48 protein-coding genes are annotated in these 44,998 nt (G+C 64.4%); 27 read left to right on the top strand and 21 right to left on the bottom strand.

Annotated elements, in window-relative coordinates; translation table 11 throughout:
- The first annotated feature begins 86 nt into the window (after positions 1–86).
- The 3 genes from IVB47_RS16775 to IVB47_RS16765 all read left to right on the top strand — a co-directional run bounded on the left by IVB47_RS16775 (position 87) and on the right by IVB47_RS16765 (position 2,445).
- Complete coding sequence (locus IVB47_RS16775; protein WP_027567369.1) at positions 87–404, top strand: helix-turn-helix domain-containing protein; 318 nt, start codon at positions 87–89, stop codon at positions 402–404.
- Between the two features lie 171 nt (positions 405–575).
- Positions 576–1,394 (top strand): aldo/keto reductase, encoded by an 819-nt coding sequence (locus IVB47_RS16770; RefSeq protein WP_247462711.1) that lies wholly within the window; start codon positions 576–578, stop codon positions 1,392–1,394.
- A gap of 49 nt (positions 1,395–1,443) precedes the next feature.
- Entirely contained in the window at positions 1,444–2,445 is a 1,002-nt protein-coding gene (locus IVB47_RS16765) for a hypothetical protein (RefSeq protein WP_247462709.1), read from the top strand.
- A 495-nt stretch (positions 2,446–2,940) separates the two neighbouring features.
- Here IVB47_RS16765 and IVB47_RS16760 read toward each other — a convergent pair whose 3' ends face one another.
- From IVB47_RS16760 to IVB47_RS16750, 3 genes are all read right to left on the bottom strand, one after another.
- Complete coding sequence (locus IVB47_RS16760) at positions 2,941–3,993, bottom strand: HlyD family efflux transporter periplasmic adaptor subunit (RefSeq protein WP_027567366.1); 1,053 nt, start codon at positions 3,991–3,993, stop codon at positions 2,941–2,943.
- Positions 3,990–5,255 (bottom strand): glycosyltransferase, encoded by a 1,266-nt coding sequence (locus IVB47_RS16755; protein ID WP_247286890.1) that lies wholly within the window; start codon positions 5,253–5,255, stop codon positions 3,990–3,992. Before IVB47_RS16755 ends, IVB47_RS16760 begins: the two co-directional genes overlap by 4 nt.
- A 1,039-nt stretch (positions 5,256–6,294) precedes the next feature.
- The gene (locus IVB47_RS16750) at positions 6,295–7,008 is read right to left on the bottom strand and encodes a DUF599 domain-containing protein (RefSeq protein WP_247462707.1); all 714 of its coding nucleotides are present in this window, start codon (positions 7,006–7,008) and stop codon (positions 6,295–6,297) included.
- A gap of 124 nt (positions 7,009–7,132) precedes the next feature.
- Here IVB47_RS16750 and IVB47_RS16745 point away from each other — a divergent pair, with 124 nt between their 5' ends.
- The 5 genes from IVB47_RS16745 to IVB47_RS16725 all read left to right on the top strand — a co-directional run bounded on the left by IVB47_RS16745 (position 7,133) and on the right by IVB47_RS16725 (position 10,249).
- Complete coding sequence (locus IVB47_RS16745; protein WP_247397020.1) at positions 7,133–7,795, top strand: glutathione S-transferase family protein; 663 nt, start codon at positions 7,133–7,135, stop codon at positions 7,793–7,795.
- An 87-nt stretch (positions 7,796–7,882) separates the two neighbouring features.
- Positions 7,883–8,251, top strand: coding sequence for a YidB family protein (locus IVB47_RS16740; RefSeq protein WP_247462705.1), 369 nt, complete (start codon positions 7,883–7,885; stop codon positions 8,249–8,251).
- Positions 8,252–8,429: 178 nt separating this feature from the next.
- Complete coding sequence (locus IVB47_RS16735; protein ID WP_007611353.1) at positions 8,430–8,633, top strand: hypothetical protein; 204 nt, start codon at positions 8,430–8,432, stop codon at positions 8,631–8,633.
- A gap of 158 nt (positions 8,634–8,791) precedes the next feature.
- Positions 8,792–9,766, top strand: a complete 975-nt coding sequence (locus IVB47_RS16730; protein WP_247462703.1) for a hypothetical protein — start codon at positions 8,792–8,794, stop codon at positions 9,764–9,766.
- 42 nt (positions 9,767–9,808) lie between these two features.
- Positions 9,809–10,249 carry a DUF1489 domain-containing protein gene (locus IVB47_RS16725; RefSeq protein ID WP_247286885.1) on the top strand — a complete coding sequence of 147 codons (441 nt, stop codon included), beginning with the start codon at positions 9,809–9,811 and terminating at the stop codon, positions 10,247–10,249.
- An 18-nt stretch (positions 10,250–10,267) separates the two neighbouring features.
- Here IVB47_RS16725 and IVB47_RS16720 read toward each other — a convergent pair whose 3' ends face one another.
- Both IVB47_RS16720 and panC read right to left on the bottom strand, forming a co-directional pair.
- Positions 10,268–11,020 (bottom strand): hypothetical protein, encoded by a 753-nt coding sequence (locus tag IVB47_RS16720; protein ID WP_247361698.1) that lies wholly within the window; start codon positions 11,018–11,020, stop codon positions 10,268–10,270.
- Between the two features lie 75 nt (positions 11,021–11,095).
- Positions 11,096–11,947: a pantoate--beta-alanine ligase gene (gene panC, locus IVB47_RS16715; RefSeq protein WP_247462700.1), complete on the bottom strand. Its 852-nt coding sequence runs from the start codon at positions 11,945–11,947 to the stop codon at positions 11,096–11,098.
- Between the two features lie 282 nt (positions 11,948–12,229).
- On the opposite strand from panC, the gene IVB47_RS16710 reads away from it, so the two are divergent.
- The 4 genes from IVB47_RS16710 (at position 12,230) to IVB47_RS16695 (ending at position 16,024) form a co-directional block, all read left to right on the top strand.
- A complete protein-coding gene (locus IVB47_RS16710; RefSeq protein ID WP_027567358.1) occupies positions 12,230–13,153 on the top strand; it encodes a division plane positioning ATPase MipZ in 924 nt (307 codons plus the stop codon).
- Between the two features lie 345 nt (positions 13,154–13,498).
- On the top strand, positions 13,499–14,359 hold the full coding sequence (locus tag IVB47_RS16705; protein ID WP_247462698.1) for an alpha/beta fold hydrolase: 861 nt from the start codon (positions 13,499–13,501) through the stop codon (positions 14,357–14,359).
- 121 nt (positions 14,360–14,480) lie between these two features.
- Complete coding sequence (locus IVB47_RS16700; protein WP_247462695.1) at positions 14,481–15,230, top strand: VWA domain-containing protein; 750 nt, start codon at positions 14,481–14,483, stop codon at positions 15,228–15,230.
- A gap of 68 nt (positions 15,231–15,298) precedes the next feature.
- Complete coding sequence (locus IVB47_RS16695; RefSeq protein ID WP_247462693.1) at positions 15,299–16,024, top strand: DnaJ domain-containing protein; 726 nt, start codon at positions 15,299–15,301, stop codon at positions 16,022–16,024.
- 225 nt (positions 16,025–16,249) lie between these two features.
- On the opposite strand, the gene IVB47_RS16690 is transcribed toward IVB47_RS16695, so the two are convergent.
- The gene (locus IVB47_RS16690; protein WP_247462691.1) at positions 16,250–18,094 is read right to left on the bottom strand and encodes a D-alanyl-D-alanine carboxypeptidase; all 1,845 of its coding nucleotides are present in this window, start codon (positions 18,092–18,094) and stop codon (positions 16,250–16,252) included.
- 387 nt (positions 18,095–18,481) lie between these two features.
- Here IVB47_RS16690 and IVB47_RS16685 point away from each other — a divergent pair, with 387 nt between their 5' ends.
- A complete protein-coding gene (locus IVB47_RS16685; RefSeq protein ID WP_007603238.1) occupies positions 18,482–18,820 on the top strand; it encodes a phasin family protein in 339 nt (112 codons plus the stop codon).
- Positions 18,821–18,894: 74 nt separating this feature from the next.
- Here the strand turns inward: IVB47_RS16685 and IVB47_RS16680 are convergent, their stop codons facing one another.
- Positions 18,895–20,193, bottom strand: a complete 1,299-nt coding sequence (locus IVB47_RS16680) for a pilus assembly protein (RefSeq protein WP_247462689.1) — start codon at positions 20,191–20,193, stop codon at positions 18,895–18,897.
- A 487-nt stretch (positions 20,194–20,680) separates the two neighbouring features.
- Here IVB47_RS16680 and clpS point away from each other — a divergent pair, with 487 nt between their 5' ends.
- The 3 genes from clpS to IVB47_RS16665 all read left to right on the top strand — a co-directional run bounded on the left by clpS (position 20,681) and on the right by IVB47_RS16665 (position 24,339).
- Positions 20,681–21,013 carry an ATP-dependent Clp protease adapter ClpS gene (clpS, locus tag IVB47_RS16675; RefSeq protein WP_018455182.1) on the top strand — a complete coding sequence of 111 codons (333 nt, stop codon included), beginning with the start codon at positions 20,681–20,683 and terminating at the stop codon, positions 21,011–21,013.
- Positions 21,014–21,306: 293 nt separating this feature from the next.
- Positions 21,307–23,712, top strand: coding sequence for an ATP-dependent Clp protease ATP-binding subunit ClpA (gene clpA, locus IVB47_RS16670; RefSeq protein WP_247462688.1), 2,406 nt, complete (start codon positions 21,307–21,309; stop codon positions 23,710–23,712).
- Positions 23,713–23,793: 81 nt separating this feature from the next.
- A complete protein-coding gene (locus IVB47_RS16665) occupies positions 23,794–24,339 on the top strand; it encodes a cupin domain-containing protein (protein ID WP_247462687.1) in 546 nt (181 codons plus the stop codon).
- Positions 24,340–24,385: 46 nt separating this feature from the next.
- On the opposite strand, the gene IVB47_RS16660 is transcribed toward IVB47_RS16665, so the two are convergent.
- From IVB47_RS16660 to IVB47_RS16640, 5 genes are all read right to left on the bottom strand, one after another.
- A complete protein-coding gene (locus IVB47_RS16660; RefSeq protein WP_247462685.1) occupies positions 24,386–25,807 on the bottom strand; it encodes an MFS transporter in 1,422 nt (473 codons plus the stop codon).
- A 148-nt stretch (positions 25,808–25,955) separates the two neighbouring features.
- Complete coding sequence (locus tag IVB47_RS16655) at positions 25,956–26,117, bottom strand: hypothetical protein (RefSeq protein ID WP_197031132.1); 162 nt, start codon at positions 26,115–26,117, stop codon at positions 25,956–25,958.
- Between the two features lie 88 nt (positions 26,118–26,205).
- Complete coding sequence (locus IVB47_RS16650) at positions 26,206–27,231, bottom strand: aldo/keto reductase (protein WP_247462682.1); 1,026 nt, start codon at positions 27,229–27,231, stop codon at positions 26,206–26,208.
- Positions 27,232–27,347: 116 nt separating this feature from the next.
- Complete coding sequence (locus IVB47_RS16645) at positions 27,348–27,584, bottom strand: hypothetical protein (protein ID WP_247286866.1); 237 nt, start codon at positions 27,582–27,584, stop codon at positions 27,348–27,350.
- A gap of 98 nt (positions 27,585–27,682) precedes the next feature.
- Positions 27,683–28,639: a helix-turn-helix domain-containing protein gene (locus IVB47_RS16640; RefSeq protein ID WP_247361683.1), complete on the bottom strand. Its 957-nt coding sequence runs from the start codon at positions 28,637–28,639 to the stop codon at positions 27,683–27,685.
- 197 nt (positions 28,640–28,836) lie between these two features.
- Here IVB47_RS16640 and IVB47_RS16635 point away from each other — a divergent pair, with 197 nt between their 5' ends.
- Both IVB47_RS16635 and IVB47_RS16630 read left to right on the top strand, forming a co-directional pair.
- The gene (locus IVB47_RS16635; protein WP_247462679.1) at positions 28,837–29,853 is read left to right on the top strand and encodes a carbon-nitrogen hydrolase family protein; all 1,017 of its coding nucleotides are present in this window, start codon (positions 28,837–28,839) and stop codon (positions 29,851–29,853) included.
- A gap of 27 nt (positions 29,854–29,880) precedes the next feature.
- A complete protein-coding gene (locus IVB47_RS16630) occupies positions 29,881–30,921 on the top strand; it encodes a phenylacetaldoxime dehydratase family protein (protein WP_247462677.1) in 1,041 nt (346 codons plus the stop codon).
- A 4-nt stretch (positions 30,922–30,925) separates the two neighbouring features.
- On the opposite strand, the gene IVB47_RS16625 is transcribed toward IVB47_RS16630, so the two are convergent.
- On the bottom strand, positions 30,926–31,564 hold the full coding sequence (locus IVB47_RS16625; protein ID WP_027567348.1) for an HAD family hydrolase: 639 nt from the start codon (positions 31,562–31,564) through the stop codon (positions 30,926–30,928).
- A 605-nt stretch (positions 31,565–32,169) separates the two neighbouring features.
- Here IVB47_RS16625 and IVB47_RS16620 point away from each other — a divergent pair.
- Positions 32,170–32,370 carry a hypothetical protein gene (locus IVB47_RS16620; protein WP_027567346.1) on the top strand — a complete coding sequence of 67 codons (201 nt, stop codon included), beginning with the start codon at positions 32,170–32,172 and terminating at the stop codon, positions 32,368–32,370.
- Positions 32,371–32,425: 55 nt separating this feature from the next.
- Here the strand turns inward: IVB47_RS16620 and IVB47_RS16615 are convergent, their stop codons facing one another.
- Complete coding sequence (locus tag IVB47_RS16615) at positions 32,426–33,466, bottom strand: TRAP transporter substrate-binding protein (RefSeq protein WP_247462675.1); 1,041 nt, start codon at positions 33,464–33,466, stop codon at positions 32,426–32,428.
- Between the two features lie 114 nt (positions 33,467–33,580).
- Here IVB47_RS16615 and IVB47_RS16610 point away from each other — a divergent pair, with 114 nt between their 5' ends.
- The 4 genes from IVB47_RS16610 to tsaA all read left to right on the top strand — a co-directional run bounded on the left by IVB47_RS16610 (position 33,581) and on the right by tsaA (position 36,241).
- A complete protein-coding gene (locus IVB47_RS16610) occupies positions 33,581–34,525 on the top strand; it encodes a transglycosylase SLT domain-containing protein (protein WP_247463193.1) in 945 nt (314 codons plus the stop codon).
- A gap of 105 nt (positions 34,526–34,630) precedes the next feature.
- On the top strand, positions 34,631–35,371 hold the full coding sequence (locus IVB47_RS16605) for an AzlC family ABC transporter permease (RefSeq protein ID WP_247462674.1): 741 nt from the start codon (positions 34,631–34,633) through the stop codon (positions 35,369–35,371).
- Positions 35,368–35,718: an AzlD domain-containing protein gene (locus IVB47_RS16600; protein WP_247462672.1), complete on the top strand. Its 351-nt coding sequence runs from the start codon at positions 35,368–35,370 to the stop codon at positions 35,716–35,718. The genes IVB47_RS16605 and IVB47_RS16600 overlap by 4 nt, the downstream gene beginning before the upstream one ends.
- 31 nt (positions 35,719–35,749) lie before the next feature.
- Positions 35,750–36,241 (top strand): tRNA (N6-threonylcarbamoyladenosine(37)-N6)-methyltransferase TrmO, encoded by a 492-nt coding sequence (gene tsaA / locus IVB47_RS16595; RefSeq protein ID WP_247361675.1) that lies wholly within the window; start codon positions 35,750–35,752, stop codon positions 36,239–36,241.
- 137 nt (positions 36,242–36,378) lie between these two features.
- Here tsaA and IVB47_RS16590 read toward each other — a convergent pair whose 3' ends face one another.
- Genes IVB47_RS16590 through IVB47_RS16575 form a run of 4 tightly spaced genes read right to left on the bottom strand, consistent with a single transcriptional unit; the run spans position 36,379 to position 39,375 of the window.
- Entirely contained in the window at positions 36,379–36,807 is a 429-nt protein-coding gene (locus IVB47_RS16590) for an HIT family protein (protein ID WP_027518417.1), read from the bottom strand.
- 52 nt (positions 36,808–36,859) lie between these two features.
- On the bottom strand, positions 36,860–38,101 hold the full coding sequence (locus tag IVB47_RS16585) for a GNAT family N-acetyltransferase (RefSeq protein ID WP_247462670.1): 1,242 nt from the start codon (positions 38,099–38,101) through the stop codon (positions 36,860–36,862).
- 54 nt (positions 38,102–38,155) lie between these two features.
- Positions 38,156–38,902, bottom strand: coding sequence for a glycerophosphodiester phosphodiesterase (locus tag IVB47_RS16580; protein WP_247286847.1), 747 nt, complete (start codon positions 38,900–38,902; stop codon positions 38,156–38,158).
- A gap of 5 nt (positions 38,903–38,907) precedes the next feature.
- Positions 38,908–39,375 (bottom strand): RidA family protein, encoded by a 468-nt coding sequence (locus IVB47_RS16575; protein ID WP_247462668.1) that lies wholly within the window; start codon positions 39,373–39,375, stop codon positions 38,908–38,910.
- Between the two features lie 235 nt (positions 39,376–39,610).
- On the opposite strand from IVB47_RS16575, the gene IVB47_RS16570 reads away from it, so the two are divergent.
- Both IVB47_RS16570 and IVB47_RS16565 read left to right on the top strand, forming a co-directional pair.
- Positions 39,611–40,456: a cell envelope integrity EipB family protein gene (locus IVB47_RS16570; protein WP_247462666.1), complete on the top strand. Its 846-nt coding sequence runs from the start codon at positions 39,611–39,613 to the stop codon at positions 40,454–40,456.
- Positions 40,457–40,521: 65 nt separating this feature from the next.
- Positions 40,522–40,923, top strand: a complete 402-nt coding sequence (locus IVB47_RS16565; RefSeq protein WP_247462664.1) for a RidA family protein — start codon at positions 40,522–40,524, stop codon at positions 40,921–40,923.
- 41 nt (positions 40,924–40,964) lie between these two features.
- On the opposite strand, the gene IVB47_RS16560 is transcribed toward IVB47_RS16565, so the two are convergent.
- From IVB47_RS16560 to IVB47_RS16550, 3 genes are read right to left on the bottom strand one after another with little or no spacing between them, the layout of a single operon-like run.
- The gene (locus IVB47_RS16560) at positions 40,965–41,372 is read right to left on the bottom strand and encodes an ACT domain-containing protein (protein WP_247462662.1); all 408 of its coding nucleotides are present in this window, start codon (positions 41,370–41,372) and stop codon (positions 40,965–40,967) included.
- Positions 41,369–42,661, bottom strand: coding sequence for a DNA polymerase IV (locus IVB47_RS16555; protein ID WP_247462660.1), 1,293 nt, complete (start codon positions 42,659–42,661; stop codon positions 41,369–41,371). The genes IVB47_RS16560 and IVB47_RS16555 overlap by 4 nt, the downstream gene beginning before the upstream one ends.
- Positions 42,658–42,969, bottom strand: coding sequence for a DUF3572 domain-containing protein (locus tag IVB47_RS16550; RefSeq protein WP_027518410.1), 312 nt, complete (start codon positions 42,967–42,969; stop codon positions 42,658–42,660). Before IVB47_RS16550 ends, IVB47_RS16555 begins: the two co-directional genes overlap by 4 nt.
- A 254-nt stretch (positions 42,970–43,223) precedes the next feature.
- Here IVB47_RS16550 and IVB47_RS16545 point away from each other — a divergent pair, with 254 nt between their 5' ends.
- Together IVB47_RS16545 and IVB47_RS16540 are read left to right on the top strand one after the other, a co-directional pair.
- The gene (locus tag IVB47_RS16545; protein WP_007603272.1) at positions 43,224–43,589 is read left to right on the top strand and encodes a response regulator; all 366 of its coding nucleotides are present in this window, start codon (positions 43,224–43,226) and stop codon (positions 43,587–43,589) included.
- 14 nt (positions 43,590–43,603) lie between these two features.
- Positions 43,604–44,977, top strand: a complete 1,374-nt coding sequence (locus IVB47_RS16540) for a PleD family two-component system response regulator (protein ID WP_027567334.1) — start codon at positions 43,604–43,606, stop codon at positions 44,975–44,977.
- Positions 44,978–44,998: the final 21 nt, after the last annotated feature.

Here is a 44,998-nt window from a genome sequence, read left to right as displayed (position 1 = left end):
ATTGCGCTGCGCTCCATCCGGGCTACTGGCCTTCATCTTTAATTCGAACTTAAGCGGCCTGCCGCATCATCGCCTTGCTTGGGGGAATGAGCATGCGTGTGCGGCTGAAGGCGGACGGACGGATCGTCGAGTTGCGGGATGGGCAGGAGTTTCCGGTCCAGCCATTTCCAATCCAGCCGGTACCCAACGCAGCGCCGGCCGAAGCCAGCTCGCTCGCCGTGCGCGATTTACGCCGCCGCGCCTGCCTGACGCAGATGGAGTTCGCGGCCAAGCTCGGCGTTCCCGTCGAGACCATTCGCAACTGGGAGCAGGGCAAGCGGGCCCCGCGGGGACCCGCCCGCGCGCTGCTCGCCGTGATCGCGCATGCGCCCGACACCGTGTTCCAGGCGCTCGCCAAAGCCTGAGCTCAAAGCCTGACGTCATGGCTTGAGTCAGGGCTTGGCGCGAACCTCCCGTTAGCATTGCGCCGAAGATCCGGCTCGGCCGCCGACGTCGCCCGTTGGCAGTGTCGCCAGCCGGGTTCATAATGACGCCTGGATGATGATTTGGGGCGACCGCGACAGAGAGGATTCCTCATGCTGTTCGTCGAGACCAATGGCGCAAGGATACCGGCGATCGGGTTGGGAACCTGGGAGCTGAGCGGGCGCATGTGCGCGCGTGTGGTCGAGCAGGCACTGCGGCTCGGCTATCGCCACATCGATACCGCACAGGTCTACGACAATGAGCGCGAGGTCGGCGACGGCCTGCGCGCCTCCGGCGTGCGCCGCGACGACATCTTCCTGACGACGAAGGTCTGGACCAATCATTTCGCGCCCCACGATCTCGAACGCTCGGTCAAGGAGAGTCTGGTGCGCATGCGGCTTCCCTGCGTCGATCTCTTGCTGCTGCACTGGCCCAATTCGCACGTGCCGCTGGAGGAGACGTTGGGCGCGCTGTCGCATGCCAAGCGCATGGGCCTGACCCGCCACATCGGCGTCTCCAATTTCACCGTGGCGCTGATCGAACAGGCGGTGGCGTTGTCGCCGGAGCCGCTGGCCTGCAACCAGGTCGAATACCACCCTTATCTCGACCAGACGAAGGTGAGGGCGGCCTGCGATCAGCACGGGCTCGCTCTGGTCGCCTACAGCCCGATCGCCAGGGGGCGGATCAAGAGCGACCAGACGCTCGCCGAGATCGGACGTCTGCATCACAAGACGCCGGCGCAGATCTGCCTGCGCTGGCTGCTGCAACAGAATGTCGCTGCGATCCCGCGCACCTCGCGCGTCGAACGCCTGTCGGAAAACATCGAGATCTTCGATTTCGAGCTTTCGGACGACGAGATGGCCCAAATCGCCGCGCTGGCCAGTCCCAGGGGCCGCCTGACCGATTTCGGCTTCGCGCCAAAATGGGATTGAGAGGGGGCTGCCGTATGCTAGGACCAGCTTGGCAACCTGAAGTCAGGCGATGGAACTGCGGAAGATCATACGGACGGACATTGCAGCGTCGGCAATCGCCCATCTGACGCTGGTCGCGCTGATCATCGTGATCAGCGAAGTCCATCCGTTTCACGCCAGCCCGCCCGAATCGGTTTCCGTCAGCATCGTGACGCCGGAGCAGGTGAAGCAGGAGGAGGCCAAGGCCGAGGAGAAGGCCGAGGAAAAACTCAAGGCGAAGCCGCCGGAGCCGACCCCTGACCTGAAACTGCCGAAGCTGGATTTCACCGACAAGGACAAGGCGGCCGCCGCGCCGAAGCCCGAGGCGAAGCAGCAGACCGCAGCACCGTCCTCGAAGCAGCAGGCCTCGCCCGAACAGCCGCAGCAAAAACAGCCGCAGCCACAGCCTTCACAGACGCCTCAGCAGCAGCGCGAGGCAAACACGCAGACGCAACCGCAGCCTCAACAGCCACAGCCTCAGCCATCGCAGTCGCCGCCGCCTCAGGCCATGCCGCAGCCCCCGACGCCGCAGCCCCCGGCGCCGCAACTCCTGCCGCAAGCGATGCCGCAGCCAGAGGCCGCGCCGCCCCCGTCCTATCAGGCGCCGGAGCCCGACGTCACCGTCAAGTACGGTGTCATGCTGGGCCTGCCGCCGGAATTGCCGACGGAACTGCCGAAGGACGCCCCCAAGGACGATGGCGGCGATGCCAAGGATTCAATCGCGGCCAAGCTGCCGGCCGAAATCATCGCCGAGCTGCGCCGTCACTTGCGAAGCTGCGCCAAGCTGCCGGCGGGGGTCGCGCCGACCGACAACGTCAACATCAAGCTGCGCACGGTGCTCGCCACCGACGGCACGCTGGCGCGCGAGCCGATCCTGATCGAAGCCCCGCCGTCCGCGAAGGGCGTGGCGCTTGTGAAGTCCGCCATGAGCGCGCTTCAGGCCTGCCAGCCCTACAAGATGCTGCCGGCCGACAAATACGGGGAATGGAAGGTGATGGACCTGCCGTTCAGCCCACGGGATTTCGGCGGATAGCAGATCGTCATGTAGCCCGGATGGCTTGTCCGCCGTAGCTCTAAGAGCGAAGGCGGAAGCGAAGCGTAATCCGGGGCCGCTCGCCCGGCATTCGGCACCTTCCCGGATTACGCCGCTGCGCTCCATCCGGACTTGCTGCTCAGCGCATAGAATGACCGTACGTCGAACTTTGCGTCTGGCGACGGACAAGCCCGAGATCGCCGCTAGTCCTTACAAGCCAGCCGGAGCACACGCTGGGGACACCACCATCTCAACCCAACACCTTGTGCACCGCGCGCTAGTGCCCAGGATCTCGCATGCTGGGTCAGCCGACACAATGTCGCGGCAGCACTTCGGGCACGTATATCCCGCGATGCTTGGTGCGAAGTCATACTCCGGACCAACGTAGGCGCAGATCATGTGGTGGAATACCGGAAACGAGATCAGAGCGGATGAGCCGCAAGCCGGGCAATTCGTTTGAGTCCCTTCGATCTGCATGCTGCACCTCGCTCCCTCTCACAGCTCGTCGAGCCCGAATAGTCCCACCAGCACGGAAGCGATCCGCGCGCTGAGTTGCGTATAGTGCATGTGGACGTCGACGGCCGAGTTCAGCGCCGGTAGATGCGCGCCTGGGCTGAACCTAATTCGCGCGATTTGCGAGGCGGTACGCTCGCGCGCCACTGACGAGCCCGGTCCCGGGTACACATCTGACACCGGCAGGATTTCAATGATCTCGCCCAGAATTCGCCGGTTGCCGAACAGGACAAACACTTCGTTGCCGACTTTTGGATCGGACAGGCGTTCGTTAGGAACGTACCAGTCGACGAAGACATCAGTGGGGTCGAGAATTTCTGCAATCGGAGTGCCCGCCACCAGCGATTGGCCGGCGCGCGCAGGATTGTTCGCGACTATGCCAGCTATGGGCGCGAAGACTCTCCCATCTGCAAAGCTGCTTTCAACCTTTTCGAGGCGATCACCGAGTTGCCGGCTGAATTCGTCGAGAGCGGCCAATTGAGTGCTGGCTTCGGCGGCTTCCGCCTCCTGCGAGACCACGGCTTTGTTCGCCAAGGCGCGCTCCCGGGACATGTCTATGCGGTAATTCAGGCTCGCGGCTGATGAGTTTGCGATAAGTTCGACGGCTTCCTCAGCAAGCCGCAGATGTGAGCGCGCCGCGTCGAGAGATTCGCGCGCAACCCGGGCCTTGACACGCAGTTCCGCTCTGCGGCCGGCGATGTCCGCGAGCGAGCGCATATAGGTGGCGACAATTTCATCGTGCTGCGGAGACCGAACCCTTCCGATTTCTTCGCCGGCCTTGACCGATGCACCTCTCAGCACGGTGATGCTGTTGATCTGCACGATGTAAGGCAGTGAAATCAAATATCTTGGTGAGGACACGCTGCCCGGCCCGCCGAGATAGAGAATTGGCCTCCCGAAATAGACGACAAAGAATGCGAGTATGCCGAATACGATTGTCGCATAGGCGGCGCGGACAGCCCGTCCCGCCGCGCGCCGACGGCTCTCGATGGGGTCGGGGATATGGGGATCGAGTCGTGTTAGCGTGATGGTCATTTGGCCACTTCCTTCGTCCGATCGCCGAATAGTGCACGGCGAACGCGCGGCGGCACGAAATCATCGTTCCGCGACGAGGCAAAGATGATTTCCGAAGAGTAGGAAAAGAACCGCGCGCACTTCAGATAGACGCCTTGGTAAAGCGGAAAGATCAGCGCCATCTTCCAGCCGAAGGTTCCGACGGATCGATGGAATAGGGCGAACACAAGTGCCATATTGAAGACCGAGATCCAGAGCAGCAGCACGTATATCGCCGAAAGAAACAACACGGCATCCGAGCCGAACAACAGCACAATGTAGGCCAAGTAGAATGGCAGGCTGAGAGTCGGAACGAGATCGAAGACGATGAAGTCCAGCCGTTGGATTGTGTCCGGTAAACGCTCTAGCGGGTGGCGAAAACTCAGCTCGCCATACATCATGAAACGGATGCGCAGAGCATCGCGATCCCAGCGCGCGCGCTGGCGCAGCAGACTTATGCCGCTTGCGGGGGCGGCTGTTTCCGCCCAGGCGTCGGACACGAAGCGAATGACATAGCCGAGCCTGCGGAGCCGCAAGGTGTATTCCATATCCTCTCCCGGGCCGACGTCGAGCCCGCCCTGCTGCGCGAAAATATCCCGGCGATACATGGAACAGGCGCCGGACAGACACGCGATCGCATCCACCACGTCTAGGATCGACCGCCCCGCGGTGATCGACATCAGGTATTCGACGCTTTGAAGTCCTGTCCATATCGAGTCGCGCTCGTTGCTGATCGCGATGCTGCAACTTGCGCCGGCGACGAGCGGATCGCTGAACGCAGCCGCGAGGCGCTCAACCGCGTTCGGTTCGAAGACAGTGTCGGCATCTACGGTCAAGAGAAGATCGCCGCGGGCAAACCGTGCTGCAGCGTTGATGGCGGCGCTGCGGCCGCAGCGCGTCCCATGGCAGATGACCATGTCAACCTGCCCCTGCGCTCTCGCCCGCTCCGCGACCGCACGTGTTTCGTCGGTGGAGCCGTCGTCGACGACGATGATTTCGACAGGTCGGAGGGTTTGCCGGCGCAGCGAGCTGATCGAAGGAGCAAGCCCGGAGCCGCCGTTGAACGTCGGGATAATCACGCTTACCCTCGCTTGGCAAACCGTCCCACTGGCGCTTCGCCGCTTCGAGCTGAACAGAGCAAGAGACACCAACGATAAGGTGTAGCGGGGGATGTCGAATATCAGCAGCGAGAAGGCGAGTAGAAATAAACTCGTTCCGGCGAGCACTTCGACCATTTCGGACATGCCGCCACCTCCACTACGACAGGACCACTCCGAGCATCCGACCAAACAAGGTTGCGCAAGGCAATTATCAGACCAGAAAATGACGACCATCGCGTTGATGGTCGAGTGGTAAATTGCGTAAACATTTGCTTTTTGTGTTTGCGCTATTCACCTGCAGCGTCGGCTTCGTCAGTTGACGATGACCGGCTCTCGAAGGCTGATTGTTGGCGTGCCGGCATCAGCGTTGCAGTTGGAGTTGTTCCCCGCGTCGATAAATCCCACAAGGTGACCAGGTCCGTCCAACCTTTCAGGCGCAAGACGGCCTCAGTCTGGAAAGACTGAGGCCGGTGGGGGCGTCGATGTACCGTTGGGGTCGGTACTCCAGAACTCTAATCGCGACGCACCAATCTGCGTATTGTCCTTGAGGACAACCAATCAGCACGTCGTCCCTCTCACACATCTGCGAACCGCCCGACGGGTATGCCGGACGGTGGTCCGTGCCACGCACACGCCGTTGATACGTGTCCTACCGACGCCGCAGGCAGCAGCGACTTCCGTAATCAGGCTTTCGGGCTGTGAAATCGGGCAGGTGTCATCGCCTGAGCCGATACTGCGAAGAAGAGGGCGGACGTGGCAATTCCGAGCGACTTGATCATATCGAGCTCCCTGGAAGCGCCCAACCGCCCGGCCGGCGCGGCGAAGCGATGGACGCGACTCCCTCAAGCTGATGCCCGCTCAAGTCAGAGAATTGAGACAGATCAAAGCGACTTCAGGAGTTCCCATGAGGCAATCGCTGCACAGGCCGAGACGCCGGCTTAGGATTATGATCGCAGGCTTCCCTGTGCCCTTGGATAAGAGGGGGAGGTGACCAGGCAAAGATACGGGCGAAATGCGCCGCGAGAGTGCGAAGCTATGTCTGCAATTCAAAATGCGAGCTGGAAAAGTGGCGCTGCCGCCTCATACTGCGTCAATGCGAGCGCAGCGACTTGTCCGCCACACTCCGCCCTCGTACCCCGGACGCAGCGCAAGAGCGCTGCAGCGCGTCCGGGACACAAGCGCGTCAACGACCGCGCCTCGTCTCCTCGCCATCCACCACCTCCGGCGCCATGGCCTCCCACGCGCTCGAGGCGAATTGCCGCCGCCAGGTCACGATCACCACGGCGGCCGTGGTCACGAACAACAGCCAGGGGCTGACGAACCAGCCGAGATAGCCGAGTGCGAAGAAGAAGGCGCGCTGGCCGCGGTTGAAGTGGCGGCCGGCGGATTCGAACAGGCGCGAGGTGCGGATCACATGGGCTTCGGCCTCCGGCGTGTCACGCTGCGAGGCCGCCGGCATGCCGCCGAACAGGATCGCGACATAGTTGAACAGGCGGTACGACCAGGCGAATTTGAAGAAGGCGTAGACGCAGATCAGGACAAGGCCGACGCATTTCAGCTCCCACATCGCCGGCGAGGTGCTGAGATCGATCGGCAGCTTGCTCAAGATCGTGATCGCGTCGTTGGTCGCGTGCAGCAGCGCCAACGCGCCGCCGAGCGCGATCAGGCTGGTGGAGGCGAAGAAGGCGGTGCCGTTCTGCAGCGAGGCCATGATCTGCATGTCGACCATGCGCGCGTCGCGGTCGAGCAGCCGGCGCACCCACACTTCGCGGTAGCGGTTCATGCGCGCCGACAGGCTGTCGCGGCCATAGGCCGAATGCTCCAGCGTCAGCGCGTAGACCAGCCACTCGATGATGAGGAAGCCGACGGCGGTGATGTCGACCCAATGCCTGCTCATGTCTGTCTCCTGGCGAGGATCGCAACGCTTGCCACGCATGGCGAGGTGCAGCAACGATTGATTGGCGGCAGGCGATGGCGTTAAAAGCGGCTCGCTAAAGGGCGTATCGAGAAGGACTGATGACATGGCTGCGCTGAAACTCGCAATCGGCAACAAGAATTACTCGTCATGGTCGATGCGGCCCTGGCTCGCGCTCCGCGCCAACGACATCCCGTTCGTTGAGACCCTCATCCCGCTCTACACCGACAATCCCGCGGACAAGGAGCAGATCATCTCGTTCAGCCGCGCCGGCAAGGTGCCGGTGCTGGTCGACGGCGACATCACGGTGTGGGATTCGCTCAGCATCATCGAATACCTTGCCGAGCGCTACCCGGAAGTGAAGCTGTGGCCGGACGCCGCCGCCGCCCGCGCCCATGCCCGTTCGGTGTGCGCCGAGATGCATTCCGGATTCATGGCCCTTCGCAACGAATGCGGCATGAACCTGCACCGCCCGGTGCACCCCGTGACGCTGTCGGCGGACGCCGAGGCCAATATCGCGCGCGTGCAGGAGATCTGGCGCGAATGCCGGACCCGGTATGGCGCCAATGGACCGTTCCTGTTCGGGCGCTTCGGCGCGGCAGATGCGATGTATGCCCCGGTCGTGCACCGCTTCCGCACCTACGCAATCGAGGTCACGCCGGAGACCCGGGCCTACATGGACACGATGCTGGCGCTGCCGGCGTTCCAGGAATGGACCCGGGACGCGCTCGCCGAAACTCTCATCATCGAAAAGTTCGAGAACGTGTAGTCGCGAATGTGATTGAGCGCGGCTTGACGGCGCAGTGCGTGGCGGCGCTCAGTCGCGGCGGAGCTACGGGCAAGGAGAGGGGACATCATGGGAATCCTGGACTCGCTGGAGAATAATCCGGCGCTGCGTAGCGCGCTCGGCCAGCTCGGCGCGGCCGTGTTGCCCGACGTGCTGAGCGAGGTGCTCGGCAGCAACAATCAAGGCGGTCTCGGCGCGATCGTCGCAAAGCTCCAGCAGGCGGGGTTCGGTGACCAGGTCAAATCCTGGCTCGGCAACGGCCAGAACCTGCCGATCGCGGCCGACCAGCTCCGCGGCGTTCTCGGCAGCGATATCGTCCGCCAATTGGCTGCGCGGTACAACATCCCGGTCGACCAGCTAGGTCAGATTCTGGCCCAGGAACTGCCCAAGGCGGTGGATCACGCCAGCCCCGACGGCCGTTTGCCCCATAGCGCCTGAAGAACCGGTTCCAGCGGTATCATCGGCTGGCGGCATCACTCTGAAATAACTGCAAAATTCGCACGTTTGCCATGTTGCATACTGCTGGCCAAAAACGCCCGCCGCATGCTATACCACGGCCGGGTTTCCGGCCGGCCGACGCAGTGGGACCATGGGCGTGGCAGGCGTTGTTTGAGTGATGGAGAGGGTGTTGAAGCACAAATTCCCTATTGGCGCGCGCGTATTGTTCACCGCCAGCAATGTCGCACGCCCCGCTGCCAGCGGCTCGTATGAGGTCATCCGCCTCCTGCCGACCGATGGTGACGACTGTCAGTACCGGATCAAGAGCTCGACCGAAGCCTTCGAACGCGTCGCCAAGGAAAGCCAGCTCGCGCTGTCCTGAAGGCCGCCGCTATCCGCGCATTGGCGCGTCCCGGGGAATTGTATTCTGCCGCCGTCAAAAGGCCCGCTTCACCTTCAAAAGGTGGGCCGGGGGCAGCAGCCGACTCTCGGTGCTCGCTTTGACCATTCGCTCTCTGCTCGCGTGAGGGGACGTCGCGCATGAACTGGGCATGGGCCTCGTCGCTCGACCAAATCTGGCGCTCGCCGGCCTTTCCAATGTGGATGATGCTGGCGGCTGCCGGCTTCTTCGGACTGATCCTCCTGGTCACGCTGCTGCGCGCCGAGCGATCGGTCGCCAACGGTGCGCTGACCGTTGTTGCACTACTCGCCATTGCCATCGCCTTGGCTGCCGTGGTGCGCGTCGATGGACCGGCGGGGCAGACCACGCCGACCGAGGCGCGCGCGCAGGCCGCGATGACTGCGAGCCTGCCGGCGCTGTCCTGTCTCGACGATCTCGCCGGCGAAGCCGTGGCCATTGGCTGCGAGAAGGCGCTGTTCGGCGCGCCTGACGCGGCGGCTGCGGCCGTCTCCACGACCGCGGCCAGGATCGACCGGCTGACGGCGCTCGGCGATGCCGCGACCGCGGAGAGGAGCCTGACGCCCGACATCAAGCTGCTGCGCAAATCGCTGGAGCGTGATCGCTACGGCCTGGTCGCGCAGGTGCTGGTCGCGCGCGACGGCTGCACGCAGTTCGACTGCGCGGCCTTCCGCTCGCTGACCGATCAGCAGCAGGTCGCCGCCAACATGGATTCCCGTCTCTTCGACACGCTGGTCGCGCGCTACGCGCCGACCTGGAATGCGCCTGCAGCAGCGCAATCGTTGCCGGCCACTGCCGCGCTTGCGGGACTGCCGCCGTCAATGCCGACGGGCAAGCCGACCAATGCGGAGTTCCCGAGTGCCTCGTCGACGCCGCCGGTCAGCATCATGAACCCGGAGCCGCCGACGCGCCAGGCGTCCCCCACCGCGAACGCAGCGGCCGCGCCGGCTCCGCGCGCCCCGGCGGCGGCCTCGGCACAGGCCGCAGCTCCCGCCGCGAAGAAGCCGCCTGCGCCGAAGGCTGCGCGGGCGCCGGCGGCAGCACCGGTTCCGCTCACGCCGCCGGCGGCAGCTCCCCCGGCTGCGGATAACGAGTAGATCGGCATTCCAAATGCGTGGCTGCCCGGCTAATGCTTGGGCATGCCACTACATCTGATCAAGCTCGCTGTCGGCTGCGAATCCATCAAGGAATTGAAGGAGTGGACCGCCGAACGGATGCAGACCGCCAAGAAGAAGGGTCTGCCGCAACATCACATCCACATCACCCGCATGGTGCCCAAGCGCGACGCCGAGATCCTGTCGGGCGGGTCGCTCTATTGGGTGATCAAGGGCGAGGTTGCCGCGCGCGAAAAGATCATCGGCATCGAGCCGTTCCGCGACAAGGACGGCATCGGGCGCTGCCGGATCGTGATGCAGCCGAAGGTGATCGCGGTGTCGCCGCGGCCGATGCGCCCGTTCCAGGGCTGGCGCTATCTCGCCGACGATTCGGTGCCGCCCGATCTCGGCAAGTCCGCGGCCGGCTCGATCGCGGCGATGCCGGAGCCGATGCGGCGCGAGCTGCGCGATCTCGGGTTGTTGTAGTCCGATACTCCCAAGGCGTCACTGCGACGGCGTCACGATGTGCAGCCGCGCCCAGTCGGACGGCGGTATGACGACGGGGCGCCCGCCTTCGCCGATGCCATCCACGATGTCGACGAGATCGGGCGCAATGCCCATCTCGTTCAGATATTTCCGGTGTTGCTCGCCAAAATACTCCGTGAGGCTCTCGCGCTGCTCAGCCGGGATGTTGGGCGCGAGCCGGTTACGGACGGAGCGGCTGCCCAGCACAACCTTCGTGCCCGGCGGCAGGCTGCGATGCACGCCGCCCGCCAGCGCGAGCACGCAGGCAAAATCGCAAATCAGATTCGACGCCGACAATCTTGCATCGAGCGGTCCGCCCGGACGCTTCAGCGTAAAGCATTCGGCGTCCGGCTTCCCGGCGCAGGCTGTGACCTCGGTCGTCCCGGCGGTGGCGTCGAGGCCGCGGTCGCGCAGGATGCGGCCGAGGCTGCTTGCGACCTTGAGATTGGATACGCCCCAGCTATGGATCACGACAGGCAGCTTGCGCCCGGCCTGACGGTCGAGGATCGCGATCAGCCGCTTGTAGCTATCCCACTGCACAGCCCCTTCCGCGGCAATCCAGTCGGAACACCCGGGCCCGCAGGCATCGGCCGGGCCATGGGCGACGTAGAAGATCATGGCGTCGGGCGGCGAGCCGAAGGCGCCGATCGGCGGACGCTGCTGGGCCTGTACGGCGCCTGCTGCAACGAGCGCCAGCACGCAGCTCACGATCCTCGCGCTGATGGATGACATGCCCCGCCAGTCGGCTCGCTTCCTCGTGCCGATCATCCCTCCGGGCGAGCAAAGGTGCAAGATCAACCTTGGCGGTTACACCGCCATATTGTCGATCAGCCGGGTCGTGCCGAGCTTGGCCGCGACCAGGATGCGCAAGGGGCCGTCCTTGCGCGAGATGACAGGCGCCAGGGTCGCTGCATGGCGCACCTCGAAATAGTCGAGCTCAAAGCCGGCCGCCGTGATCATCGTGGCACCGCGTGCCATTGCGGCTGCGACCGCTTCGCCGGCGCGGATGCGCCCGGCGCTCTCCTTCATGGCGCGGTACAGTGTGGTCGCGGTCTGCCGCTCCTGTGGTGACAGGTAGACGTTGCGCGAGGACATCGCGAGCCCGTCGCGCTCGCGCACGGTGCGGGAACCGATCACCTTGACGCCGAGGTCGAGGTCGCGGGCCATCTGCGCCACCACCCGCAACTGCTGAAAATCCTTCTCGCCGAAGATCGCGACATCCGGCCGGCACTGCGTGAACAGCTTGCCGACGACGGTGGCGACGCCGCCGAAGAAATGCGGGCGGAAGCGGTCCTCGAGGCCGGCCAGCGCTGGTCCCTCCGGTACGATGCGGGTGGCAAAGCCCTCCGGATACATGGCCTCGGCGCCGGGATGCCAGACGATATCGACGTCCTCGGCGGCGAGCTTGGCGAGATCGGCCTTCCAGGTTCGCGGATAGGCGCCAAAATCCTCGGTCGGAGCGAACTGGGTCGGGTTGACGAAGATCGACACCACGACGCGGCTCGCGCGCCGCCTAGCCAGGCGCACCAGCGACACATGGCCGTCATGGAGCGCTCCCATGGTCGGGACCAGCGCGATCGTGGCCTTTCGCTTGCGAAGATTGTCGACGGCGCGTCGCAAGGTGGGGACCGTGCGGGCGATCAAGGGGCTGCGTGACATCAGAACTCGACGGAGTTGGGGAATCGGCGGGCGCGTCCCGGCGCCGGCAGGCTAACCTTAACAAGCGGCGACCATGGACGCCACGCATCCGGATGCGGCACAGCATCCCGCGCAAAGCCGCGTAAGAGGTCGCGACATTGTGGGTTGGATCACAGACGCGAAGCGGCGCGGCGATTCATGATGAAGGTCGGCGCGCCGCGATTTGTATTGCCTGTCACGCATTTCACTTGACCGCAGACGCGGCCAACTCGAAGATATTCGTTAGGGGTGTTGAGGATCGCGATGCTTGTGCAAGCTAGCCAAGGCCAGTCCGGCTCGGCGCATGTGGTCGTGCTCGGCAACGAGAAGGGCGGCTCCGGCAAGTCGACGACCGCCCTGCACATCGCAGTCGCGCTTCTGAAAGCCGGCCAGCGCGTCGCCACCATCGACCTCGACTGCCGTCAGCAGAGCTTTACTCACTACATCAACAACCGTTCCGCCTGGGCGCGCCGCACCAAGCTCGACCTCGAACTGCCGCTGCATCGCTGCATCAAGCTCGGCGAGACCATGCAGGTCGCCGAGAACGAGAATTCGGAGTTCCTTCAGTTCATGGAGGCGGTCTCGGCGGTCGAGAGCAGCTTCGACTTCATCGTCATCGATACGCCCGGCACCGACAGCTACCTGATGCGGCTTGCGCACTCGATGGCCGACACGCTGGTGACCCCGATCAACGACAGCTTTCTCGATTTCGATGTGCTTGGCACCGTCGACCCCGCCAATTACGCGGTAACAGGCGAGAGCCACTACGCCGAGATGGTGCGGGATGTCAGGCGCAAGCGCCGCCAACTCGACGGCGCGACCACCGACTGGATCGTCGTGCGCAACCGCCTGTCGATGCTCGGCTCCCGCAACAAGCAGCTGGTTGCCGAGGGGTTGAAGGATTTGTCGATGCGGCTGGGCTTCCGCTACGTCGACGGCTTCGCCGAACGCGTCGTCTATCGCGAGTTCTTCCCGCGCGGCCTGACCGCGCTGGACGAGATCGACGAGGCCACCCTCGGCATGCGGCCCAATCTCGGCCATCTCACTGCGCGGGAGGAGGTGACGAGCCTGCTCCGCCAGCTCAAGCTTCCGCTCGATGAGCGCGGACGCCGCCGCGCGGCCAACCGCGCCGAGTGGTTCAACCAGGTCGACAAGCCGCTCGAGGTCCACGACATCCTCGGCGCCTGAGGTGGCGGTATATCGTTACTTCCGGTCGATCAAAGCGGCCGGTCTCCCGTGGGAACCCGGCCCGCGCTCAACCGTTTTCACCCCGCGTTTACTGCAAAATTGAACCCGATCGAGACAGGTTGCGTCGGAAGGTGACGTGCACCCTGACGTAGCCGTATGAGAGCGAGGTGCCCAACAAACGTGTGCGCCGCACAATGAAAGGGCTGCCAGTTCACAATATTTAGCCTTCCTGTCACGCGGCTGTGACATATATTAGGGAATAGGCGACCAGGGGCCGAAGAGCTCCGGAAGAACACGATTTTCAACAGGGATTCAGGCCGCAAGAGCCTGAGGCTGAGGACGAAAATGAAGCGTGGAATTGCCGTTCTGGTTTCGGTCAGTGCCCTCTGCGGCGTCGCCTATTTCACGGCGAGCAAGTGGGCAATCAGGCACGAGACCATCACCTTCTACGATGCCTCGCGCGACAACCGTGCGGTGCCCGTCGATATCGCGATCCGTCGTGACAAGGAAATGCAGGCCAATGCCGGCATGATCACGATGCCGGTCGCCGTGATCAACCACGGCAACACCGTCAAGAACACCGAGTACGGCTTCCTCGCCAACATTTTCGCTGCGCGCGGCTACCTCGTCGTCAGCCCGCAGCATGATTTGCCGACCGATCCTCCGATGGTGACTAAGCCCGGCGAGATCTATGTCGGCCGGCTGCCGCAGATCCTGCGCGGCGTCGCCAATATCCATCTCGCCATGCAGGAGATGAGGAAGGTTCAGCCCAACGCCGACTACGACAAGGTGACGATGGTCGGCCACTCCATGGGCGGCGACATCACGATGTATTTCGCCAAGCAGTATCCGGATGAGGTCAAGAAGGTCGTCACGCTCGACAATCTTCGCGTGCCCTTCGTCACTGCCGGCAAGTTCAAGATCCTGTCGTTCCGCTCCACCGATCCGCAGTTCAAGGCCGATGCGGGCGTGATCCCGACCGACGAGGAATGCGAGAAGGCCGGTATCCAGGTCGTGAAGACCGAATTCCAGCACAACGATATGCGCGACACCGGTCCGGACGCGGCCAAGAATTCGATCCAGGGCATGCTCGACAAGTTCCTGAGCGCGACCGACAGCGAAGTGGCGCCGGTCGACACCCAATCGTCCCCGCCCAAGATTCTCGAGCCCGGGCCGGTCGCTTTGATGGCGCCTGCCAAGAGCTGACGCCGTCCTCGTCGTCGATACCGATTATCAAAGCCTCCGCCGGCTTCCGCCTGCGGGGGCTTTGCACATTGACCGGGCGGCATGCGCTGACCACATTAGCCGTTCACGCCAAGGTCAAGGAATGTCGGGCGAACCCATCAAACCGCGCGGCCGCGATGCCGTCTCGAGGCAACCAGGCAGCGCTGTGCCGCAGGCGGGGACCTCGACCTCGGAGGACATCGCCGCCTTCGTCGCCAACGCACGCGCGCTGTCACCGCATGCGCCCGGTGCGAAAGGGCGGCTGATCTTCGCGCTGGATGCGACGATGAGCCGGCAGCCGACCTGGGACATGGCCTGTGCGCTTCAGGCTGACATGTTCCGTGAGACCGCCGCGCTCGGCAGTCTCGACATCCGGCTCGTCTACTATCGCGGCTTCAACGAGTGCCGCGTCACGGGATGGATCTCCGACAGCGCCAGGCTGGCGACGCTGATGGGCAAGATCGATTGCCGTGGCGGCGACACCCAGATCGGCAAGGTGCTGAGCGAGGCGCGGCGCGAGGCGGTCGCATCCGGCGTGCGCGCCGTCGTCTTCGTCGGCGACGCCATGGAGGAGAACGTCGACGAGCTCTGCGCCAAGGCCGGCGAGCTCGGCATGCTCAAGGTGCCTGTGTTCGTATTTCAGGAAGGCCATGACGCGGTGGCCGAGCAGGCCTTTCGCGAGATCGCGCGCCTGACCGGCGGCGCCTGGTGCCGGTTCGATCCGGGCGCGGCGGCACAGTTGCGCGAGCTGTTGCGCGCAGCCGCCGCCTACGCGGCCGGCGGACGCGAGGCGCTGTTGCAATTGGCGAAGACCGCCAGTGGGGCGGCCAGGCTGATCGGCCAGATGAAGTAGCGCTGCAGCGGTCTGCGGGGGGACAAGGACTCGATGCTTTTTGGCGATAGGCCGACTATATTCCGGCCATGACCCTGATTGCTGGTGCTATCGCTGTTATCACCCTTTATCTGCTGCTCCAGATGTTCCGTTCGGCCAATCCGGCCGTGCTTGCGCGCGCGATCAGGTTCGGTGGCGGCGTGGTCGCGCTGGCTGTCGCAGCGTTCACGGGATTGAAGGGCGAACTGGTGGTGGCGATCCCGCTCGGGATATTCGGCGCCGGGCTCCTGGGCTGGACACCGATGGCAAACGCCGGCTTCGGCAATATCGGCGGGCTGTTCGGCGCCGGCGCGACGCGCCCGGCCGGTCAGGCGTCGCGCGTGCGCTCGCAATTCCTGGATATGCGGCTCGATCACGATTCCGGCCAGCTCGGAGGCCGGATCGTCGCCGGGCCTCACGCCGGGCGCGATCTCGATGAGTTCGATCTCGCGGCCCTGCTGGCAATGGTCCCGGCGTTCGACGCCGAGAGCGTGGCCCTACTTGAAAGCTATCTGGACCGCCGGTTTCCCGCTTGGCGTCAGAACGCGCAGGGCGACGCGGCAGGGGGGCAGCGCCGCACGATGGCGACCGGCAAAATGACGACGGAGGAGGCCTATCAGATCCTTGGCCTGCAGCCGGGGGCGGGGCGTGACGACATCAGCCGGGCTCACAAGTCCCTGATGAAGAAACTGCATCCCGACCAGGGGGGCTCGACGTATCTCGCTGCCCGGGTAAACGAGGCCAAGGATACTCTGCTTCGCACGCATAACGGCTAACTCCGGCACCACGCTACAAACGCTCGTTCCGTGTGAGCCCTGCTTGCTCTGTTTGCCGTCGCCCCGATGCCCGCCATTGTCGGCGTGGTCGATCCCTTGCGTAAAGTTCTAACCGTAAATCCTTGACGAGAGGTTGTCGTGGAACAGCCTCGTCGGACACCGCATCTCGAAAATGAAAATGCCCGCGCAAGGCGCGGGCATTTTGCTTGGAACGGTGCGAAAAGATCAGTTGCGGACGGTCATGCAGGAGATATCGGCACGCTTCAGGGTGCGGCAGACGGCTTCCGCCTGGTCGCGGTCGAGCCCGGCGAAGCGGGCGCGGTAGAGCTTGCGATTGTCTTTCGCGACGACCGGCTCGGTGAACGGGTCGGCCTTGCTGAGCAGACCGCGAGCCGAGCTGCGCGCCGCGTCGATGCGCTGCTGGGCTTCGTTCTCGCTCTCGAGCGCGCCGACCTGGACGATCCAGCCGCTGTGGGTGACGATCGGCTTCGTGGTGGCGCTCATCTGGACCGGCTGCAGCGCCGGGTCGGCTGACGCAAGCTTCGTAGCAGCCGGGGCGGGTGCGGCGGCGGTGGCGGCCGGCAATACGCCGAGGATGCCATTGCCGGTGCCGAAGCCCGCCGGCTGACGCGGCAGCTCGGTACGGGCGATCTCGGCCTTCGGCGCCTCCGGTTGGCTGGCAACCTCGGGCTTGTTGATGAGGTCTGCCCGGGCCACGACGGCGCCGGAGGTTTCGGCGACGTCGGAGCGGGACGCGATCGTGCTCGTGACCTGCGGTGCGATCTGAGCCGGGGCGGCGGAGGCGACCCTCACGGTGCCGGCCTTGACCTGCACGGTCTTGACCCGGACCGGCTTCATCGGCTCGGACGAGCCGGGGATGATCGAGAGGGGCTGGCTCGAGATCACGCCATTGGTGAGCGGCGCAGGCTCGATCTTGGGTTCAGTCGACCGAACTTCAGGCTTGTTGGCTTCAGATCTGGGCTGAGACGGCGGCACCGCGGCAGTCGCAGCCGCAAGCGTCGACAGGCGCGCGGCGAGACGCGACGGGGCTGCTTCGGGAGCAGGGGCAGCCTGAACCTGCGGAGCGGAGCGTGCCGGGGTATCCGACGCATCAGCGACTTCGGCAGCGGCGTCGGAGCCGTTGCGCTCGGTGACCGCCGCGACGGTGTGGGTGGTCGCGGCCTTGTCGAGGTTCTCCGCGAGCAGGTTGCGCATGATGGCGTCGCGCGAGCCGCCGCTCCGGCCGCCCAGCACCACGCCGATCAGGTGGCGGTTGCCGCGGCGCATCGAGGTCACGAGATTGAAGCCGGAGGCGCGGGTGTAGCCGGTCTTGATGCCGTCCACGCCCTCGACATTCCCGAGCAGATGATTGTGGTTCCGGATCGACTGTCCGCGCCAGTTGAACGTCGATGTCGCGAAATAGCGATAATAGCGCGGGAAGCGCTCCTGGATGGCGCGGCCGAGCGTGGCCTGGTCGCGCGCGGTCGTGACCTGCTCGTCGTTGGGAAGACCGTTGGCGTTGCGGTAAACCGTCCTGGACATACCGAGCGAACGCGCCTTGCGCGTCATCATCTGGGCGAAGTCGTCCTCGTCGCCGCCAATCGCTTCAGCGATCACAACGGCTGCGTCATTGGCGGAGCGGGTGACGAGACCCTTGATTGCGTCCTCGACGCGAATGGTCTGGCCGGCACGCAGGTTCAACTTGGTTGGATCCTGATCGGCGGCGTGCTGCGACACCGGCATCTCGGTGTCGAGCTTCAACTTCCCGGACTCGAGGCGCTCGAACAGCAGATAGAGCGTCATGATCTTGGTCAGCGAGGCCGGGTGGCGGATCCCGTCGGGACTCGTTGCCTGAAGCACGGACCCGGAATTGCCGTCGACGATGATCGACGCGAATTTCGGGCTGGAACTCTCGGACACATCGCGCTGCACGCGGTGGTGCGCGTAGTGACGACGGTGGCGCCGCGCCTCGGCAGCATCTGTGGTGAAGATGACCGCACTGGTGACCGCAAGAAGCCCAAAAACGCCAACCCGCGCCAAGCGCGAGGAAGACAAGTTTTTACGAAGCATGAAACCCCGTCCCCGTTTCTGACTTGATCACCGGCTCGTGAGGCGAAATTGTGCCCATGGGACCGGGATCATTACCTGCTCAGGCTGTCCTTCCGCAGGTGTTCGCTGCGGGGGACGTTGGGCCTGAGCCGCTATTCTGGCTAAGGTGATGTTCTCCAACGGCTTTTGGCCGTTTGTGGAAGCTGAACACGTCCAGGGAATCAAAGTAGGGCGCTGCGGTTTCCAAAAGCTTAAGGAACCCTTGCGGGAAAACCCGGGAATTGGTGCGAACTTGTCCTTATTTTTGTGCGTCGCACAAAATTCTTGACTTTTTTGTGCGCTGCACTAATTGTAAGCAGGGTCAGGGAGCCGGGGCTTCCCGACGAGAGCTAGGGAAAAGGATTCCGAATGTTCAAGGTTGAAGACTTTCAAGGCTACGGGAAAGAGCACTTCGAGCAGTACGTCGCCTCCGCGACCTCGATGCAGCACGGCCTTCAGGCGATCGCCAGCGCCTATGGCGACTACACCAAGAAGTCGTTCGAAGACACCAAGTCCTTCGTCGAGAAGCTTTCCGGCGTGAAGTCGCTGGACAAGGCCGTCGAAGCGCAGACCGAATTCGCCCGTTCCGCCTACGAGTCCTTCGTCGCGGAATCGCAGAAGATCGCCGGCCTTTACAGCGACCTCGCCAAGCAGGCCTTCAAGCCGGTCGAGACCATCGTGTCGAAGTTCACTCCGGCCGCCAGCTAACGTTTCCTGAGCTCCTGGAATCAAAAGCCCGGCTGAAGCAGCCGGGCTTTTTTGTTTGTCGTGGCGTGTCGATCTCAGCGCGCTACGCGCAGCTTGGATAACGACGTGCCGATGTCCTTGAACACCGAGACGGTCTGATCTGCCTTCGTCACCAGATAGAACTTGTCGGTGCCGCTCGCGCAATATTGCAGCACGCTGGACGTCGGATCGCTGCCGGTGTTCACCTGCACCGTATAGATCGTGATGTTCGCCGCCTTGGCGTTGTCGCACAGCTTCTTCTGCCGCGCGTCGATTTGCCAGGCGTTGCTGTACCAGCGGTTCTGCGTATTGAGACCGTCGGAGAGCAGCACGATCGCATCCTTGTAGGTGTAGTTGGGGTCCTTGGCCGGCGCGTTCATTGGATCGCCAGCCGACAGCGTCATCCAGCCCCAGGCGAGGCCAATGCCCTGGTTGGTGTTGCCGGTGGGCTTCATGGCGTCGATCCGGCTCTTGAGTAAGCTCCAGTCGTAGCTCAGCGGCATGATTGGCTGCAGATAGGACGAACTGCCGAGGTCGCAGTAGGAGTACTGTTCGGCCGGGAACTGTGTTCCCGCGTTGCCGCTCGTGGGCGTCGTGTTCTTCGTGTCGTAGTCCTGGTCGCGGTCGACCACGCATCCCGTCCATGCGTTGTGGTTGGCGAACCTGGTGCCGCGGGCCGCGGCCCAATCGCTGAAATCGACCCAGTACTTGCTGTAGTTGCTGGCGCCGACGTTGACGTCCTTGGCAAACGGAACAATCGAGATGTAGACGTCGCCATCGGTCTTGGAGAGCGGGCTGAGCTGGTCGACCAGGCTCTTCGCGGCGGTCTGCATCGCCGCCATCTTGCCGTCGTCGGCCATCGACCCCGTGTTGTCGAGCACCAAGGCCACGCGCATGCGCACCAGGCCCCATGCGCTGGTGGAATTGGCGCCGACGTCGAGCGTCGGGAAGCCCGCGACCTTCATGAAGGTAGTCGTGTAGGTGCCGGTGCCGGTGACCTGGATGGTGGAGCCCATGCTGGTGCTTGCGGTGTAAGTGGCCGCGATGCTGACCGATGGCAGGGCGTTGGTGGCGGTGAACAGGGCGTTGAAATAAGCCTGCGCCTTGATGCTGATCTGCGACGTCGTGATGGTGCCGGACGACAGATCCTTGGAGACCATCAGCGAGGTCGAATCGAGGGCCGCCTGCATTGCGGAACGAGCCTGGGCCGCGCGGCTGTAATCGATTGCAGCTCCCACGAAGCCTAAAACCGGGAGCAGCGCGATGGCGAAGATCACGGCGATATTGCCTTGTTCGGCCGCTGCAAACCGGGCGAGGTGTCGACCAATACGGCTGACGAATGGCAGGCGAGACATGACGATTCCCGGAAATCTGTGACTTTGCCCGTTTTCGCGCCACGCCGTTGAACGCAGGGTAAATCGGTCCGTAGAAAACCGGAGATAGCCCGCGCGAAACCGCCGCAGCCACGTTGCCGGCCGGGTTCCTGGTCAACATCTTCTAAACGGGCGGGGCGGAAGCTTTTGTCAAATCAGTCCGGATTGATTAACCTTGGCAAGGATCGCCCGGACCGGGAATCGGGACGGCCATGGCCGCATAGGCCGAGCTGTCGCACGCTTGCGGCGAGCCGGGGGCAGGCCCATATTCGGTGAGGCCGATCCGGCTTGGACCGGACCGGCTGGAAGCGGCGATCCAACAAGGCGGTGCGCCTGTGCGAAGCTCCAAAAGCCGGGGCTGCGCGGCAAACCGTCATACGCTTCCGTGGGGAATTTGAACGCCTGAGCCATGCCGCAACTGTCTTCCAGACCAGATCCGTCCGCGGCCGCCGCCGCCCACGCTGCCCTGATGAGCAACGACGAGAACCGTTCCGGCGGTCCCTCCGCGCCAAACACGTCCGTCATCACCAAGGTCAAGCCGAAGACCAAACGGCCGAACCTGTACCGTGTGTTGATCCTGAACGACGATTACACGCCGATGGAATTCGTCGTTCATGTGCTGGAGAAATTCTTCCAGAAGGACGCCGAGGCTGCAACCAAGATCATGCTGCACGTTCATCATCACGGGATCGGGGAATGCGGCGTGTTCACCTACGAGATCGCCGAGACCAAGGTGACGCAGGTGATGGATTTCGCTCGCAAGCACCAGCATCCGCTGCAATGCGTGATGGAAAAGAAGTAAGACACGACACGTTACGGCGCGTTCGAAGCCGGCTTGTGCATGCCGCAATGTGATTGCCGCGTGATGTCTGCGCGCGATGTTCGTTGCAGACGGCAAAACTACGGAATTTCGGACCGGTGCCGATCGTGCCCAAACCGGAACGGGTTTTGCATCGAAAAATACCTCAGCTGTGCAGCCGCCTGAGTCGCGGAACCGGTCTTTCGCCGCGATCTTGTATAACTATATGTGACAAAGGTTGTTGTTGCCTGACCGGGCGATGGCGATCATGATGGTGGGGGCCATAGAGGACGCGAATGCCGACTTTTTCCCAAAGCCTTGAACAATCCCTGCATCGTGCACTGGCGATCGCAAACGAGCGTCATCACCAATACGCGACGCTCGAGCATCTTTTGCTCTCGCTGATCGACGACTCCGATGCAGCCGCCGTCATGCGCGCCTGTAGCGTCGACCTCGACAAGCTCCGTACGAGCCTCGTCAATTATCTCGAGACCGAATTCGAGAACCTAGTGACGGACGGCGCCGACGACGCCAAGCCGACCGCAGGCTTCCAGCGCGTGATCCAGCGCGCGGTGATCCACGTGCAGTCGTCCGGTCGCGAAGAGGTGACCGGCGCCAACGTGCTGATCGCGATCTTTGCCGAGCGCGAGAGTCATGCCGCGTATTTCCTGCAGGAGCAGGACATGACGCGCTACGACGCCGTCAACTACATCAGCCACGGCATCGCCAAGCGACCGGGCGTCTCCGAGGCGCGGCCGGTGCGCGGCGTCGACGAGGAGGCGGAGACCAAGGGCAGCGAGGACGCCAAGAAGAAGGGCGAGGCGCTCGAGACCTATTGCGTCAACCTCAACAAGAAGGCGCGGGATGGCAAAATCGATCCGGTGATCGGACGCAATTCCGAGATCAACCGCGCGATCCAGGTGCTGTGCCGCCGGCAGAAGAACAATCCGCTGTTCGTGGGCGAGGCCGGCGTCGGCAAGACCGCGATCGCGGAGGGCCTGGCCAAGCGCATCGTCGACAGCGAGGTGCCGGAGGTGCTGGCGGCTGCGACCGTGTTCTCGCTCGACATGGGCACGCTGCTCGCCGGTACGCGCTATCGCGGCGACTTCGAGGAACGCCTGAAGCAGGTGCTGAAGGAGCTCGAGGCGCATCCCAATGCCATCCTGTTCATCGACGAGATCCACACCGTGATCGGTGCGGGCGCGACGTCGGGCGGGGCGATGGATGCCTCGAACCTGCTCAAGCCCGCGCTCGCTTCCGGCACCATCCGCTGCATGGGCTCGACCACCTACAAGGAATACCGCCAGCACTTCGAGAAAGACCGCGCGCTGGTGCGGCGCTTCCAGAAGATCGACGTCAACGAGCCGACGGTCGAGGACGCGATCGCGATCCTCAAGGGCCTCAAGCCGTACTTCGAAGACTACCACCGGCTGAAATACACCAACGAGGCGATCGAGGCTGCGGTGCAGCTCTCTTCGCGCTACATCCACGACCGCAAGCTGCCGGATAAGGCGATCGACGTGATCGACGAATCCGGCGCGGCGCAGATGCTGGTCGCCGAGAACAAGCGCAAGAAGACCATCGGCATCAAGGAGATCGAGACGACGATTGCCTCGATGGCGCGGATCCCGCCGAAGAGCGTGTCGAAGGACGATGCCGAGGTGCTCAAGCATCTCGAGCAGACCCTGAAGCGCACCGTGTTCGGTCAGGACAAGGCGATCGAGTCGCTCGCCGCTTCGATCAAGCTGGCGCGTGCCGGCCTGCGCGAGCCGGAGAAGCCGATCGGCTGCTATCTGTTCTCTGGTCCGACCGGCGTCGGCAAGACCGAGGTCGCGAAACAGCTCGCGGCGTCGCTCGGCGTCGAGCTGTTGCGCTTCGACATGTCCGAGTACATGGAGCGGCACACGGTGTCGCGCCTGATCGGCGCGCCTCCCGGCTATGTCGGCTTCGATCAGGGCGGCTTGCTCACTGACGGCGTCGACCAGCATCCGCATTGCGTGGTGCTGCTGGACGAGATCGAGAAGGCGCATCCCGATCTCTACAACGTGCTGCTCCAGATCATGGATCACGGCCGGCTCACCGACCACAACGGCAAGCAGGTCAACTTCCGCAACGTGATCCTGATCATGACCACGAATGCGGGCGCGTCTGATCTCGCCAAGCAGGCGTTCGGCTTCACGCGCTCGAAGCGGGAAGGCGACGACCACGAGGCGATCAACCGGCAGTTCGCGCCGGAATTCCGCAACCGTCTCGATGCCGTCGTGTCGTTCGGCCATCTCAGTGTCGAGGTGATCGGTACGGTGGTCGAGAAGTTCGTGCTTCAGCTCGAAGCGCAACTCGGCGATCGCGATGTCACCATCGAACTGTCCGACCCCGCCAAGACCTGGCTGGTGAAGCATGGTTACGACGAGCAGATGGGCGCACGTCCGATGGCTCGCGTGATCCAGGAGCACATCAAGAAGCCGTTGGCCGACGAGGTGCTGTTCGGCAAACTCAAGGGTGGCGGCCATGTCCGCGTCGTCCTGGTCAAGGACGAGGCCGACGAGACCAAGGACAAGATCGGCTTCGAGTTCGTCGAGGGGCCGGTCACGCCGAAGCAGGAGAAGCTCCCGGGTGCCCGCAAGCGCCCGTCGGGCAAGTCCAAGCCCGGTGGCCCCGGCGGCTCGAAGGGGCCGACCAAGAGCCCGCTGGTCAAGGCTTGATCCGCACGCGATGAATTGAAAAGGCCGGCTGAAAAGCCGGCCTTTCTTATTGGCAGTCAAATATAAGCAAGAAGATCCGACATGACCAACACGCCTTCTGCAAACTCGCCGTCAGCTTCCTCGATCCCCGCCGACGATCCCGCGCGCGCCCTGACGGTCGCCAATCCCGACGGCGCTGACGTGCCGCATATCTCTGTGGCCGGCGGCACCTACACGGTCCTGGTGTCGGGCGCGCAGACCGCAGGACGCTATTGCCTGGTCGACATGCTGGTGCCCGCCGGCGGCGGGCCCCCGCCGCACCGCCACGACTTCGAGGAAATGTTCACGCTGCTCGAAGGCGAACTTGAATTCACCTTTCGCGGTAAGTCCCACACCGTAAGTGCGGGGTCGACCGTCAACGTTCCGGCCAACGCGCCGCACGCGTTCAAGAACGTGTCCGGCAAGACGGCCCGTATGCTCTGCATGTGCACGCCAGCGGGACAGGACGAATTCTTCCTGGCGGTTGGCTTTCCCGTCGAAGGCCGCACGTCGCCACCGCCGAAGCCGACCCCGGAAGAGATGGCCGAGAAAGGCAAGCTGATCGCAGCACTGCTGCCGAAATATCGCACCGAGATGGTGAAGATGTGAAGAGGGGCGGACGCAGCCGAAATCGGCCTTCCCAAATGGTCACGCGCTATTCGCCGCGCAGGCGCTGGTCGTCTTGCACCCGAACATGCTCGGCGCCGCGCGCACCCGCGGACGACAGCCGCAACATGCTCAGGGCCGCGCCGCAGAGCGCGAAGCCGACGCCTGTCAGCAACGCGATCCTGGTTCCCTCGATCGGATAGCGGCCGAGGAACAGCGCGACCAGCGCTGCGCCGGTGGTCTGCCCAAGCAGTCGCGCCGTGCCCAGCATGCCGCTGGCGCCGCCGGCGCGCTCGCGCGGGGCCGCCGCGATCATGGTCCGGTTGTTGGGGGTCTGGAACAGGCCAAAGCCGGCGCCGGCCAGCGCCATTCGCCAGATCACGTCGAGCGGCGTGGGCGCCGCCGGCAGCAAAGCGAGCGCAGCGAGGCCGCAGGCGAACAGCGTGAGGCCGATGCCGCCGAGCAGGCCGGCCGGATAATGCTCGACCAGGCGGCCGGCGAGGGGGGCTGCGAACGCCACCGCGATCGGCCATGGCGTGATCAAGAGGCCCATATGGACCGCCGAATAGCCGAAGCGGCTCTGGAGGTAGAAGGGGATCGCAACGAAGGCCAGCATTTGCCCGCAGAACGAGGCGATCGAGGTTGCAATCGACAGCGCGAACACCGGGATGCGCAATAGGTCAATCGGCAGCAGCGGCGAGGCCATGTGGGTCTCGCGGTAGATCAGCAGCGCGCCGGCCAGGAGCGCGATGGCGAACTGCACGAGGCAGGTGACCGCCGCTTCGCCATGACCGACGCTATCGACGGCCGCGATGCCGACGCCGAAGGTGATCGCGGACAGCCCCGCGCTCTGCCAGTCGAAGGAATGGCTCGCGGGCCTGGTGTGCGGCAGGCTGCGCAGGCCCAGCACCAATGTCACCACGCCGAGCGGGACGTTGATGGCGAACAGCCAGGGCCAGCTGCCAAACGCCAGGATACCGGCTGCGAGCGTCGGACCGACCGCGGCCGAGAAGGCGACGACGAGAGCGTTGAGCCCGATGCCGCGGCCGAGCTGGCTGCGGGGGTAAGTGAAACGCACCAGCGCTGCGTTGACGCTCATGATTCCGGCCGCGCCGAAGCCCTGCACGATGCGTGCAATCGTGAGCAGCGGCAGCGTGTGCGCCAGCGCGCAGAATGCGGAGGCAAGCGTGAACAGCACCAGCCCGACCAGATAGACGCGGCGATAACCGACGATCTCGCCGAGCGAAGCCAGCGGCAGCAGCGAGATCGTGATCGCGAGCTGGTAGCCGTTGACGATCCAGATCGAGAACGCCGGGCTCGCGTCGAGGTCGGCCGCGATCGTCGGGAGCGCGACGTTGGCGATGGCGCTGTCGACCACTGCCATGATGATGCCGAGCGCAATGGTCAGGACCGCCTGGCCCCGCTGCGGCTGCGGCAGGCCGTCGGCGTGCTCCATGGGGGCTGGCGACATGATGGCGGCGTGCTTGATTCGAGCCGTGGTTCGTCTCCGGATTAGGAAATTGCGAGATGCATCGCAACCCAGCAGGATACGGGCGGTTCCTGCGTCGGGAGCGGGTCTCCCGGCACCGCGGGCATGGGTCGGAACGGCCTTCGCAGGCTCACCAGCGCGAGGTCGACTTCCCGAACACATAGAGCGCGACGAGCCCAACCGTCACCGCGGTCGAGACGATCCGGATGGTGCGGTCCCAATCGATTCCGCTCCGCTCGGCGCGGTTGAGATTGAGAGCGGTGAACAGGGCCTTCATGGCAAATCTGCGCATCGGGCTGCCTCGCGGGTGCACACGATGCCACTGTCTGCGCGGACCGGCTTGATGCAGCTCAAGCCGGACTGCGCCGGCGCCCCGGCCGCTACACCGCCGGTGGATTGCGGTCGGTGAAAGTCGTGCGCTGGTGCCAGTAGGGATAGGGCAGCGTCACCTTGCTCGCCGCATCGAGCTTTGCGATGTGGTCCTTGGTCAATGACCAGCCGACCGCGCCGAGATTTTCGCGCAGCTGCGTCTCGTTGCGCGCGCCGATGATCAGCGTCGAAACGGTCGGACGCTGCTGCAGCCAGTTCAGCGCGATCTGCGAGACGCTCTTGCCGGTTTCCTTGGCGACCTCGTCGATTGCCTCGACGACGCGATAGACGTGCTCGTCCGGCACGGGCGGGCCGAACTCAGCCGTCTTGGGCAAGCGGCTTACGTCAGGCTTTGGCTGGCCGCGGCGGATCTTTCCGGTGAGGCGCCCCCATCCGAGCGGCGACCAGACCACTGCGCCGAGGCCCTGGTCGAGGCCGAGCGGCATCAGCTCCCATTCGTAGTCGCGTCCGATCAGTGAATAATAGGTCTGGTTGGCGACGTAGCGCGGGAAGCCATGTTTGTCGGCAACGCCAAGCGATTTCATCAGGTGCCAGCCCGAAAAATTCGACACGCCGACGTAGCGGATCTTGCCGGCACGCACGAGCACATCGAGAGTGGCGAGCACCTCTTCAGGCGGGGTGAAGGCGTCGAAGCCGTGGAGCTGGAACAGGTCGATGTAATCGGTACCGAGCCGGCTCAGCGAAGCATCGATGGCCGCGAGCAGATGCTGGCGCGACGACCCGATCTCGTTGGGGCCGTCGCCAAAACGGAACGTCGCCTTGGTCGAGACCAAAACCTTGTCGCGGCGGCCCTTGATGGCCTCGCCGAGAACGCGCTCGGATTCGCCGAGCGAATAGACGTTCGCGGTGTCGAACATCGACACGCCGGCATCGAGGCAGATATCCAGAAGGCGCCGCGCTTCGGTCGCGTCAGTCGCGCCCCACGCAGCGAGGCGGCCAACGCCGCCGAAGGTGCCGGTCCCAAGACTCAAGGCGGGCACCATGAGGCCCGAGCGGCCCAAGCGTCGGTATTCCATCGATTTGCTCCTCGGCTGGCCGCTGATTGATCCCCGCGACCTCTGTGCCGGATGGTAGTGCAAGCACGCGCCGTGTCCTACGCCGCGCTCACATACCGGCCTTGCTTGGGAGAGGCCTAGTCGTGCAGACGCATGTCATCGAATGCTGCGTCGATCACGCGCGGACCGACCGTCGTCGCGGGAAGCCGAGCCGCGCTCCTCGCTAGTGGCGATCGAAGGCAGGCGACCTCGCTCTCGCGCGCCTGCTGCGGCAGGAGCGTCAGGCTCCAGCCCACCACGACCAGGAACGCGAGCCGGATCGCGATCACGCCGAGCAAGACTTCCGATCCGCTTATCGTCGCGTTGTTTCTCATGTGCAGAGCCTGATCCCGGCAGCTGCACCTGACAATCCGGAATTCACGAGCACCGCCTTCGCCTGAAGCGAAGGCTCGGGCCAGTGGCTAACCGGACCTCAATGCCGCGACTGGCTCTGCCGGAAGTCACGCGGTGACATCCCGAAATGCTCGCGGAAGACGCGGCCGAAATGCGAGAGGTCGTTGAAGCCCCAGGCGAAGGCGATCTCGCTGATGTGGCGGTGAGCGAGCACGGGGGAGGCGAGGTCGCGCCTGCATTGGGCGAGGCGCTCACCGAGGACGTAGCGCTGGAACGAGGTATCCTCGTCGGCGAGGAGATCGTTGACGTAGCGGGACGAGATGCCGAGCGCCGCTGCGGTCTCGGAGAGCGAGAGATCGGGATCGGCAAGATGAGCCCGGATATGCGCCTTCAGCCGGTAGAGCAGGGCGGAGCGATGGGTCGAGGACGGCAGCGGCGTCTTGCCCAGCCGCTCGCCAAGTGCCATCGCCAGGACATCGACGGCCTGTTCCGACAGAGCGGCGGCGTGGTGCGGATCGATCTGATCCGCACTCTGGCAGAGCCGGTAGATGAAATCGTAGGCGATCCGCTGCAGCGGCGAGTCTGGTCCGAAAGCGCTGGCAGTAAGGGTTTCGGTCGCGCCGAGTCGGCGCTGCAGCATCTCGCGCGGCACCTTGAAGATGGTCTGCGTGAAGATGCCGTCGAATTTCAGCTCGTAGGGACGGGTGGTGTCATAGAGCGCAAACTCTCCCGGATGCACCACGGCCTCGCGGCCGTCCTGCACCACAGCGCCGGCGCCGCGATTGCCGAGCGCGATCAGGATGAAATCCTGATCCGAGCGCGCGATGCGCGAGGGCGTGCGCAACACGTGCTGACGGTCGGAGCAGACCTCGGAGCATTCCGCCTTGCCCAGTGGCGCCCGGGTGACCGAGCCGCGAAAGGCGCTGCCAAGATCGGACTTGCAGTCGAGTCCGACGAAGACGTCGCAGACGATATCCTGCCAGAGCGCAAGGCGGCGGTGGCCTGGGCTGTCGTCCGTGGTGAACTGGATTGGCATCTGCAGAGCCTCCCTTTCACATCCCGCAAAATCGCGTGTCGGTGCAGGTCCCCACTGACGGAGGCAAATCCCGTACCGGGCCGGCAATTCCCGTCCGGTCGAGTTTTTGTTCCGCCGTGGTCGAGCGCCCGCCGCCCGGCTTGGTCAAATACACTGCATCGGACCTGGCTTCCGATCAACCGGCAAGGGAGGTGGGAATGGGCATCGAACATCCGAAATACAAGGTCGCGGTGGTGCAGGCTGCGCCTGCCTGGCTCGATCTCGACGCCTCGATCGACAAGTCGATCGCTCTGATCAGGGACGCCGCCGAGAAGGGCGCCAAGCTGATCGCCTTTCCGGAAGCCTTCATCCCGGGCTACCCTTGGCACATCTGGATGGATTCGCCGGCCTGGGCGATCGGCCGCGGCTTCGTGCAGCGCTATTTCGACAATTCGCTGTCCTACGACAGTCCGCAGGCCGGGCGGCTGCGTGATGCCGTGCGCAATGCGAAGCTCACTGCCGTGCTCGGCCTGTCCGAGCGCGACGGCGGCAGTCTCTATCTGGCGCAATGGCTGATCGGGCCTGACGGCGAGACCATCGCAAAGCGCCGCAAGCTGCGGCCGACCCATGCCGAGCGCACTGTCTATGGTGAGGGCGACGGCAGCGATCTCGCCGTGCACGCGCGGTCTGACATCGGCCGCATCGGCGCATTGTGCTGCTGGGAGCATCTGCAGCCGCTGTCGAAATACGCGATGTATGCCCAGAACGAGCAGGTCCATGTCGCGGCCTGGCCGAGCTTTTCGCTCTACGATCCCTTCGCGCCGGCGCTCGGCGCCGAGGTGAATAACGCCGCCTCGCGCGTCTATGCCGTGGAGGGCTCCTGCTTCGTGCTCGCCCCTTGCGCGACGGTCTCGCAAGCGATGATCGACGAGCTCTGTGATCGGCCGGACAAGCACGCGCTGCTGCATGCCGGCGGTGGCTTCGCCGCGATCTACGGCCCCGATGGCAGCCAGATCGGCGACAAGCTCGCGCCGGACCAGGAGGGCCTCTTGATTGCCGAGATCGATCTTGGCGCCATCGGTGTCGCCAAGAACGCCGCTGATCCAGCCGGGCACTATTCGCGCCCTGATGTGACGCGGCTCCTGCTCAATAAGAAGCGATACCAGCGCGTCGAGCAGTTTGCGCTGCCGGTCGACACCGTCGAGCCCACGGACATTGCCGCGGCGGCGAGCTGATCGCCGGAATCAAGGGGAGGCACGATCATGGAATCCGCAATTCCTCTGCATCTCGAGACCCCACGCACGCGCCACAAGCGCGTGCCGGACGATTACCAGCCGCCATACCCGTCCTTCGTGGCGCGCTATAAGCCTGGAGTGAACCGGGTCGTGATGGCCTATTTCGGCCTTCAGTATCGCGGCACGGCGTCGGCGGCTGCAACGGACGCGCTCGCCGACATCGCGGCGCGGTTTGCCGCGGAAGGCGGTCCTTCGCATTGGGACCGCGCGCAATATGTTGATCAGGCCGGCTACGAGAACGTCGTCTCGGTGGCCTATTGGGACGACATTGCGCGGTTCGACAAATGGTTTGCACCGGCGCGCGAGGCCTGGACCGGAGCGCAGCCTGAGGGCATCGGCGCTTTCATCGAGGTGCTGCGCCCCATTGTGGCGCGGCACGAGACGCTATTTTCCTCGCTCGGCCAGCCGGAGGGCGTCGCCGCTATTGCTGGCGGCATGAGCGGCGAGGTGCAGGAGCACGCCTATTGGGGCGGCATGCGCGACCGCATCCCGCTGTCGCAGACCGATCCAATGTCGCCGGGCGGCAATCCCGAATTGATCCGCGACGGCGCACGGCTGCGCGTGCAGGCGCACGACAATCTGTGCCTGATCCGATCAGGCCAGGATTGGAGCGATACCGAGACCTCGGAGCGAAAGCTCTATCTCGACGACGTCGAACCGGTGTTGCGCGAGGGCATGGATTTCTTGCGCGATGACGGCCTCGGCATCGGCTGCTACGCCAACCGTTACATGCGCGTGCTTGCAGCCGGCGGAGATGTGAGTGAAAAGTCCTACGGTCAAAGCTGGTGGAAGAGCCTGGCTGCGCTGGAGCGGTGGGCGGAATCGCATCCGACCCACGTCAGGATATTCGGCGCAGCGATGAAGTACCTCTCGACGCTCGGCCCCTCGGCAAAACTGCGGCTCTACCACGAGGTCACCGTGGCGGCTGCCGACGAGCAGTTCTTCGAATATCTGAACTGTCACCCCAGGACCGGCATGCTGGCGGCGGTGGAGACCGTCAGCGCTTGATCGATTAGATCACGCAGTGACCGAGCAACTCGGGATGCGCGGCGCAGATGTGATGCGCGCCGGCGTCCCGCAGCTCGGCCTCGCTGCCGTAGCCATAGAGCACGCCGATCGCGGTCATGCCGTTGGTGCGGGCGCCGACCACGTCATGGCTGCGGTCGCCGATCATGATCGCGCTGGCAGGATCGACCTTGGCTTCGTCGAGCGCGTAACGCAGCAGGTCACGCTTGTCGACGCGCGTGCCGTCGAGCTCGGAGCCGAACACGCGCTCGAAATACGGTTTCAGGCCGAAATGCTCGACGATACGGGTGGCGTAGACCGCGGGCTTGCTGGTCGCCACGAACATGCGCGGTGTTGTCGCGGCAAGCGTTGTCAGCGTGTCCATGATGCCGGCATAGGCCTCGTTCTCGAACAGGCCGACCTCGCTGAAGCGCTCGCGATAGAGCAGCAGCGCCCGATCGGCGAGTTCCGCGCTGCCCGTGAGCTTTTGCAGGCTGGCATGCAGCGGCGGGCCGATGCACCAGGTCAGCTCGTCCTCGCTCGGCACCGCGACGTTGAGCCGCTCCAGGGCGTACTGGATCGAGCGCGTGATCCCGGGCTTCGGGTCGGTCAGCGTGCCGTCGAGATCGAAATAGATTGTCACCATATTGCCGCGCCTGTGTTGATACCGCCGCCTATTGCCAGACCTAAACGAGGCCGGGGACCAAGGCAAACGCGTAACCATCATCACGCCGAAATTCGCCTTCCCAATACCGCATATCCCTTAAAGCTCGCTATTCGCGGGAGGGAAGCGTAGAGTCGTGCCATCACCGCCTTTCCTTGGCATCAACCGGTGACTGAGGGTCACCAGCGCTCCCGCCGACTAAGCAGGAGCGTGCATGACTCGTTTTCGTCTGGTTTACCGGATCCGCCGGAGAGCGCTTCTTGTCGCGTCGATGCTTGGCACATTGATACTTGGGACACTGCCGCAAGGCGCTGTCGCGGCAGGACCGGACTGCCGCGCGATCGAAAGCACGAGCGGACGTCTCGCCTGCTACGATGCTGCGTTTCCTCCGAAGGAAAAAAAGCCCGCTGCTGCGGAGAACGATGGATCGCGTGCTGCCTACAAGGACCCGTTCGTGGCGGAAGAGGCCAGAACCGCAGCGAAGCTGAAGAACATCTGTCGCGGCTGTTGAGAGGTGCTCGTTCGCCGCGTCTCGTTGATCGGCGAACCCGGACGAGAGATCGAGACAATTTTCCAGGAGAGGCCGGATGAGCGAGCGACTTGAAACCCTGAAGAAGGCCCGTGATCGCATGATCGAGGACAGGGACGCGCATGCGAAAGTGCTGGCCGCTCCCTTTGTGCGCGACACGGCCGAGCGCGCGCGCAACAAGTTCATCGAGATCCAGGCGCTGATCGATGCCCTCGACCGCGCCATCCGGGGCGAAATCCCGGTTCCGGTCAAAGACTAAGGCAGTAGGCAGCGACACCAGCGGAGCGTTCATTGCTGATGCCGCTAGCGCTCCCTCATTGCTGTCTCGCCCATTCGACGATGGCGGTCGCCTCCGCGCCTGCCCGGGTTTCCCAGGCGGCGATGGTGTTCGTTGCTGCCTTCCGAAGCTCCGTGACAAGGAACGCAGGCGCCGGCTCGGCGATATGGACGCCATTGTCGCGCATGCGCGCATAGTTCTCGATGGTGCGGTGGGTCAGTAGCGCGAGCTGGCTCCGTTCTGTCTCGGCCGCCGCGGCCAGCACCTCGCGCTGCATCGGCTCGGAGAGCTCGGCAAAGGCGTCGCTGCGGACGAAGGCAATCGAGATTGGCATCGCGTAGTTGATGGCCGTGAAATGCGGCAGGAAGTCCCACAATTTGCGCCCCGCGCCGCCGTCGCCGGAGGTGAGGAAGGCATTCAGCCGGTGTTCCTTCAGGCCGGCGAGCGCCGCGTCCATCGGCAGGAACTGCGCGTTCGCGCCGGCCGCGCGCATGACCTCGGTGGAATTGGCATCGTAGGTTCGCAAGTTCAGTTTCGGCAGGTCGTCGGCACCTTCAAGCGACCGCTCCGACCAGAGGCCCGTAGCCGGCCAGATCGTCACATAGAGCAGCTTGAGGCCGCGCGCCGCGAGCGCCTTCTCATAGAGCGGGCGCGCCCGCAGATTGGTGGCGCGGGCGAGATCCACCGATTGCACCAGGAAGGGCAAGGTGGACAATCCGAGCACGGGATCGATGCCCGAGAGCGCGCCCGCGAAGGCATCGCCGCCCGCGATCCGGCCGTCCAGCGCCGCGCGCGGCATCTCGCCCGAGTTGATCTTGAGCTGGTTGTCGAAGGCGTTGGTCACGGTCACGAAACCGTGGGTACGGTCGGAGACGCGGCTGGCGAAAGTCGAGAGTCCAATCCCGGAGATGTTATTCTCAGGGTATTCCGTGGTCATCCGCCAATTGACTTGAGACGCGTCCTGAGACGCCAGCTGCGCGGCGGCTGGTGCGACGCTCAGGATGAGCGCGGCGAGGACAAGAATCGTGCGGATCCGTTTGGCGGGGTAACGCATTGGGAGAAGCGGGTCAGGCAACATATATTGGCAACTCGTCGAACCATGGCACGATGCCACAACATGGCAGATCACATTGTCGCATGCCGCGCCGAGGCGCGCCACCGCCATGCCTGCACAGGATGGGTGCAGATGGCGATGTGCATCATCCCCGCGCTGCTCGTCTCGGCGACCCAGGCCGCGGCATGGGACAGTTCGCCCGCCAAGACAGATGTCGCCCCCAGCGTCGAAGAGCTCGCGACGCCGCCGGCGAAGCCCGCGGATGCGCGCGAGAGCGACACGCGGGAATCGATCTGCCTGATCGTCGAGGCCGCAGCGCGCGATGCCAATCTGCCGCTGGAGTTCTTCGCCCGCGTGATCTGGCAGGAGAGCCGCTTCCAGGCCGATGCGGTGGGGCCCATGACGCGCAGCGGGGAACACGCGCAGGGGATCGCGCAGTTCATGCCGGGCACCGCGAGCGAGCGCGGGCTGCTCAATCCCTTCAATCCGGTGCAGGCGCTGCCGAAGTCGGCCGAATTCCTGAACGAGCTGCGCAACCAGTTCGGCAATCTCGGCCTGGCGGCGGCCGCCTACAATGCCGGGCCGCGCCGGGTGCAGGAATGGCTCGCCGGCACCGGCGGCATGCCGGAGCAGACCCGCAATTACGTTCTTGCCATCACTGGCACGAGCGTCGATGCCTGGGCCAAGGCAGGCGCGACCGGCAAGGGGCCGCCCAGCGCGCCGCCGACAAGCTGCCGCGATCTGATGGCGCTGTTGAAGCGCGCGCCGAATGCCTTCGTCGCCGAGCTCGAGCAGCATGTGGAGCTTGCGGCTGCAAAGATCTGGGGCGTGCAGCTCGCCGCGGGCTTTGACCGCAACCGGGCGTTGGCGATGTATTCCCGCGCGGTCACGCGGCTGGGCGCCGTGATCGGCGAACGTGATCCGAGCCTGCTGAGCTCAGTGATGCGCAGCCGTGGCACGCGCGCCTTCTACCAGGTGCGCATCGGCGCCGATACGCGGAGCGAGGCGGATGAACTCTGCGGCCGCATCCGCAAGGCTGGCGGGGCATGCTTCGTTCTGAAGAATCGCGGTGTGAGCGGATAGGGCATCTGTCCCAGCGTGCATGCCAGCCCCGCCGCGCGCTTCCTTGACGCGAGGCGCCGCATTGCCCGTTATGCAGGCACGATTCCTCACCCGGCCAAGACTCCCGTGGCGCTTCCTCCGCTCGATTCACCTCAATGGCAAAGTCCTTGGCGCGCCTTTGCGTGGGGACTGCGCTCGATCACGCAGACGATCCTCACCCTCGTCCTGTTCGCGACCTATCTCGGCATTGGCGCGCTCGCCCACGACACCCATTTTAGCCTGCTATGGGCGCTCTGCTCGACACTGTTCGTCTGGGCGGGGCCGGCGCAGATCATCCTGATCACCACGCTCGGCTCAGGCGCGACGATCATCCAGTCGGCGATCGCAGTCACGGTCAGCGCCGTCCGCCTGTTTCCGATGGTGGTCTCGGTGCTGCCGCTGATGCGCACGCCGACGACGAAGCGGCGCGAGCTGTTTTTCGCGGCGCATCTCACCGCGGTGACACTGTGGGTCGAATGCCATCGCTTCCTGCCGCAGGTGCCGCGTGAACGCCGGATCGCATTCGTCAACGGACTTGGCTTCGGACTTGTCTCGGTGTGTCTCACCGCCAACACGGTCGGCTATTTCCTTGCCGCGAATCTGACCCAGACGCTTGGGGCGGCGATCCTTTTGCTGACGCCGCTGTCCTTCCTGTTCTCGACCGCGCGCAACAGCCGCGAGGTCGCCGACGTCGTCGCGCTCGCGCTGGGGGTTCTGCTCTATCCATTGGCCGCGAAGATGAATTCCGGCCTCGACATTCTCGTCAGCGGCCTCGTGGCGGGCACCATCGCCTATGGCGTGCATTGGTGGCGGGGGGTGCGCGCATGAGCTTTGCGCAGCTCATTGGCGACTGGCACGCGCTGGCGGTGCTGTTCGTGGCCGGCGTCGTTCCCAACCAGATATGGCGCATGCTGGGCCTGTGGTTCGGCGGCGGCATCGACGAGGGCTCCGAGCTTCTGGTCTGGGTACGGGCGGTCGCCACCGCGATCCTGGCCGGCGTCATCGCCCAGATCGTGGTCGAGCCGCCCGGGGCGCTTGCGAGTGTGCCGGATGCCTTGCGCTACGGTGCGGTCGGCGCCGGCCTCGTCGTCTTCGTATTGACCCGCCGCTCGATCTTCGCGGGCGTGGTCGCGGGCGAAGTCTTCATGCTGGCCGGCAAGTGGTGGTTGGGCTAAAACCACGGGCGAACAGCAGGGAATTGGAAATATGGTTCGCGAAAACGAGCTCCGCGAGGGTGAAGTCTCCATCGAGCTGCCGCCGACGCAGGATGCCGGCCTCGTCTTCATCGGCCGCATCCGCACGCCCTGGAGCTCGCGGCTGGAGACCCCGCGACAGGGCCGGCATGACGGCCCGATATGCCGCCTCGAGATCTTCGAGCCGTTCGTGCCGGCGATCAAGGGCGTCGATTTCTACGGCAATCTCGAAGTGCTCTACTGGCTCGACAAGTCGCGCCGCGACATTGTCCTGCAAAGCCCGAAGAACAACGAGAAGACCCGCGGCACGTTTTCGCTGCGCTCGCCGGTGCGCCCCAATCCGATCGGCACGTCGATAGTGAAGCTCGTCGGTATCGAGGGCAACGCGATTCTGGTGCGCGGGCTCGATTGCCTCGACAACACGCCACTGATCGACATCAAGCCGGATCGTTGCGAGTTCACGCCGCTGGCCGCGCCGCAGCCGGGGGATTTCCAGACGGAGTGAAGTCTCTCCTACGTCATTGCGAGGAGCTCTTGCGACGAAGCAATCCAGACCGCCACCACGGACATAGGCAATCCAGAATCCGTGCCGCGGAAATAGCTGGATTGCTTCGCTGCGCTCGCAATGACGCGTGGAGAGCGTCAGCCCGCTTTCAACGCCGCGATCAACTTGGTCGCGTTCTCTTCCAGGACCTTGACGTCTTCCTTGCGGCTGGCGGGCGGAAGCATCGCCACGCCGTCGTGGCGCGGCATCACGTGCATGTGGAGATGAAACACCACCTGTCCGCCGGCCGCCTCGTTGAACTGCTGCACGGTGATGCCGTCGGCCTTGAATGCCGTCATCGCCGCGGCTGCGATCTTGTGCGCGCCGCGGGCGACATGCGCGTAGTCGTCCGGCTTGATGTCGAGGATGTTGCGGGCAGGGGCTTTTGGAATCACCAGGGTGTGGCCAGGTACCCGCGGCATGATATCGAGGAAGGCGAGCACGTGCTCATCCTCGTAAACCTTGTGGCAGGAGAATTCACCGCGCAGGATCTTTGCGAAGATATTGTTGGGGTCGTAGGCGGTCATGGCGGCGGCTCCCTAGAATTTTGCGATTACTGTCACCAGCCGCAGCGAACCGTCAAGGCACCTCGTCGGCGCCTTTGCGGAACGGGCCGAGCTCGGCCAGCTCACGTCCGGCTTCCGCGACATAGGCGCGCTCGCGCTTGAGGTAATCGTCGATGGCGCGGCGCAAGCCCGGATCGGCGATGAAGTGAGCGGAGTGGGTGGTCCGTGGCAGGTAGCCGCGTGCGATCTTGTGCTCGCCCTGTGCGCCCGCCTCGACATACGCCAAGCTGCGTTTGATGGCGAAGTCGATCGCCTGATAGTAGCAGACCTCGAAATGCAGGAAGGGATGATGCTCTACCGCACCCCAGTTGCGGCCGAACAGCGTGTCCGATCCGATGAAGTTGATCGCGCCCGCGATCCAGCGATCGTTGCGGCGCGCCATCACCAGCAGCACGTCATCGCTCATGGTCTCGCCGATCAGCGAAAAGAATTCCCGCGTCAGATAAGGCCGGCCCCATTTGCGTGAGCCGGTCTCCATGTAGAATTGAAAGAAGGCGTCCCAGGCATCTTCGGTGATGTCCTTGCCCGTGAGGCAGTGGATGGTGATCCCGGCAGCCAGTGCATCGCGCCGCTCGCGCTTGATTGATTTGCGGTGACGGGAGTTCAGCGTCGCCAGGAAATCGTCGAAACTCGCAAAACCCTCGTTGTGCCAATGGAACTGCTGGTCGGTGCGCTGGAGGAAGCCGTGCTCAGCCAGCAGCTTCCACTCCGCCTCGCGGGCGAAGGTGACGTGGACCGAGGAAGCCTTGCTGACGCCGCACAGCGCCACCAGCCCGCTCGCCAGTGCCTCCGTGATACGCGCGTGGTCGACGCCGTCGCGGACCAGCAGCCGCGGTCCCGTGGCCGGCGTGAAGGGAACCGAAACCTGCAGCTTCGGGTAGTAGCGCCCGCCGGCGCGCTCATAGGCATCGGCCCAGCCGCGGTCGAAGACATATTCGCCTTGCGAGTGCGATTTCAGGTAGCAAGGCACGACACCGGCGACGCGGCCGTCGATCTTAGCCACGAGATGCCGCGGTCCCCAGCCGGTGCGGATCGTGGCCGAACCCGATTTCTCAACGGCCGATAAAAACGCGTGGGAGACGAAGGGGTTATAGGCAGGCTTTGAGAGGCCGAGAGAATCGCCTGGAAGCCCGGATGAGGTTCCCTTGTCATGCCCGTTGCAAGACTTGCCGGGATTGGCGCAGGCATCCCAGTCGTCCGGCGACAATTCGCCAATGGAAGGTACGGCCTCAAGGGTGATTTCGGATGGTGCCATCGTGCCCAAGATCGTGCATTGCAGCAGCGACTGCAAGAGTGGGAAACATCAAGCCTACGGCACGAAGCCCTCGAAGATCATCTGGTCCGCATGTTGCGCGACCCGCGTCCGCTGCTCGGTCGTACGCACGGTCCACCCGAGCAGAGCGCAGCCGAACAAATTGCGGGCCATCCAGGGGGCCGGGGCGGGCAGGTCGTCGACCCTGAAGGCGACGAAGTGCGGCTGGGTCTGGAAGCCGTGGCGCAGGTACAGCATGCTATCGCGCTGCTCCTGGGTCCGGTAGGCCCAGTATTCGTCCTGATAGCTCCGCTGCGCGACGATGCCGCGGGGACGGGAGGGCAGCAGCTCGCGCAGCGCCAGCACCTGGTCCGGGTCGAAGGACATTCCGACGGCGGGGCCGTCATAGGACGCCAGCACCTCGGCCATCCGCTTCACCAGCTTGCGGTCACGATCAAAATGGCTCTTGACCTCGATCACTAGCGGCACGCGGCCGGCGACCAAGCCGCAGAGGTCGCTGAGCGACATCATCCGCTCGGCTGTGTCCTTGAACGTGAGCGCCTTCAGTTCAGTGGCGGTTTTCTCGACCAGCGGGCCGGTGGCCTCGGTAAGGCGGCCGAGCGCATGGTCGTGATGCACCATGGCCTCGCCGTCGGCGGAGAGCTGGATGTCGACCTCGATCGAGAAATTGCCCGCAATCGCAGCCTGCACCGCGCCCGGCATGTTCTCGACGATGCCGCGGGAAATGTCGTGCAGGCCGCGATGGGCGACCGGGCGGGCTGTCAGCCAATCAGGAGCGCGCATTCGCCTCAGGCGACCTCGAACATGCCTTCGACCTCGACCGCCGCATCCGCGGGCAGGGAGGCGACGCCCACGGTGGTGCGGGCATGACGGCCCTTGTCACCGAAGGCAGCGACCATCAGGTCGGAGGCGCCGTTGAGGACCTTCGGCCCATCCAGGAAGTCCGGCGCCGAGTTGATGAAGCCGCCGAGGCGCACCACGCGCACGACCTTGTCGAGGTCGCCGAGCGCCGCCTTGACCTGGGCCAGCAGGTTGACGGCGCAGCCGCGGGCGGCGGCGGCGCCGTCTTCGATGGTCACGCCGGCGCCGAGCTTGCCCTTGGCGATCAGCTTGCCGGCGGGATCGAAGCAAACCTGGCCCGAGACGAACAGCAGATTACCGGTGCGCACGAACGGCACGTAATTGGCCACGGGGGTGGGGGCCTCGTGCAGCTTGATGCCTTGTTCCGCCAGCTTCTGCTCGACCGTTCCCGCCATGTCTGACCTCGTTGTCCAAAAATCCATCAGCCCCGGCGCATCCGATGCAGCCCGGGGCGGGACCTGTTTCGCCCATCGTGCCGCCACATGCAAGCAACCCTCGGGGCGGGATTTTGTTGAGGCAGGGCAGGAGGTTCAACGCAAAGGCCGCAACTTTACGTGAAACGGCCTCAGTTGCGACGCAATGGAACGTTCATTAAAATGTCGAATCTGCGCTTTCCCCAAGGGACCAGACATGCTGCACCTTTTCCGGACTTCGCTCGGTGTGACGGCGCTCGCGGCGGCCGCTCTCGGTCCCGGAGGCGGGGCGCTGGCCGCGAACGGTCCGTTCCTCGCGCATCAGGCGCTCTATGATTTGAGCCTGGTGAAATCGCGCTCCAATTCGATCAACAGTGCGCGCGGCCGTATCCTCTACAATTTCACGGGAAGTTCGTGCGAAGGCTACACCTCCGAATTCCGCCAGGTCTCCGAGCTCGACAGCGGCGAGGGTAAGGTCACGCTCAGCGACCTCCGCTCCAATTCCTGGGAGGACGCTGGCGGTAAAAGCTACCGCTTCAAGATCGAGACGCGGATGAACGAGGCTGACGCCGGCTGGGTCGACGGTTCGGCGGAGCGCGACGGCGACCACATCAACGTCAAGCTGAAGCTGCCGGCACCGAAGAGCTTTACGCTCGACGGCAAGATCGTGTTTCCGACCGAACAGATCCAGCGCATCATTGCCGCCGCGAAAGACGGCAAGTCGCTGCTCGAACTCTCCGTCTATGATGGCTCCGACGATGGCCAGAAGGTCTACAACACGCTGACCGTGATCGGCCAGCCGATCCCGGCCGAACGCGAAGGTTCGCCCGATCCGTCGACTTCAGACGAGCACATGAAGTCGCTCAAGCGCTGGCCCGTCACCGTCAGCTATTTCGACCGCGAGGCCCAGCAGAAGGAAGGCGAGCAGACGCCGGTCTACGCGATGGCGTTCGAGCTCTACGAGAACGGCGTCTCGCGCCAGCTTGTGCTCGATTACAACGATTTTGTGATTTCGGGCGCGATGGGCAAGTTCGACGCGAAGGACAGCAAGCCCTGCAATTGAGGGCTGGCCTGCAACGCGGTCTCTGGCTACGCTCCTCCCAACCACAAACATCCGGGAGGCTCACCATGCCCAAGCTCGATCATCTCCGCCCCAGCGGCCTGCATCACAATCCCGCCTATTCGCATGTCGTCACCGCCACGGGGGCGCGGACGATCTACATCTCCGGCCAGGTGTCGGTGGACGAGGAGGGGCGGATCGTCGGCGAGGGCGACATCGCCGCGCAGACCACGCAGGTGATGCAAAATCTCGGGCATGCGCTGAAAGCAGCCGGCGCGAGCTACGCCAACCTCGTGAAGATCACGACCTTCGTCGTGAACTACAAGCCGGAGCTGCGCCCGATCATCGGCAAGGCCCGCTCGGCCTTTTTCGAAGGCATGGAGCCGCCGGCGAGCACGCTGGTCGGCGTCTCGGCGCTCGCCGCGCCGGAATGGATGATCGAGATCGAGGCGGTGGCGGTCGCGGATTGAGATCTTTCCCGTAGCCCGGATGGAGCGAAGCGTAGTCCGGGCTACGAGCGCGTAGCCTTGGACATCTCTTGCAGAAGAACCATCGCGTCGTCCGCCCTGTCAGCCGGCACAAACAGATGATCGTGGTGGAACGCCGAAATGGCGTTCACGCTGATGCCGGCTGTGGCGAGGCGTGCCGTGATTGCGGCCAGAAAGCCCACCGCATCGAGTGTGGAGTGAACCGTCAGGGTGATCAGGCACGATGCAAACGCGTAGCGTAGTCCCGCCGCTTCGGCCTGTTCGCGAGTGATCACGAGCGTCGTTCCTTCCTGCTCGCGGAACGTCAGCAAAGGGCTGAGCGCCGCGGGGATCGACTGGTCTGTCGGGATGGTGCAGAACACGAAAATGCCCGGCCGCCGATCCGGCTTCATGTCTCTCAGCAGCGCGTCGAGATCGCGTTCGCCTGTCATGACTCCTGCGCCTTTTCCGGCCCTTCGTAGGCGATGCCGCGGATCACTGCGGCGCTGCCGAATTTCTTGCGCAAGCTGTCCACCGCGCGCTCGGCGTGGGCGGCACGGCGGTCGAGCATGTCGGTGTCGTCGGCAACCGAGCCCTCGCGCAGGGCGCTGACGCCGGCGCCCATCAGGCGAAAGGCGGTGCCGTCGATCTCTTTCGCCAGCATCTCGCGGCAGATCGAGAAGATCTTTGCGGCAAGCTGCGTCGGGGCCGTGATCGACTGCGAGCGGGTGCGCTGGCGGAAATCGGCGGTCTTCAGCTTCAGCGTGACGGTCAAGCCGGCGAGCTCGCTGCTCTTGAGGCGAGACGACGTCTTCTCGCACAGCCGCCACAGGATCTTCTCCAGCGTCGCGAAATCCCGGATGTCGGTCTCGAACGTCGTCTCGCTCGAAATCGTCTTGGCGCCCCGATCAGGCTCGACGCGGCGGTCGTCGATGCCGCGCGCGAGCCGCCACAGCCTGCGGCCGTCACTTGGAAATCGCCGCATCATCTCGATCTCGTCGGCCTTCTGCAGGTCGGCGATGATGCGGAAGCCGCGCTGCACCAGACGCTCCTGCGTTGCGGGTCCAACGCCGAAAATGAAACCGACCGGCTTGTCGGCCAGCATCTCGCGCGCTTCCTCCTGGTCGAGCGCGGCAAACCCGCGCGGCTTGTCGAGGTCGGAGGCGATCTTCGCCAGGAACTTGTTGCAGGAGAGGCCGACCGACACGCTGATGCCGATGTCGCGCTCGATGTTGCGTGCGAACCGCGCCAGCACCTTGGCCGGGATCATGCCGTGTACCCGCTCGGTGCCTGAGAGGTCGAGGAAAGCCTCGTCGATCGAAAGCGGCTCGACCAGCGGCGTCAGCGCCTGCATGGCCTGGCGCACCTCGCGCCCAACCCGGACATATTTCGCCATGTCCGGCGGGATCACGGCCGCATGCGGGCAGGCTTCCAGCGCCTTGTACATCGGCATGGCCGAGCGCACCCCGTAGGTGCGGGCGATGTAGCAGGCGGCCGACACCACGCCGCGCTTGCCCCCGCCGATGATGACGGGCTTGTCGGCGATGTCGGGATTGTCGCGCTTCTCGACGGTTGCGTAGAAGGCGTCGCAGTCGATATGGGCGATGGTCAGGCTTGCGAGCGCGCGGTGGCGGGCGAGGCGGGGGGAACCGCAGGCGGAACAGCGCCGCACGCCCATATCCAGATCGGCCGAACAATCCCGGCAGAAGCAGCGGGGTCCGGCCGTCTCCAAGGAGGTCACGGCACGTCGCGCTCCCAATTGGGGTCGCCGAGCGCGTCGCCGAGAACCTGCCGCGCTGCGGCAACGTTGGTCGGATGCAGTTCCGCAGTGCTGGCAAAGGCCTTCACGGTGGCGTCGTCGCGCATCACGAAATCGAGCACGCTGAGCAGGAAATTGGGGTCCGAGGCCGCATTGCGCAGCATCTCCGGGCCGACCCCTGTCTCGGCCAGGAACAGGCCCAGCCGCTCCGGCTCGCCCGCGACGAAAGACAGCGCCTGAAGCGCAACGATTTCAGCGACTTCGCGCGGGTTGTGAACAGGCTTTTTCACGTGGCCGGTTTGCCTTTCCGTTAACTTTAGGTGTCTACTTTGGGGTCACCATGCCCGAGTCTCGTTCCCAAGTCTCTTGCCCAAGTCTTGCGACCCCCGACAAGCAACTGGAAACCACATCGCAGAAAGTCGGCCCTCGGGTTTAACGAAACTCAAGCGAATTCGAGGCTAGTTTGAATCCAGTTTTCGAAGCGCCGGCGACCGGCGCCTGAGGCGTCACATGCATCGGTCTGCGGACCAATCAGGAGGGCGGGATGGCTAAGACCGTCCTGATCGTGGAAGACAACGAGCTCAACATGAAGCTCTTCCGCGACCTGTTGGAGGCGCACGGCTACCAGACCACCGGCACCAGCAACGGCTACGAGGCGCTCGACCTCGTTCGCAAGATGCGGCCCGACCTCGTGCTGATGGATATCCAATTGCCGCAGGTCTCGGGCCTGGAGGTGACGCGCTGGATCAAGGACGATCCGGAGCTGCGCAGCATTCCCGTCGTCGCCGTCACGGCGTTCGCGATGAAGGGCGACGAAGAGCGCATCCGCGAGGGCGGCTGCGAGGCCTATTTGTCCAAGCCGATCTCGGTCGGCAAATTCATTGAGACGGTCCGACGTTTCATCGGATAGGAAGTGAGTTCACAGTGTCCGCGCGTATTCTCGTCGTCGACGACGTCCCTGCCAACGTCAAGCTGCTCGAAGCCCGCCTGTCCGCCGAATATTTCGACGTGATGACCGCCGCCAACGGCACCGAGGCGCTGGCGATCTGCGCCCGCGCCGAATGCGACATCATCCTGCTCGACGTCATGATGCCGGACATCGACGGTTTCGAGGTCTGCCGCCGCCTCAAGACCGATCCGGCCACGCATCACATTCCCGTCGTGATGGTCACCGCGCTCGACAGCCCGGCCGACCGCAACCGCGGGCTGGAGGCCGGCGCCGACGATTTCCTGACAAAACCCGTCTCCGATGTCGTGCTGATCGCGCGCGTGCGCTCGCTGACGCGGCTGAAGATGATGACGGACGAGCTGCGCATGCGCGCCATCACCTCGCTCGAGATCGGCATGCAGGCACCCGAGCGCAGTGCAATCTCCGACACCGGCAAGGGCGGCCGCATTCTGCTGGTCGACGACCGCCAGTCTTCCTATGAGCGGCTGGCGACGATCCTCGCCGCCGAGCACACCATCGATGTCGAGCCGAACCCGACGGAGGCGCTGTTCCACGCCGCCGAGGGCAATTACGATCTGCTGATCGTCTCGCTCGACCTCAACAATTTCGACGGGCTTCGGCTGTGCAGCCAGGCGCGCTCGCTGGAGCGCACGCGGCATGTGCCGATCCTGGCGATCGCCGACCCCGAGAACTCGACGCGGCTGCTGCGTGGGCTCGAGATCGGCGTCAACGACTACCTGCTGCGTCCCATCGACAAGATCGAGCTGCTGGCGCGTGCCCGCACCCAGATCCGGCGGCGCCGCTACACCGACCATTTGCGCGACAACGTACAGAACTCGATCGAGATGGCGATCACGGACGCGCTCACCGGGCTGCACAATCGCCGCTACATGGAGAGCCATCTCGCGACGCTGGCCGAGCAGGCCGCGACCCGCGGCAAGCCGCTGGCGCTGATGATCCTGGACATCGACTACTTCAAGTCGATCAACGACAATTACGGCCACGACGCCGGCGACGACGTGCTGCGCGAATTCGCCGTGCGGGTCCGCAAGTCGATCCGCGGCATTGACCTTGCCTGCCGCTACGGCGGCGAGGAATTCGTCATCGTGATGCCGGAGACCGATCTCCATGTCGCCGGCATGGTCGCCGAGCGGCTGCGCCGCTCGATCGCCGGCGAGCCCTTTGCGATCCACAAGGGCACCAAGCGCATCGAGGTCACGATCTCGATCGGCCTGACCACGTTGGAGCAGAAGGGCGAGGCGGTTGGCGACGTGCTCAAGCGCGCCGACACCGCGCTCTACCGCGCCAAGCACGACGGCCGCAATCGCGTGGTGTCGCACGCGGCGTGAGGCCGCTCGCACCGGCCGGCG

It is taken from the genome of Bradyrhizobium sp. 62 (genome assembly GCF_023073035.1).
Taxonomy (GTDB): Bacteria; Pseudomonadota; Alphaproteobacteria; order Rhizobiales; family Xanthobacteraceae; genus Bradyrhizobium.
The sequence above is the reverse complement of the archived record's forward strand: the minus strand, read 5'-3'. Positions and strand labels throughout refer to the sequence as shown.

What these genes read in the sequence shown, in the direction of transcription:
- IVB47_RS16775 (WP_027567369.1), top strand. Translation starts at nt 87, where the DNA reads ATGAGCATGCGTGTGCGGCTGAAGGCGGACGGACGGATCGTCGAGTTG.
- IVB47_RS16770 (WP_247462711.1), top strand. Translation starts at nt 576, where the DNA reads ATGCTGTTCGTCGAGACCAATGGCGCAAGGATACCGGCGATCGGGTTG.
- IVB47_RS16765 (WP_247462709.1), top strand. Translation starts at nt 1,444, where the DNA reads ATGGAACTGCGGAAGATCATACGGACGGACATTGCAGCGTCGGCAATC.
- IVB47_RS16760 (WP_027567366.1), bottom strand. Translation starts at nt 3,993, where the DNA reads ATGACCATCACGCTAACACGACTCGATCCCCATATCCCCGACCCCATC.
- IVB47_RS16755 (WP_247286890.1), bottom strand. Translation starts at nt 5,255, where the DNA reads ATGTCCGAAATGGTCGAAGTGCTCGCCGGAACGAGTTTATTTCTACTC.
- IVB47_RS16750 (WP_247462707.1), bottom strand. Translation starts at nt 7,008, where the DNA reads ATGAGCAGGCATTGGGTCGACATCACCGCCGTCGGCTTCCTCATCATC.
- IVB47_RS16745 (WP_247397020.1), top strand. Translation starts at nt 7,133, where the DNA reads ATGGCTGCGCTGAAACTCGCAATCGGCAACAAGAATTACTCGTCATGG.
- IVB47_RS16740 (WP_247462705.1), top strand. Translation starts at nt 7,883, where the DNA reads ATGGGAATCCTGGACTCGCTGGAGAATAATCCGGCGCTGCGTAGCGCG.
- IVB47_RS16735 (WP_007611353.1), top strand. Translation starts at nt 8,430, where the DNA reads ATGGAGAGGGTGTTGAAGCACAAATTCCCTATTGGCGCGCGCGTATTG.
- IVB47_RS16730 (WP_247462703.1), top strand. Translation starts at nt 8,792, where the DNA reads ATGAACTGGGCATGGGCCTCGTCGCTCGACCAAATCTGGCGCTCGCCG.
- IVB47_RS16725 (WP_247286885.1), top strand. Translation starts at nt 9,809, where the DNA reads ATGCCACTACATCTGATCAAGCTCGCTGTCGGCTGCGAATCCATCAAG.
- IVB47_RS16720 (WP_247361698.1), bottom strand. Translation starts at nt 11,020, where the DNA reads ATGTCATCCATCAGCGCGAGGATCGTGAGCTGCGTGCTGGCGCTCGTT.
- panC (WP_247462700.1), bottom strand. Translation starts at nt 11,947, where the DNA reads ATGTCACGCAGCCCCTTGATCGCCCGCACGGTCCCCACCTTGCGACGC.
- IVB47_RS16710 (WP_027567358.1), top strand. Translation starts at nt 12,230, where the DNA reads ATGCTTGTGCAAGCTAGCCAAGGCCAGTCCGGCTCGGCGCATGTGGTC.
- IVB47_RS16705 (WP_247462698.1), top strand. Translation starts at nt 13,499, where the DNA reads ATGAAGCGTGGAATTGCCGTTCTGGTTTCGGTCAGTGCCCTCTGCGGC.
- IVB47_RS16700 (WP_247462695.1), top strand. Translation starts at nt 14,481, where the DNA reads ATGTCGGGCGAACCCATCAAACCGCGCGGCCGCGATGCCGTCTCGAGG.
- IVB47_RS16695 (WP_247462693.1), top strand. Translation starts at nt 15,299, where the DNA reads ATGACCCTGATTGCTGGTGCTATCGCTGTTATCACCCTTTATCTGCTG.
- IVB47_RS16690 (WP_247462691.1), bottom strand. Translation starts at nt 18,094, where the DNA reads ATGCTTCGTAAAAACTTGTCTTCCTCGCGCTTGGCGCGGGTTGGCGTT.
- IVB47_RS16685 (WP_007603238.1), top strand. Translation starts at nt 18,482, where the DNA reads ATGTTCAAGGTTGAAGACTTTCAAGGCTACGGGAAAGAGCACTTCGAG.
- IVB47_RS16680 (WP_247462689.1), bottom strand. Translation starts at nt 20,193, where the DNA reads ATGTCTCGCCTGCCATTCGTCAGCCGTATTGGTCGACACCTCGCCCGG.
- clpS (WP_018455182.1), top strand. Translation starts at nt 20,681, where the DNA reads ATGAGCAACGACGAGAACCGTTCCGGCGGTCCCTCCGCGCCAAACACG.
- clpA (WP_247462688.1), top strand. Translation starts at nt 21,307, where the DNA reads ATGCCGACTTTTTCCCAAAGCCTTGAACAATCCCTGCATCGTGCACTG.
- IVB47_RS16665 (WP_247462687.1), top strand. Translation starts at nt 23,794, where the DNA reads ATGACCAACACGCCTTCTGCAAACTCGCCGTCAGCTTCCTCGATCCCC.
- IVB47_RS16660 (WP_247462685.1), bottom strand. Translation starts at nt 25,807, where the DNA reads ATGTCGCCAGCCCCCATGGAGCACGCCGACGGCCTGCCGCAGCCGCAG.
- IVB47_RS16655 (WP_197031132.1), bottom strand. Translation starts at nt 26,117, where the DNA reads ATGCGCAGATTTGCCATGAAGGCCCTGTTCACCGCTCTCAATCTCAAC.
- IVB47_RS16650 (WP_247462682.1), bottom strand. Translation starts at nt 27,231, where the DNA reads ATGGAATACCGACGCTTGGGCCGCTCGGGCCTCATGGTGCCCGCCTTG.
- IVB47_RS16645 (WP_247286866.1), bottom strand. Translation starts at nt 27,584, where the DNA reads ATGAGAAACAACGCGACGATAAGCGGATCGGAAGTCTTGCTCGGCGTG.
- IVB47_RS16640 (WP_247361683.1), bottom strand. Translation starts at nt 28,639, where the DNA reads ATGCCAATCCAGTTCACCACGGACGACAGCCCAGGCCACCGCCGCCTT.
- IVB47_RS16635 (WP_247462679.1), top strand. Translation starts at nt 28,837, where the DNA reads ATGGGCATCGAACATCCGAAATACAAGGTCGCGGTGGTGCAGGCTGCG.
- IVB47_RS16630 (WP_247462677.1), top strand. Translation starts at nt 29,881, where the DNA reads ATGGAATCCGCAATTCCTCTGCATCTCGAGACCCCACGCACGCGCCAC.
- IVB47_RS16625 (WP_027567348.1), bottom strand. Translation starts at nt 31,564, where the DNA reads ATGGTGACAATCTATTTCGATCTCGACGGCACGCTGACCGACCCGAAG.
- IVB47_RS16620 (WP_027567346.1), top strand. Translation starts at nt 32,170, where the DNA reads ATGAGCGAGCGACTTGAAACCCTGAAGAAGGCCCGTGATCGCATGATC.
- IVB47_RS16615 (WP_247462675.1), bottom strand. Translation starts at nt 33,466, where the DNA reads ATGTTGCCTGACCCGCTTCTCCCAATGCGTTACCCCGCCAAACGGATC.
- IVB47_RS16610 (WP_247463193.1), top strand. Translation starts at nt 33,581, where the DNA reads ATGTGCATCATCCCCGCGCTGCTCGTCTCGGCGACCCAGGCCGCGGCA.
- IVB47_RS16600 (WP_247462672.1), top strand. Translation starts at nt 35,368, where the DNA reads ATGAGCTTTGCGCAGCTCATTGGCGACTGGCACGCGCTGGCGGTGCTG.
- tsaA (WP_247361675.1), top strand. Translation starts at nt 35,750, where the DNA reads ATGGTTCGCGAAAACGAGCTCCGCGAGGGTGAAGTCTCCATCGAGCTG.
- IVB47_RS16590 (WP_027518417.1), bottom strand. Translation starts at nt 36,807, where the DNA reads ATGACCGCCTACGACCCCAACAATATCTTCGCAAAGATCCTGCGCGGT.
- IVB47_RS16585 (WP_247462670.1), bottom strand. Translation starts at nt 38,101, where the DNA reads ATGGCACCATCCGAAATCACCCTTGAGGCCGTACCTTCCATTGGCGAA.
- IVB47_RS16580 (WP_247286847.1), bottom strand. Translation starts at nt 38,902, where the DNA reads ATGCGCGCTCCTGATTGGCTGACAGCCCGCCCGGTCGCCCATCGCGGC.
- IVB47_RS16575 (WP_247462668.1), bottom strand. Translation starts at nt 39,375, where the DNA reads ATGGCGGGAACGGTCGAGCAGAAGCTGGCGGAACAAGGCATCAAGCTG.
- IVB47_RS16570 (WP_247462666.1), top strand. Translation starts at nt 39,611, where the DNA reads ATGCTGCACCTTTTCCGGACTTCGCTCGGTGTGACGGCGCTCGCGGCG.
- IVB47_RS16565 (WP_247462664.1), top strand. Translation starts at nt 40,522, where the DNA reads ATGCCCAAGCTCGATCATCTCCGCCCCAGCGGCCTGCATCACAATCCC.
- IVB47_RS16560 (WP_247462662.1), bottom strand. Translation starts at nt 41,372, where the DNA reads ATGACAGGCGAACGCGATCTCGACGCGCTGCTGAGAGACATGAAGCCG.
- IVB47_RS16545 (WP_007603272.1), top strand. Translation starts at nt 43,224, where the DNA reads ATGGCTAAGACCGTCCTGATCGTGGAAGACAACGAGCTCAACATGAAG.